57 protein-coding genes (2 of these 57 running past the window's edge) are annotated in these 54,581 nt (G+C 64.4%); 37 read left to right on the forward strand and 20 right to left on the reverse strand.

Going from position 1 to position 54,581, the window contains the following annotated elements; all coding sequences use genetic code 11:
- The 5 genes from hrpA to KUW00_RS13480 all read left to right on the forward strand — a co-directional run.
- Window positions 1-2,038, forward strand: the 3' portion of a protein-coding gene (gene hrpA / locus KUW00_RS13460; RefSeq protein ID WP_409996294.1) for an ATP-dependent RNA helicase HrpA. The gene continues 1,901 nt to the left of window position 1, outside the view; 2,038 of the gene's 3,939 nt are visible here — the last part of the coding sequence; the start codon falls outside the window, past its left edge; it ends in the stop codon at window positions 2,036-2,038.
- A 92-nt stretch (window positions 2,039-2,130) separates the two neighbouring features.
- A complete protein-coding gene (locus KUW00_RS13465; protein WP_045993224.1) occupies window positions 2,131-3,258 on the forward strand; it encodes a beta-ketoacyl-ACP synthase III in 1,128 nt (375 codons plus the stop codon).
- 160 nt (window positions 3,259-3,418) lie between these two features.
- The gene (locus tag KUW00_RS13470) at window positions 3,419-4,189 is read left to right on the forward strand and encodes a VacJ family lipoprotein (protein WP_045993225.1); all 771 of its coding nucleotides are present in this window, start codon (window positions 3,419-3,421) and stop codon (window positions 4,187-4,189) included.
- Window positions 4,190-4,201: 12 nt separating this feature from the next.
- Window positions 4,202-5,395, forward strand: coding sequence for a PP2C family protein-serine/threonine phosphatase (locus tag KUW00_RS13475; protein WP_045993226.1), 1,194 nt, complete (start codon window positions 4,202-4,204; stop codon window positions 5,393-5,395).
- Window positions 5,382-5,891: an STAS domain-containing protein gene (locus KUW00_RS13480; protein ID WP_222569308.1), complete on the forward strand. Its 510-nt coding sequence runs from the start codon at window positions 5,382-5,384 to the stop codon at window positions 5,889-5,891. The genes KUW00_RS13475 and KUW00_RS13480 overlap by 14 nt, the downstream gene beginning before the upstream one ends.
- Before the next feature lie 210 nt (window positions 5,892-6,101).
- On the opposite strand, the gene tal is transcribed toward KUW00_RS13480, so the two are convergent.
- The gene (gene tal / locus KUW00_RS13485) at window positions 6,102-7,040 is read right to left on the reverse strand and encodes a transaldolase (RefSeq protein WP_045993228.1); all 939 of its coding nucleotides are present in this window, start codon (window positions 7,038-7,040) and stop codon (window positions 6,102-6,104) included.
- A gap of 132 nt (window positions 7,041-7,172) precedes the next feature.
- Here tal and KUW00_RS13490 point away from each other — a divergent pair, with 132 nt between their 5' ends.
- The 6 genes from KUW00_RS13490 (at window position 7,173) to pstB (ending at window position 13,892) form a co-directional block, all read left to right on the forward strand.
- A complete protein-coding gene (locus KUW00_RS13490) occupies window positions 7,173-8,372 on the forward strand; it encodes a Bcr/CflA family multidrug efflux MFS transporter (RefSeq protein ID WP_045993229.1) in 1,200 nt (399 codons plus the stop codon).
- Window positions 8,369-9,139 carry a sulfite exporter TauE/SafE family protein gene (locus tag KUW00_RS13495; protein WP_315901145.1) on the forward strand — a complete coding sequence of 257 codons (771 nt, stop codon included), beginning with the start codon at window positions 8,369-8,371 and terminating at the stop codon, window positions 9,137-9,139. The genes KUW00_RS13490 and KUW00_RS13495 overlap by 4 nt, the downstream gene beginning before the upstream one ends.
- Before the next feature lie 318 nt (window positions 9,140-9,457).
- Window positions 9,458-10,471, forward strand: a complete 1,014-nt coding sequence (locus KUW00_RS13500; RefSeq protein ID WP_108132630.1) for a substrate-binding domain-containing protein — start codon at window positions 9,458-9,460, stop codon at window positions 10,469-10,471.
- Window positions 10,472-10,577: 106 nt separating this feature from the next.
- A complete protein-coding gene (gene pstC, locus KUW00_RS13505) occupies window positions 10,578-11,834 on the forward strand; it encodes a phosphate ABC transporter permease subunit PstC (RefSeq protein WP_108132631.1) in 1,257 nt (418 codons plus the stop codon).
- A gap of 18 nt (window positions 11,835-11,852) precedes the next feature.
- Window positions 11,853-13,019 carry a phosphate ABC transporter permease PstA gene (gene pstA / locus KUW00_RS13510; protein ID WP_108132632.1) on the forward strand — a complete coding sequence of 389 codons (1,167 nt, stop codon included), beginning with the start codon at window positions 11,853-11,855 and terminating at the stop codon, window positions 13,017-13,019.
- 63 nt (window positions 13,020-13,082) lie between these two features.
- On the forward strand, window positions 13,083-13,892 hold the full coding sequence (gene pstB / locus KUW00_RS13515) for a phosphate ABC transporter ATP-binding protein PstB (protein WP_045993272.1): 810 nt from the start codon (window positions 13,083-13,085) through the stop codon (window positions 13,890-13,892).
- A 182-nt stretch (window positions 13,893-14,074) separates the two neighbouring features.
- Here the strand turns inward: pstB and KUW00_RS13520 are convergent, their stop codons facing one another.
- Window positions 14,075-15,265 (reverse strand): MFS transporter, encoded by a 1,191-nt coding sequence (locus KUW00_RS13520; RefSeq protein ID WP_108132633.1) that lies wholly within the window; start codon window positions 15,263-15,265, stop codon window positions 14,075-14,077.
- Between the two features lie 195 nt (window positions 15,266-15,460).
- The gene (locus KUW00_RS13525; RefSeq protein ID WP_045993234.1) at window positions 15,461-16,645 is read right to left on the reverse strand and encodes an acetyl-CoA C-acyltransferase; all 1,185 of its coding nucleotides are present in this window, start codon (window positions 16,643-16,645) and stop codon (window positions 15,461-15,463) included.
- Between the two features lie 231 nt (window positions 16,646-16,876).
- On the opposite strand from KUW00_RS13525, the gene KUW00_RS13530 reads away from it, so the two are divergent.
- The 9 genes from KUW00_RS13530 to KUW00_RS13570 all read left to right on the forward strand — a co-directional run bounded on the left by KUW00_RS13530 (window position 16,877) and on the right by KUW00_RS13570 (window position 26,933).
- A complete protein-coding gene (locus KUW00_RS13530) occupies window positions 16,877-17,443 on the forward strand; it encodes a TetR/AcrR family transcriptional regulator (RefSeq protein WP_045993235.1) in 567 nt (188 codons plus the stop codon).
- Window positions 17,444-17,816: 373 nt separating this feature from the next.
- Window positions 17,817-19,469, forward strand: a complete 1,653-nt coding sequence (locus tag KUW00_RS13535) for an AMP-binding protein (RefSeq protein ID WP_222569309.1) — start codon at window positions 17,817-17,819, stop codon at window positions 19,467-19,469.
- A 106-nt stretch (window positions 19,470-19,575) separates the two neighbouring features.
- Window positions 19,576-20,337, forward strand: coding sequence for an SDR family NAD(P)-dependent oxidoreductase (locus KUW00_RS13540; RefSeq protein WP_222569310.1), 762 nt, complete (start codon window positions 19,576-19,578; stop codon window positions 20,335-20,337).
- A gap of 121 nt (window positions 20,338-20,458) precedes the next feature.
- A complete protein-coding gene (locus KUW00_RS13545) occupies window positions 20,459-22,270 on the forward strand; it encodes an acyl-CoA dehydrogenase C-terminal domain-containing protein (protein WP_222569311.1) in 1,812 nt (603 codons plus the stop codon).
- Window positions 22,271-22,530: 260 nt separating this feature from the next.
- Complete coding sequence (siaA, locus tag KUW00_RS13550) at window positions 22,531-24,600, forward strand: biofilm regulation protein phosphatase SiaA (RefSeq protein ID WP_222569312.1); 2,070 nt, start codon at window positions 22,531-22,533, stop codon at window positions 24,598-24,600.
- A complete protein-coding gene (siaB, locus tag KUW00_RS13555) occupies window positions 24,588-25,118 on the forward strand; it encodes a biofilm regulation protein kinase SiaB (protein ID WP_108132639.1) in 531 nt (176 codons plus the stop codon). The genes siaA and siaB overlap by 13 nt, the downstream gene beginning before the upstream one ends.
- A 15-nt stretch (window positions 25,119-25,133) precedes the next feature.
- The gene (siaC, locus tag KUW00_RS13560) at window positions 25,134-25,526 is read left to right on the forward strand and encodes a biofilm regulation phosphoprotein SiaC (protein WP_249742852.1); all 393 of its coding nucleotides are present in this window, start codon (window positions 25,134-25,136) and stop codon (window positions 25,524-25,526) included.
- Window positions 25,523-26,308, forward strand: a complete 786-nt coding sequence (locus KUW00_RS13565; RefSeq protein WP_222569313.1) for a diguanylate cyclase — start codon at window positions 25,523-25,525, stop codon at window positions 26,306-26,308. The genes siaC and KUW00_RS13565 overlap by 4 nt, the downstream gene beginning before the upstream one ends.
- 85 nt (window positions 26,309-26,393) lie before the next feature.
- A complete protein-coding gene (locus KUW00_RS13570; protein ID WP_222569314.1) occupies window positions 26,394-26,933 on the forward strand; it encodes a GNAT family N-acetyltransferase in 540 nt (179 codons plus the stop codon).
- Window positions 26,934-26,944: 11 nt separating this feature from the next.
- On the opposite strand, the gene KUW00_RS13575 is transcribed toward KUW00_RS13570, so the two are convergent.
- Entirely contained in the window at window positions 26,945-27,850 is a 906-nt protein-coding gene (locus KUW00_RS13575) for a cation diffusion facilitator family transporter (protein WP_045993243.1), read from the reverse strand.
- Between the two features lie 110 nt (window positions 27,851-27,960).
- Here KUW00_RS13575 and KUW00_RS13580 point away from each other — a divergent pair, with 110 nt between their 5' ends.
- Window positions 27,961-28,311, forward strand: a complete 351-nt coding sequence (locus tag KUW00_RS13580) for a hypothetical protein (RefSeq protein ID WP_222569315.1) — start codon at window positions 27,961-27,963, stop codon at window positions 28,309-28,311.
- 50 nt (window positions 28,312-28,361) lie between these two features.
- On the opposite strand, the gene KUW00_RS13585 is transcribed toward KUW00_RS13580, so the two are convergent.
- A complete protein-coding gene (locus KUW00_RS13585; RefSeq protein ID WP_213228702.1) occupies window positions 28,362-28,679 on the reverse strand; it encodes a helix-turn-helix domain-containing protein in 318 nt (105 codons plus the stop codon).
- 223 nt (window positions 28,680-28,902) lie between these two features.
- On the opposite strand from KUW00_RS13585, the gene KUW00_RS13590 reads away from it, so the two are divergent.
- The 4 genes from KUW00_RS13590 to KUW00_RS13605 all read left to right on the forward strand — a co-directional run bounded on the left by KUW00_RS13590 (window position 28,903) and on the right by KUW00_RS13605 (window position 32,218).
- A complete protein-coding gene (locus KUW00_RS13590; protein WP_108447658.1) occupies window positions 28,903-29,448 on the forward strand; it encodes an iron transporter in 546 nt (181 codons plus the stop codon).
- A 12-nt stretch (window positions 29,449-29,460) separates the two neighbouring features.
- On the forward strand, window positions 29,461-29,859 hold the full coding sequence (locus tag KUW00_RS13595) for a cupredoxin domain-containing protein (RefSeq protein WP_231498632.1): 399 nt from the start codon (window positions 29,461-29,463) through the stop codon (window positions 29,857-29,859).
- Window positions 29,856-30,695, forward strand: coding sequence for an FTR1 family protein (locus tag KUW00_RS13600; RefSeq protein ID WP_222569316.1), 840 nt, complete (start codon window positions 29,856-29,858; stop codon window positions 30,693-30,695). The genes KUW00_RS13595 and KUW00_RS13600 overlap by 4 nt, the downstream gene beginning before the upstream one ends.
- A gap of 107 nt (window positions 30,696-30,802) precedes the next feature.
- Window positions 30,803-32,218, forward strand: coding sequence for a 4Fe-4S binding protein (locus tag KUW00_RS13605; RefSeq protein WP_315901146.1), 1,416 nt, complete (start codon window positions 30,803-30,805; stop codon window positions 32,216-32,218).
- A gap of 302 nt (window positions 32,219-32,520) precedes the next feature.
- Here KUW00_RS13605 and bioA read toward each other — a convergent pair whose 3' ends face one another.
- From bioA to KUW00_RS13670, 13 genes are all read right to left on the reverse strand, one after another.
- Window positions 32,521-33,795 (reverse strand): adenosylmethionine--8-amino-7-oxononanoate transaminase, encoded by a 1,275-nt coding sequence (gene bioA / locus KUW00_RS13610; protein ID WP_222569317.1) that lies wholly within the window; start codon window positions 33,793-33,795, stop codon window positions 32,521-32,523.
- Between the two features lie 179 nt (window positions 33,796-33,974).
- Entirely contained in the window at window positions 33,975-34,499 is a 525-nt protein-coding gene (locus KUW00_RS13615) for a hypothetical protein (RefSeq protein WP_222569318.1), read from the reverse strand.
- Between the two features lie 51 nt (window positions 34,500-34,550).
- Complete coding sequence (locus KUW00_RS13620; protein WP_045993249.1) at window positions 34,551-34,820, reverse strand: HPr family phosphocarrier protein; 270 nt, start codon at window positions 34,818-34,820, stop codon at window positions 34,551-34,553.
- Between the two features lie 2 nt (window positions 34,821-34,822).
- Window positions 34,823-35,704 carry an RNase adapter RapZ gene (gene rapZ / locus KUW00_RS13625; RefSeq protein ID WP_045993250.1) on the reverse strand — a complete coding sequence of 294 codons (882 nt, stop codon included), beginning with the start codon at window positions 35,702-35,704 and terminating at the stop codon, window positions 34,823-34,825.
- Between the two features lie 53 nt (window positions 35,705-35,757).
- Window positions 35,758-36,243 (reverse strand): PTS IIA-like nitrogen regulatory protein PtsN, encoded by a 486-nt coding sequence (ptsN, locus tag KUW00_RS13630; RefSeq protein WP_045993251.1) that lies wholly within the window; start codon window positions 36,241-36,243, stop codon window positions 35,758-35,760.
- Window positions 36,244-36,248: 5 nt separating this feature from the next.
- Entirely contained in the window at window positions 36,249-36,557 is a 309-nt protein-coding gene (gene hpf, locus KUW00_RS13635) for a ribosome hibernation-promoting factor, HPF/YfiA family (RefSeq protein WP_108447660.1), read from the reverse strand.
- Between the two features lie 159 nt (window positions 36,558-36,716).
- Window positions 36,717-38,129: an RNA polymerase factor sigma-54 gene (locus tag KUW00_RS13640; RefSeq protein WP_213228699.1), complete on the reverse strand. Its 1,413-nt coding sequence runs from the start codon at window positions 38,127-38,129 to the stop codon at window positions 36,717-36,719.
- Between the two features lie 281 nt (window positions 38,130-38,410).
- Window positions 38,411-39,136, reverse strand: a complete 726-nt coding sequence (gene lptB, locus KUW00_RS13645; RefSeq protein WP_045993254.1) for an LPS export ABC transporter ATP-binding protein — start codon at window positions 39,134-39,136, stop codon at window positions 38,411-38,413.
- Complete coding sequence (gene lptA / locus KUW00_RS13650) at window positions 39,136-39,666, reverse strand: lipopolysaccharide transport periplasmic protein LptA (protein WP_083970449.1); 531 nt, start codon at window positions 39,664-39,666, stop codon at window positions 39,136-39,138. Before lptA ends, lptB begins: the two co-directional genes overlap by 1 nt.
- 12 nt (window positions 39,667-39,678) lie before the next feature.
- Entirely contained in the window at window positions 39,679-40,254 is a 576-nt protein-coding gene (lptC, locus tag KUW00_RS13655; RefSeq protein WP_108132651.1) for an LPS export ABC transporter periplasmic protein LptC, read from the reverse strand.
- Window positions 40,251-40,817, reverse strand: a complete 567-nt coding sequence (locus tag KUW00_RS13660) for a KdsC family phosphatase (RefSeq protein ID WP_108132652.1) — start codon at window positions 40,815-40,817, stop codon at window positions 40,251-40,253. The genes lptC and KUW00_RS13660 overlap by 4 nt, the downstream gene beginning before the upstream one ends.
- Window positions 40,818-40,849: 32 nt before the next feature.
- The gene (locus KUW00_RS13665) at window positions 40,850-41,848 is read right to left on the reverse strand and encodes a KpsF/GutQ family sugar-phosphate isomerase (RefSeq protein ID WP_108132801.1); all 999 of its coding nucleotides are present in this window, start codon (window positions 41,846-41,848) and stop codon (window positions 40,850-40,852) included.
- A 30-nt stretch (window positions 41,849-41,878) separates the two neighbouring features.
- Entirely contained in the window at window positions 41,879-42,829 is a 951-nt protein-coding gene (locus KUW00_RS13670; RefSeq protein ID WP_108195019.1) for a calcium/sodium antiporter, read from the reverse strand.
- A gap of 249 nt (window positions 42,830-43,078) precedes the next feature.
- On the opposite strand from KUW00_RS13670, the gene KUW00_RS13675 reads away from it, so the two are divergent.
- The 9 genes from KUW00_RS13675 to hisD all read left to right on the forward strand — a co-directional run bounded on the left by KUW00_RS13675 (window position 43,079) and on the right by hisD (window position 50,102).
- Window positions 43,079-43,891, forward strand: coding sequence for an ATP-binding cassette domain-containing protein (locus KUW00_RS13675; protein WP_222569319.1), 813 nt, complete (start codon window positions 43,079-43,081; stop codon window positions 43,889-43,891).
- Window positions 43,888-44,670, forward strand: a complete 783-nt coding sequence (gene mlaE, locus KUW00_RS13680) for a lipid asymmetry maintenance ABC transporter permease subunit MlaE (protein WP_045993259.1) — start codon at window positions 43,888-43,890, stop codon at window positions 44,668-44,670. The genes KUW00_RS13675 and mlaE overlap by 4 nt, the downstream gene beginning before the upstream one ends.
- Window positions 44,671-44,687: 17 nt before the next feature.
- Window positions 44,688-45,152 (forward strand): outer membrane lipid asymmetry maintenance protein MlaD, encoded by a 465-nt coding sequence (gene mlaD / locus KUW00_RS13685; protein WP_045993260.1) that lies wholly within the window; start codon window positions 44,688-44,690, stop codon window positions 45,150-45,152.
- 34 nt (window positions 45,153-45,186) lie between these two features.
- The gene (locus KUW00_RS13690) at window positions 45,187-45,837 is read left to right on the forward strand and encodes a phospholipid-binding protein MlaC (protein WP_045993261.1); all 651 of its coding nucleotides are present in this window, start codon (window positions 45,187-45,189) and stop codon (window positions 45,835-45,837) included.
- Window positions 45,834-46,169, forward strand: a complete 336-nt coding sequence (locus tag KUW00_RS13695) for a lipid asymmetry maintenance protein MlaB (RefSeq protein ID WP_045993262.1) — start codon at window positions 45,834-45,836, stop codon at window positions 46,167-46,169. Before KUW00_RS13690 ends, KUW00_RS13695 begins: the two co-directional genes overlap by 4 nt.
- Before the next feature lie 283 nt (window positions 46,170-46,452).
- On the forward strand, window positions 46,453-46,707 hold the full coding sequence (locus tag KUW00_RS13700; RefSeq protein ID WP_045993263.1) for a BolA family protein: 255 nt from the start codon (window positions 46,453-46,455) through the stop codon (window positions 46,705-46,707).
- Between the two features lie 13 nt (window positions 46,708-46,720).
- Window positions 46,721-47,983, forward strand: a complete 1,263-nt coding sequence (gene murA, locus KUW00_RS13705) for a UDP-N-acetylglucosamine 1-carboxyvinyltransferase (RefSeq protein ID WP_108132653.1) — start codon at window positions 46,721-46,723, stop codon at window positions 47,981-47,983.
- 88 nt (window positions 47,984-48,071) lie between these two features.
- Window positions 48,072-48,722 carry an ATP phosphoribosyltransferase gene (hisG, locus tag KUW00_RS13710; protein ID WP_045993265.1) on the forward strand — a complete coding sequence of 217 codons (651 nt, stop codon included), beginning with the start codon at window positions 48,072-48,074 and terminating at the stop codon, window positions 48,720-48,722.
- A gap of 66 nt (window positions 48,723-48,788) precedes the next feature.
- Complete coding sequence (gene hisD, locus KUW00_RS13715) at window positions 48,789-50,102, forward strand: histidinol dehydrogenase (protein WP_222569320.1); 1,314 nt, start codon at window positions 48,789-48,791, stop codon at window positions 50,100-50,102.
- A gap of 156 nt (window positions 50,103-50,258) precedes the next feature.
- Here hisD and KUW00_RS13720 read toward each other — a convergent pair whose 3' ends face one another.
- Complete coding sequence (locus KUW00_RS13720; RefSeq protein ID WP_222569321.1) at window positions 50,259-51,512, reverse strand: Do family serine endopeptidase; 1,254 nt, start codon at window positions 51,510-51,512, stop codon at window positions 50,259-50,261.
- 122 nt (window positions 51,513-51,634) lie between these two features.
- On the opposite strand from KUW00_RS13720, the gene KUW00_RS13725 reads away from it, so the two are divergent.
- Entirely contained in the window at window positions 51,635-52,396 is a 762-nt protein-coding gene (locus KUW00_RS13725; protein ID WP_222569322.1) for a Nif3-like dinuclear metal center hexameric protein, read from the forward strand.
- A gap of 81 nt (window positions 52,397-52,477) precedes the next feature.
- Here the strand turns inward: KUW00_RS13725 and KUW00_RS13730 are convergent, their stop codons facing one another.
- The gene (locus KUW00_RS13730) at window positions 52,478-52,921 is read right to left on the reverse strand and encodes a YhcB family protein (protein ID WP_052704392.1); all 444 of its coding nucleotides are present in this window, start codon (window positions 52,919-52,921) and stop codon (window positions 52,478-52,480) included.
- Window positions 52,922-53,136: 215 nt separating this feature from the next.
- Between KUW00_RS13730 and zapE the strand changes: the two genes are divergently transcribed.
- Window positions 53,137-54,303, forward strand: coding sequence for a cell division protein ZapE (zapE, locus tag KUW00_RS13735; protein WP_045993362.1), 1,167 nt, complete (start codon window positions 53,137-53,139; stop codon window positions 54,301-54,303).
- Between the two features lie 221 nt (window positions 54,304-54,524).
- Window positions 54,525-54,581, forward strand: partial view of a 50S ribosomal protein L13 gene (gene rplM / locus KUW00_RS13740; RefSeq protein ID WP_045993422.1) — the 5' end (the start) only. It continues 372 nt past the right edge of the window; 57 of the gene's 429 nt are visible here — the first part of the coding sequence; its start codon is at window positions 54,525-54,527; the stop codon falls past the right edge of the window.

Raw genomic sequence — 54,581 nt, forward strand, 5'->3', positions numbered from 1 at the left:
GGCCATGCACAAGGCGCTGTTGACCGGCCTGTTGAGCCACCTGGGCACCCTGACCGAGAACCGCGAGTACCTAGGGGCACGCAATCGCAAGTTCATGATTCATCCGGCATCGGGGCTTTCGAAGAAGTCGCCGAAGTGGGTCATGGCGATGGAGCTGGTCGAGACCTCGAAGCTGTTCGCGCGCAGCGTGGCCAAGGTAGAGCCACAGTGGATCGAGCCTCTGGCGGGCCATCTGGTCAAGCGCAGCTACAGCGAGCCCCATTGGGAGATGAAGCGGGCCCAGGTGGTGGCCTTCGAGCAGGTCACCCTGTTCGGGCTGCCGATCGTGGCCCGGCGCAAGGTCCACTATGGCCCCATCGCCCCGGTCGAAAGCCGTGAGCTGTTCATCCGCCGGGCGCTGGTGGAAGGCGAGTTTCGCACCAAGGGCGAGTTCTTCGCCCACAACCGGGCGCTGATCGACGAGGTCGAGGACCTCGAGGATCGCGCACGGCGGCGCGACATTCTGGTGGACGAGGAGCAGCTGTTCGACTTCTACGACGCTCGCCTGCCTGAGGATATCGTCAACGGCAAGGGCTTCGAAGCCTGGCGACGCAAGGCCGAGCGCAGTGACCCTGAGCTTCTCAAGTTCGACCGTCAGGCGCTGCTGGCACGGGAGGCGGATGACGTCACCGGTGACGCCTATCCTGACGAGCTGTCGATCGACGGTGTGCGCTATCCGCTGGCCTATCACTTCGCGCCGGGGGCCGAGGATGACGGTGTGACCATGACGGTGCCGGCGGCGATGCTGTCTCAGCTGTCGTCGTCTCGTCTCGAGTGGCTGGTGCCGGGATTGCTCCGGGACAAGTGCATCGCCCTGTTGAAGTCGCTGCCCAAGTCGATACGCCGACAGGTGGTGCCGATCCCCGACTGGGTCGACGCAGCGCTGGAGGCACTGGTGCCCGGGGACGGTAGCCTGACCGAGGCGCTCGGTGAATTTCTGCGGGTCAAGACCGGGTTGCGCCTGTCGCCGGACGACTGGCGCCTCGATCAGCTCGAGCCCCATCTGGTGATGAACCTCAAGGTGGTCGACCACAGCGGCAAGGTGCTGGGCCAGGGCCGTGACCTGCGGGCGCTGGAGCGGCGTTTCGAGGCTGCCGCCAGTCAGGGTGCCCGGGCGCTGGCCAAGAGCGTGGAGAGCCAGTCCGAGCTGTCGGGCTTCCCCGAGCAGGCATTGCCGGAGTCGCGGGTGACCTCCCAGGCCGGGATTCGCGTCGAGGCATTCCCGGCGCTGGTGCCTTCGTCGAGCGGGCTCACTCTCGAGCTGTTTGATCATCCGGCCAAGGCCCATGAAGCGCATCGCCGCGGGGTGGTCAAGGCGGCGATGGAACGCCTGCCAGATCAAGTGAAGGCCATCGAGCGTACCCAGGGACTGTCGACCTGTGCTCTATTGTTCGCCAAGGTAGGCAGCAAGCGTGCACTGACCGAAGATGTGGTGACGGCCGTCTTCCGGCAGGTCGTGGCGGTGGACCCGCTGCCGCGAAGTGCCGAGGCCCTGGAACAACGCATTCAGGCGGTTCGCCAGGATATCGTTCCCCATGCCGACAAGCTGGTGGCGGTGCTCAAGCCGGCACTGGAAGGCCACCTGGCGGTGACAAAGGCGTTGAAGGGTAACCTGAGCCTGTCGCTGGCGCTGGTATACAGTGACCTCAAGGCACAGATGCAGCGGCTGGTGTACCCGGGGTTCGTGACCGACGCCGGTGCCTGGCTCGAGGCTTATCCGCGCTACATGGAGGCCGCCCAGGTGCGCCTGGAGAAGGCCCCGCGCGAGCGCATGCGCGACCAGATGCTGATGCAGACGGTGCAGGACTTCGAGACGCGCCTCGAGACGCGTCGACAGGCCGAGCACCGAGGCGGCGTCGAAGATCCATCGCTGGTGGAGTTTCGCTGGTGGATCGAGGAGTTGCGGGTATCGCTGTTTGCGCAGCAGCTGGGTACCGCCATGCCGGTATCGGAGAAGCGCCTGGAGAAACGCTGGGCGGAATTGACCGGGCGGGGGTAAGGCCCCCGCGCCAAAGATGACGAAAGTGAGTGGCCGCCCCGGGCGGTCGCGATCGACCGGCGGCACCGAGGTGCCGCATGAAGGAGAAGGGCATGACCCCAGCGAAGGTGCTTATTACCGGCAGCGGCCTTTATACCCCGGCCAACGCCATCGACAACGACGCCCTGGTGGCGTCGTACAACGCCTGGGTGGATGCCGAGAATGCCCGCCACCGCGAGGCGATCGAGGCCGGGGAACGTGACGCCCTGGCGCATTCCAGCAGTGAATTCATCGTCAAGGCCTCGGGTATCCACAGCCGCTACGTGCTGGACGCCGAGGGTATCCTTGATCCTGAGCGCATGCGCCCGAAGCTCGACGAGCGCGACAACGACAGCCCCGGCATCCAGTGCGAGATGGCGCTGGCCGCCTCGCACGAGGCGCTGGCCGCAGCCGGGGTCGAGGCCGCCGACATCGACCTGGTGATCGTGGCCTGCTCGAATCTGGAGCGCCCCTATCCGGCGGTGGCGGTGGAGTTGCAGCGTGCGCTGGGCACCGGGGGCTACGCCTTCGACATGAACGTGGCCTGTTCCTCGGCCACCTTCGCCATCGACAACGCCGCCAATGCCATCCGCTCCGGCGGCGTGCGCCGCGCCCTGGTGGTCAACCCCGAGGTGTGTTCGGCACACCTGAACTTCCGCGACCGTGACAGCCACTTCATCTTTGGCGACGCCTGTACCGCCCTGGTGCTGGAAAGCGACCAGGTGGCGACAGCCGAGACACGGTTCGAGGTGCTCGGGACCCGATTGGTGACGCAGTTTTCCAACGCCATTCGCAACAATGCGGGCTTTCTCAACCGCGTCACCGACGCCGACCCCCAGGCAGCCGACAAGCTGTTCGTGCAGGAAGGCCGCAGGGTCTTCAAGGAAGTCTGCCCGATGGTGGCACAGTTGATCCGTGACCACCTGGAGAGCCTGGATATCGCGCCTGGTACGCTGTCGCGGCTATGGCTGCATCAGGCCAATCGACACATGAACGATCTTATCGCACGACGGGTGCTGGGCCAGGAGCCTGCTCCGGATCAAGCGCCGATTATTCTTGACCGTTACGCTAATACAAGTTCTGCCGGTTCGATCATCGCGTTCCATCTGCATCATCAAGACCTGGAACCGGGCGCTACCGGGGTGGTGTGTTCCTTCGGCGCGGGCTACAGTGCGGGCTGCGTGGTGATTCGCAGGGACTGAGGCCGACCCTCCGGGGAACCGACAGCTGACTCGTCGGCGGAACCAGACGACTGCCGTACGCAGAGGCGTCGTCGCTGACGCTACCCGGAGTCCAACCCCGGACAACAGCGCCGATAGATTGACGATCGTGACAAGGACAGGCAAGGGAGGCAGTCGAACGATGAACGCGAACTACAGCGGTGCCCTGGGCAAGGGCATGCAGAGGGGTGTCCTGGTCATGGCCGTCGCCCTGGCGGCAAGTGGCTGCGCCAGCAGCGGCGTATCCAGCGAGCCCAATCCAGCGGACCCCTGGGAGGGCTTCAATCGCAGGGTCTTCGCCTTCAACGATGTGCTGGATCGCTATGCACTCAAGCCTGCCGCCCAGGGGTATCGCTACGTGACCCCGGACCCGCTCGAGCGCGGTGTCAGCAACTTCTTCGACAACCTCGGCGAAGTGCGCACGGTGTTCAACAGCCTGCTGCAGGGCAAGGGTGCCAATGCGGGCAACTCGAGCATGCGCTTTTTGATGAACACCACCTTCGGTCTGGGTGGTCTTCTGGATCCGGCGACCCATGCCGGCTTTATCGCCGACGAGGAAGACTTCGGCCAGACCCTGGCTGCCTGGGGCGTGGGCGAGGGGCCCTTCGTGGTGCTGCCGTTCCTCGGCCCCAGCACAGTGCGTGACACCAGCGCCTTGCCGGTCGACTGGTACACCTACCCGCTGACCTACGTCGAGGACGACACCGTGCGCTACTCGCTGCGTGGTCTCGAGCTGCTCGACGCGCGTGCCAGCCTTCTCGATCAGGAGGATCTGATTCGCGGTGATCGCTACAGCTTCATTCGTGACGCCTGGCTACAGCGTCGTCGTTTCGAGGTCACCGATGGTGAGCTTGGTGACGACAGCTTTATCGACGATGGCTTTGACTACGACGAAGATGCCTTCGCCGAGTAAGGTGGCATCTGCATGCAAGCAGCCAAACCTCTGATCGGGGTAATCGACCACCCGGGCGAGCACCGCGACGCCCTGGTGGACGCGATTGCTCGCGACGGACTTGCGGTCTTTGCCGCCGCCAGCGCCGATGAGCTTCCCGGCTCCACGGCGCTTGTGGTGGCACATTCGCTGGCGGTACCGAGTCGCGAGTGGATGGTGCTGGCCGAGCGCTGGCCCACCCTGGTGGTCAGCGAGGACCGGCGAGACGACGATCTGCTCAAGGCCGTTGACGCGGGCCTTGTCGACTACGTGATCGACCCCTTGCGCCATGCCCATCTGCTCAGGCGGATGATCCGGCGTGTGGTGGACGTCAATCGTCTGGCCCGGGAGCGTGAAGAGGATCGAGCGCGACTGGAAGAGCTCAACGAGAGCCTGGAGACCCACCTGGCGATGCTCCGGCTCGACCAGCAGGCCGGCGGCCAGATCCAGCGTCGCATGCTGCCGCCGAGGCCGCAGCAGCTGGGGGCAATCGGCTGTGACTACTGGCTTGCGCCCTCGTTGTATCTGTCAGGCGACTTTCTCGATATCCAGGCGTACAATGAGCGCTATACATTATTCTATTTCGCTGATGTGTCGGGCCACGGAGCCTCGTCCGCCTTCGTGACGGTGCTGCTCAAGTATCTGTTCAATCGCTGGCAAGGCGAGTGGGACGGTGAGGCACCCGAGGCATTGCCGCCGCGCTGGCTGTCCCAGTTGAATCGGGAGCTGCTGGACACGGGGATCGGCAAGCACGCCACCCTGTTCGTCGGCGTGATCGACCAGCAGAAGCGCTATCTGCACTATTCTCTCGGCGCGCAGCTGCCGATGCCACTGTTGAAGTCCGACGAGGGCGTCACCACGCTGGCGGGAGAGGGCATGCCGGTCGGGTTGTTTCCGGAGGTCAGTTATCCGGCACTGGGATGTGACTTGCCCGATGACTTTTCGCTCTGGCTCTGCTCCGATGGAGTGCTGGAGTGCTTGCCGGGGGACAGTCTCGAGGCGCGCCTTGACGATCTCAGGCAGCGGGTCGAAGACAGCGATTCCCTGGATACGATGCGTCGGGGGCTGGCCCTGGGGGCTCTCTCCAGCGATGAAGAAGCGCTGGAGGACCCCACCTCGGGGCGCGAAGAGCTGCCCGACGACTTGACGATCATGTTGGTGAGCGGGTTTGGCGATGAAAGTGCATGAAGGTCGACTGAAGGCGGCATTCGAGGCCGGTGTGTTCGTCCTGAAGCTATGTGGCGACGTGCGCCTGACCCTGTGTGCCACCCTGGATCTCCAGGCCCAGCAACTGGCCGACACGCCGGGACTCAAGGCGGTGATGATCGACCTGCGCGAGGCCAGCAACGTCGATTCCACGGCGCTTGGCTTCCTGGCCAAGGTGGCCATAGCGCTGCGCGGCAAGCTCGAGCAGGCGCCGACCATCGTGGCCGACAATCCCGACGTCAAGCGGATGCTCGAGGTGATGGGCTTTGGCGCTTTCTTTACCTTGCTGGAGCGTCCCATCGCCGAGGTCGACGACTTCGAGGAGCTCCCCGAAGTGCCCGCCGATGAAGAGGGGCTGCGGGAGCGCATCCTCGAAGCGCATCGTATCCTGATGCGCATGAACGAGCATAACCACGAACAGTTCCAGTCGCTGGTCGAGATGCTCGAGGCCCAGAACGACGCTTCGCACAAGGCCTGATCCTGCCCTTGCCGGGCCTGACGTCGACGCGCCGAAGGCGTGTTCAGCAGAAGGCGCCGAAGGCGTAGAAAATGGCGAACTCCGAAAGCGGAAAGCGGTGTCAGATCGCAGCAAGCTGGCAACCGCATAATGCAAGAGGGCGATCCATGGATCGCCCTCTTGATCATCTGCAGCCAGGCCCAGCAAGGCTTGCCGGTGGTGCGCTCGTTATCATCCCTGGCGCAGTTCGGTCAGCAGGGTTTCCAGCTTGCGCTGATCGGCCATGAACTTGCGGATGCCTTCGGCCAGTTTTTCGGTGGCCATGGCGTCTTCGTTCATGGCCCAGCGGAAGTCGTCTTCGGTCTGGGGCTCCGGTGCGCTGGTCTCGGCGTCGCTGCGCACGAGGCGGCGTTCGAGAGCGCCTTGCTGACCGTGCAATTCCTCGAGCAGTGCCGGCGAGATGGTCAGACGGTCGCAGCCGGCCAGCGCCTTGACCTCGTCGGTGTTGCGGAAGCTCGCGCCCATCACGATGGTCGAGTAGCCGTGGCCCTTGTAGTGGTCGTAGATGCGCTTGACCGATTGCACGCCGGGATCGTTGTCGCCGCTGAAGTCGGCCTCCGGCTGCTGGGCCTTGTGCCAGTCGAGGATGCGGCCGACGAAGGGCGAGATCAGCGTGACCCCGGCATCGGCGCAGGCCTGGGCCTGGGCGAAGCTGAACAGCAGCGTCAGATTGGTGCGGATGCCTTCTCGCTCCAGCGTCTTGGCGGCACGAATGCCTTCCCAGGTGGACGCCACCTTGATCAGGATGCGCTCGGCGCCGACGCCTTTGCGGGCATAGCGCTCGATCAGTGAATGGGCGCGGGCCAGGGTACCTTCGGTATCGAACGATAGCCGTGCGCTGACCTCGGTCGACACATAGCCAGGCACCAGCTCGCTGATCTCGCTGCCGATGTCCACCGCCACGGCATCGAGGGCGTCATCGATGTCGTTGGCCTCCTTGGCAATGGCGGCCAGGCGGGCGCGACGATCGGCGTGGCTGGCGGCCTGCAGGATCAGCGACGGGTTGGTGGTGGCGTCGGTGGGCTGGAAGCGACGAATGGCGTCCAGGTCGCCGGTGTCGGCGACCACCGTGGTCATCGCCTTCAGTTGGGTCAGCAGATCGTCTGCCATGTGGCAATCTCCGTAGTTAGGCGGTGGTGAGCTGGACCTACTGTACCAAGGCGTCGATGTGGACAACAGCCGCAGCGGCGTCACGATCAACCCGATGACAATTTTTCAAACCTTGTTCTTCATGGAGCGCCTGTGTCCCTGAATGCCCGGCGTGTCGCCCTGCTGGTGGCCGCCAATACCGCCCTTGCCCCCTTCGCCATCGACGCCTATCTGCCGGCCATGCCGGCGCTGGCCGAGTCGGTGGGGGCCAGTGTTCATCACACCGAGCTTTCACTCAGCGTGTTCATGGTCGGCTTTGCCGTGGGCCAGCTCACTTGCGGGCCGCTTTCCGACCGCATCGGACGCAAGCCGGTGCTGCTGGCCGGACAGATCCTGTTCTTGATCGCCAGTCTGGTGATCGTCAGCGTCGATTCGTTGACGGAGCTTCTGGTCTGGCGCTTTGTCCAGGCGCTCGGCGGCGGCGCCTGCGTGGTCAATTCCGCAGCCATCGTGCGCGACTGTTTCAGTGGTCGCGAGGCGGCCAAGGTCATGTCGACCATGGCGATGATCCTGATGCTGGCGCCGCTGGTGGCGCCGATGGTCGGCAGCCTGCTGCTGTACCTGGCCGACTGGTGGCTGATCTTCGTCTTCCTGGCGGTCTATGCCGCCTTCCTGATGTGGCTGCTCGGGGCCTTTCTGCCGGAGACCCGGCCTGCAGGGGCACCGGTGGCCTCGCCTCGTCAGGTGCTGCGCAACTACGCAAGTGTGCTGACCGACCGTCAGGCCATGGGCTACATCCTGGCGGTGGCGGCTTCCTTCGCCGGCATCTTTGCCTTCGTCACCTCGTCGCCGTTTCTCTACATGCAGCACTACGGGCTGTCGCCGGCAGCCTATCCCTTCGTCTTTGGTGCCAATGTGGTGGTGATGGCGCTGTCCAACCGGGTCAATATTCGCCTGCTGCGTCGGCGTACACCCCAGCAGAACCTGCGCCTTGGTCTCGCCATTCAGCTGGTCGCCGCCGGCGGCCTGCTGGTGGTAGTGGCCACGGGGACGGACTCGCTGTTCACGGTGGTGCCTCTGGTGATGGCGTTTCTGGGCGTGGTGGGGCTGATCTCGCCCAACGCCATTTCATCGCTGCTGGAGCGGTTCAGTCATATGAGCGCTACCGCCACGGCGCTGCTCGGCAGTATCCAGTTCAGCAGTGCAGCACTGTCCGGTGCCCTGGTCACCGCCTTTGAAATCGACTCTGCCTGGCCCATGGTGATCGCCATGGTCACGGTGGCGTTGATCGGCAACGTCGGCCTGCGCGTGCTCGCCGGACGTCCGCCTCGGGTCGAGGAGGCGGCGTCATGATGGCGTCGTTGCTGGCCGCAGTGCAGGACTACGCAAGGGAGTGGTGGGTGCTCAGCGAGCTGACCCTCGGCTCGTGGCTGTGGGTGGGGGCAGTACTGGCGTTGGGGACCTTCGTCCAGCGTACCACCGGCTTCGGCATGGCGGTGGTGGGGGCGCCACTGATCCTGTTGAAGGCGCCGTCCCTGGTGCCGGTGGTGCTGGTGGTCTACGGCTTTCTGGTGTCCTGTCTGGTGGTACGCCGCTATCGCCGGGAAGTCGCCATGACCGATATCTCCATGGCCCTGGTGGGCAAGGTGCCGGGAACCCTGCTCGGGGTCTGGCTGTTGCTGGTGGCACCCATGGCGACGCTGGAGGTGATGATCGCCAGCATCGTGCTGTTTGCGGTGGTGGTGACGCTGTTCAAGCTGCGCCTGCCGGTCAACCGCTCGTCACTGTTTGGTGCTGGTTTTCTGTCGGGAGTGTTCGGTGCCGTGGCGGCGATCGGCGGACCGCCCATCGTGCTGCTGATGCACGGCATGCCGATGGACCGCCTGCGGGGCAACCTGGCGGCGTTCTTTCTTATCTCGTCGTTGATGACCCTGGCGAGCCTGGCGGCCGTGGGCAGGGTGCCTCTGTGGCTGTTGGGCGTGAGCCTCAGTTTCATGCCCATGGTGGTGGCGGGCCACGCCCTGGGGGCGGTGCTGGCGCCGAAGTTGCCTCGGCGACTGTTGCAGGCGGCGTCCTTGACCCTGTGCGCCGCGGCGGCATTGGGGCTATTGATCAGCTGACCCGGTTGTTTCATGTCGTCGCTATCGCAGCGACACCAGATTGGCCGTCCGGCGCAAAGCCGGGCGGCATTTTTTTGCGGCAGCTTCTTTTGTGTCCGCTAAGGTTGCCGTCGGCTGTAAAAGCGTGGCGATGACCGGGGTCGCGGTGACAGGGCCGTGACGCTGTCATGACATGGCCGGGCAGGAGGAGGGGCAGGGGGGAAACGTAAGAGGTATCGGGAAGGCGTCAACCGGAGTGCACTGTCATGAAGCTGTCATTTTTCTGCGGCATTGTGTGTTTCGCGAAGGTTGACCATCTCATCATCAGGAGCTTTCTCCATGAACCGCATCCTCAAGACCACCGCTATCGCCGCCGCCGTCATGGGCGTGGTGGGTGTCGCTCAAGCCCGCGATCAAGTCCGTATCGTTGGTTCCAGCACCGTCTACCCGTTCTCGAGCTACGTGGCCGAAGAGTTCGGTGCCACCACCGACTTCCCGACGCCGGTCATCGAGTCCACCGGTTCCGGTGGCGGCATGAAGCTGTTCTGCTCCGGTCTGGGTGACGATACCCCGGACATCACCAACGCCTCGCGTCGCATGAAGACTTCCGAGTTCGAGACCTGTGAAGCCAACGGCGTGACCGACATCACCGAAGCCTTCATCGGCTATGACGGCATCGCCTTCGCCCAGTCCGGCGACAACGAGGCGATGGACGTCACCCGCGAGCAGATATTCCTGGCGCTGGCCGCCAAGGTGCCGGTCGATGGTGAGCTGGTCGACAACCCCTACACCAAGTGGAGCGACATCGATTCCTCGCTGCCGGATCGCGAGATCGCCGTCTATGGACCGCCCACCACCTCCGGTACCCGTGATGCCTTCGCTGAGCTCGTGATGGAAGCCGTTTCCGAGGACATGGAGGCCTACGGCGGTGAAGGTTACACCGACGTGCGCGCCGACGGTGCCTTCATCGACGCCGGCGAGAACGACAACCTGATCGTTCAGCGTCTGGCCGAGAACACCGATGCCTTCGGCATCTTCGGCTACTCCTTCCTGGAAGAGAATTCCGACACCCTGATCGGCTCCAGCATCGACGGCGTCGAGCCGACTCCGGACGCCATCGGCAGCGGTGAGTACCCGGTGTCTCGCTCCATGTTCTTCTACGTGAAGAACCAGCACGCCGAAGACGTACCGGCCATGTACGAGTACGCCAACATGTTCATGAGCGAGCAGATGGTCGGTGACCTCGGCTACCTCAAGGGCATCGGCCTGATCCCGGCGCCGGAAGACGAGCGCGCCGAGGCTCGCAGTGCCGTCGAGAACCACGAGACCCTCGAGCTGGCCGACCTGAAGTAAGGGACACGGTCCTGATCACGCCGGCCGGCATCCTGCAACGGGTGTCGGCCGGTACACGTTCCGGCAAGCCCATGCTTGCTTGAGCACAGAACCCCGAGAGACACCCATGCAGACCAATCAACTCCTGGCGATGTTCAGCGGCTCGCTGCTTCTGCTCGGTCTGATCGCCTTCTTCCTGGCCCGCGGCAAGGCCGCCAGAGTCCGAGCCTCCGGCACCTCCATGTACGCCCAGCCCGATCAGTACGGCTGGTTCACCGTCATGTCCACGGCGGGTCCGGCGCTGGTGGTCGGTGCCGTGGGTAGCTTCATCATGCTGCTCGTGGGTGCCGAGATTCCGCCGCTGCTGCTGCTGGCCAGTTGCCTGGTCATCGCCTGCATCGGCCTGGTGCTGGGCGTGGCGATGGTGCGTCCCGACTTCCACGCGCGTCAGGCGATCGAGCGGGTCATCCGCTTCTTTCTCGCCGGCGCGGCTCTGATCTCCATCTTCACCACCCTGGGGATCCTGCTGTCCATCGTCTTCGAGGCGATCCGTTTCTTCCAGATGCAGAGCTTCTGGGACTTTATCACCGGCACCACCTGGAACCCGGGTGCCAGCTTCCTCGAGGCCGCCGGTCGCGCCGAGGAAGGGGCCAGTGCCGCCAAGTTCGGTTCGGTGCCGCTGTTCGCCGGTACCTTCATGATCACCTTCATCGCCATGCTGGTGGCGATTCCGATCGGTCTGCTGGCGGCCATCTACATGGCCGAGTTCGCGCCGCCCAAGGTGCGTACCATCGCCAAGCCGGTGCTCGAGGTGCTGGCCGGCATTCCGACCGTGGTCTACGGCTTCTTCGCCGCCATCACGGTGGCGCCGATCATCGTTGCCGTGGCCGGGTTCTTCGGTCTCGAGGCCTCGTTCAACAACGCCCTGGCCCCGGGCATCGTCATGGGCATCATGATCATTCCGTTCATCTCCTCGCTGTCCGATGACGTCATCAACTCGGTGCCCAACAGCATGCGCGAAGGCTCGCTGGCGCTGGGCCTGACCAAGGGCGAGATGATTCGCGACATCGTGGTGCCGGCAGCCCTGCCGGGCATCATCTCGGCCTCGCTGCTGGCGGTGTCCCGGGCGCTGGGCGAGACCATGATCGTGGTGATGGCGGCAGGCATGCGCCCCAACCTGACCTTCAATCCGCTGGAAGACATGACCACCGTGACCGTGCGCATCGTCGCCGCGCTGACCGGTGACCAGGAATTCGCCAGTGCCGAGACGCTGTCGGCGTTCGCACTTGGACTGATGCTGTTCGTGGTGACCCTGAGCCTGAATCTGGTGTCGGTGATCATGATCCGTCGCTTCCGCGAAAAGTATCGCGTCAACAACCTGTAAGCCGTGGAGCCAAAGCCAATGAGACAATCCTTCGATGACATCAGCGCCCAGCTCCGCGCTCGCCACCGCAGGTCGGCCCGACTGAAGTGGGCGTCCATGGGAGCGCTCGGTCTTGCCGGCCTGTTCCTGGTGCTGTTCTTTGCCGACATGCTGGTCAAGGGGCTGCCGGCCTTCCAGCAGGCCCAGATCCAGGTCGAGGTGGACTACTCCGAGCAGGCCAGCCAGATTCCCCTGGCGGCGGTTCAGGAAGACGTCCGCCCGCTGGTCAGTCGCGGCTATCTGCGCCTGATTCCGGGTCGCATGGAAGACAACCCGGACCTGCTCGGTACCTCCCGCATGGAGTGGGTGCTGGCCGACGGCCAGGTGGACCAGTACCTCAAGGGCCACCACGCCAAGCTCAGCAACAAGGAAATGGCGGTGGTCGATCGGCTGAAAGAGGATGGGCGGGCCGAGCTGCGTTTCAACTCGACCTTCTTCTCCAGCGGTGACTCCAAGATGCCCGAGCTCGCCGGTATCGCTTCGGCGGCCATGGGCACCGTGCTGACCCTGCTGGTGACCCTGGCGGTAGCCTTTCCCATCGGCGTGATGACGGCGGTCTACCTGGAGGAGTTCGCGCCGGACAACCGCTTTACCCAGTTGATCGAGATCAACATCAACAACCTGGCGGCGATTCCCTCGATCCTGTTCGGTCTGCTGGGCCTGGCGATCTTCATCAACTTCTTCGGCGTGCCGCGCTCCTCCCCGGTGGTCGGTGGCCTGACCCTGGCGCTGATGACCCTGCCGGTGATCATCATCGCCACCCGGACCGCGCTTCGCAGCGTGCCCGACTCCATCCGTCATGCCGCCTTCGGCGTCGGCTGCTCACGCTGGCAGATGGTGCGCGACCATGTTTTGCCGGTGGCGCTGCCGGGCATCATGACCGGTTCGATCATCGGCCTGGCTCAGGCCATGGGCGAGACCGCTCCGTTGATCATCGTCGGCATGGTGGCCTTCATCCCCGATGTGACCAACTCCTTTACCGAGGCGGCCACCGTGCTGCCGGCACAGATATTCACCTGGGCGGGCGAGCCTGACCGGGCCTTCATCGAGAAGACGTCGGGCGGCATTCTGGTGCTGCTGTCGATCCTTATCACGCTCAACGCCACCGCGGTGGTGCTGCGCAAGAAATTCGAGCGGCGCTGGTAAACCGGCCCCCAAACAGGATACGTTGCCATGAACATGAAAGTTGCCCAGCGCGGAGATAGCGTGATGAAGCAGGACCAGCCCGGCCAGCCGGTCACTCGCAACGAGGATGCCAACCACGAGTTGAGCATTCGAGTGAACGACCTGAATCTTTGGTACGGAGACTTCCACGCGCTGAAGTCGATCGACATGGATCTGTACCAGAAGAACGTGACCGCCCTGATCGGCCCGTCCGGTTGCGGCAAGTCGACCTTCCTGCGTTGCCTGAATCGCATGAACGATCTGATCCCGAGCGTACGCGTCAAGGGCCTGATCGAGATGGATGGCCGCGACGTCTACGAGCCCAAGATGGACGAGGTCGCGCTGCGGCGTCGGGTCGGCATGGTGTTCCAGAAGCCGAACCCCTTCCCCAAGTCGATCTACGACAACATCGTCTATGCCCCGAAGATGCATGACCTGGTCAGCCGCAAGGCCGACCAGGACGAGTTGGTCGAGCGCGCCCTGCGTGACGCCGGCCTGTGGGAAGAGGTCAAGGACAAGCTGCACCAGCCCGGCACCTCGTTGTCCGGTGGCCAGCAGCAGCGTCTGTGCATCGCCCGTGCCATCGCGGTCCAGCCGGACGTGATCCTGATGGATGAGCCGACCTCGGCGCTGGACCCGATCTCCACCGCCACCATCGAAGACCTGATGGACAAGCTCAAGCAGCAGTACACCATCATCACGGTGACGCACAATATGCAGCAGGCGGCTCGTGTCGCCGACTACACGGCGTTCTTCCACCTAGGCGAGGTCATCGAGTACAACGACACCAAGACCATGTTCTCGACCCCGCATACCAAGAAGGCCGAGGACTACATCACCGGTCGTTACGGCTAGGCCGAGAAGCGCCGGTCAGCGTGGTAGCGTTCACTGCGGTAGCAAAGGGAGGCCTTCGGGCCTCCCTTTTTACTACCTGTGAACCGGGCCCAGGAACGGTGGTGGTCCGCTCTGGTGTCAGGGTTGGTGTCTGCATCTGATGTCAGGGTCTGGTGCAGGGGCCTGGTGTCAGGGGGCTGGCATCAGGAACTGGCGGGCTGGCGGCGGACGTAGGCGGCGACACCACGCATCGACCACAGTCCCAGCACCGGTCCGGGCAACAGTAGCCACAACACGCTCAGTTCGTGTTCCTGCCACAGGCTGGCACCGAGCCAGATGCCGGGCAGGGTAAGGGTGAAGCCGATGGCGTTCATCACTGCCAGGGTCGCGCCGATGTGTGCCCTGGGGGCGGTGGCCGAGGCCAGTGACGAGAACTGGGCCGAGTCGGCGATGACGCTGAAGCCCCAGAGGTACAGCAGGCCCAGCAGCAGCAGGGGGCTGGCCTGACCAAGCCAGGGGTAGATCAGGCACAGGGCGCCGGAGGTGGCGAGCGCCAGGTTGGCGGCGCTGGCGCTGCCGTGGCGTCGACTGAGGGCGCCGGCCAGGATGCAGCCCAGCGCCCCCACGGCGATGACCGAAAAGCTTAGCCAGGGCGCCCAGTCGGCTGGCGCCTGAAGGCGCGTGACCTCACGGCCGACCAGGAAGGGCACCAGCAGCCAGAAGGCGTAGAGTTCCCAGCAGTGGCCGAAGTAGCCGCCGGCGACGCTGAGAAAGTGGCGATCACGAAAGGCGGCAAGGCCATCCTTCAGCCTGGCGCGAGACGCGTTTGCTGGCAGGTGCGGGCCGTCGCCCAATAGCGCCACGGCGATACCGCCGGCCACCGCCAGGGCCGAGGACAGGATCAGGGTCCAGGCCCAGGGGAGATCCAGGGTGGCGCCGCGCAGCAGATGGGGCATGGCCGTGCCGAGTGTCAGCATGCCCACCAGCCAGGCCAGGGCGGCCCCGGTGTGACGCGGGGTCCAGCCGATCACCAGCTTCATGCCCAACGGGTAAATGCCGGCCAGGCAGAGCCCGGTGGCGAAGCGCAGCAGCAGGGCGAGGGCGTGGTGCTCGGCAACCGTGATAAAGGCGAGATTGACCAGAGCGCCTGCCAGGCTTGCGCTTAGAAAGATGCGACTGGCACGGTAGCGATCGGCGAGTCCGCTGGCGGCGATCGTCAGGGTGCCGACGATAAAGCCGAGTTGCACTGCCAGCGTCAGGTGACCGATTTCGGCCTCGCGAATGCCGAGGTCGCTTCCCAGCGAGGCGGCAACGCCGTTGATGCTGAACCACAGCGATGTACCGCACCACTGAGCCAGCACGATCAGCGGCAGGGCCAGACGAGAGCGCTCCATGCGTGAGTCCTGTTGTGGATCCAGACCTGAGGTCAAAAAAAATGGCCGGGAGCGCCTGTGAGCGCCCCCGGCCATGCTGACCGCTTATCGGCGTGGAAGGCAAGCATCGCGCCTGCCTTTCAGACTACGACGTTGGCTAACCAGGTCTCGACGTCAGTCGATCAGCTCTCGGCCTCAGTCGATCAATGGCCGGCCTCAGTCGATCAGTTCCACCGCCACGGCGGTGGCTTCACCGCCGCCGATGCACAGACTGGCGATCCCTCGTTTTCCGCCCTTGGTGCGCAGGGCGTGGATCAGGGTGGCGATGATCCGTGAGCCAGTGGAGCCGACCGGGTGACCCTGGGCGCAGGCGCCGCCGAAGACGTTGACCTTGTCGTGGGGCAGTCCCAGATCGTCCATGGCCATCAGGGTGACCACGGCGAAGGCCTCGTTGATCTCGAACAGATCCACATCATCCACCGACCAGTCGAGCTTCTTCATCAGTGACTCGATGGCGCCCACCGGGGCAATGGTGAACTCGCTGGGGTGGCGCGAGTGGGTGCTGTGGCCGAGCATGCGGGCCAGCGGGGTGGCGCCGAGGCGATCCGCCGCTGCCTGGGTGGACAGGATCAGGGCAGAGGCGCCATCGGAGATGGAGCTGGCATTGGCCGCCGTGATGGTCCCGTCCTTGGCAAAGGCCGGCCTCAGGGTGCGAATCTTGTCCAGACGAGCCTGGAAGGGTTGCTCGTCATGCTCGACCAGGGTGTCGCCCTGACGGCTGGAGACCGTGACGGGGGCCATCTCTGCGGCCAGGTGGCCGGCCTCGGTGGCCTGCATCGCCCGCTCCAGCGAAGCGATGGCGAAGTCGTCCATGCGCTCGCGTTCGTAGCCGCGCTCACTGGCGACCTCCTGGGCGAAGCCACCCATCAGCTTGCCGGTCTCGGCGTCCTCCAGGCCATCGAGGAACATATGGTCCTTGAGTTCGCCATGGCCCAGGCGGTAGCCGCCACGGGCCTTGGTCAACACATGGGGGGCGTTGGACATGGACTCCATGCCGCCGGCCAGCATGACCTCGGCGGTGCCGGCCCTGATCAGGTCGTGGGCCAGCATGGTGGCCTTCATGCCCGAGCCACAGAGCTTGTTGATGGTGGTGGCGCCGCGGTGGTCGGGAATGCCGGCCTGGCGCATGGCCTGACGGGCCGGCCCTTGCTTGACCCCGGCCGGCAGCACGCAGCCGAAGATCCCTTCTTCGATGGCGTCTGCCGGAATCCTGGCGCGCTCGATGGCGGCACGAATGGCGCAGGCGGCCAGTTCGGGGGCGGTCTGACTGGACAGGGAGCCCAGCATGCCGCCCATGGGGGTGCGGGCAGCGGCAAGAAAGACGATATCGGACTGACTCATGGCGTGACTCCTGAAACTCTTGCATGTCGATTCTGCGATCGAGCGGCAAGGTGTTGTGTTTGTGTGGGCCGTGGACACGGCGCTGTGATGTCAGTGTGGTTCAGTCCCCGGGGTTTCGCTCGCGACGCGAATCACGTACGACAAGGTCGGCAAACGACGTTGACCCCGAGGGTGGGCTATGCTTTTCTCAACGAAACCAAGCAAGCGCTAGTGTAACTGTCGATGAATGTAATGAATGACTCGCCCCGTCGCAAGGAGCTGACCCGGCTCGCCGCTCAGCTGTTTGTCCAGGAAGGCTTCGATCGCACCACCGTGCGCATGCTGGCACAGGAAATGGGGATCAAGTCAGGAAGCCTCTTTCACCACTTTCGTGACAAGCAGGAGATTCTTGCTGCGGTCATCGAAGAGGGCACCCAGAACGCCTTGACGCTGGCTCGAGCCGCGCTCAAGGATAGTGCGCCTGACCCCTTGTCCAGGCTGCATGCCATGGCGCGGGCCCATCTGGATACGCTGTTGACCGACCGCAACGCCCACGTGGTAGCGCTGTATGAGTGGCGGCGCCTCGACGATGGCGCTCGGGACCACCTGACCCACCTGCGTGACGCCTACGAGGCGCTGTGGAACGAGGTGCTGGATGACGCCATCGCAGCGGATCTGGTCACCGGCGATCGCGCCCTGGTTTCGCGCTTTGTGCTGGGCGCCCTGAACTGGACGGTGCGCTGGTACGACCCGGACGGGCCGCGTGACCCCGAACAGCTGGCCCACGAACTGGTCGTGATGATCACCCGCCGTCCTTGATCTGCCGAGGACAAGGTACCGACGGCCCGCTGTGATGGACAGCTGGGGCGCGCCGTGTGCCTGGTATTCGGTTCTGCTCGTCTTTTCTCTTTTCTCTTTTTCTGCTGTTCTCCTCTTCCCATTCCCGCGTTGTCGTTGCCTCGATGAGGGTCACCCTTTCGCCGAGGGCGCGGGCACGTCCATCGTGCTCGGTCGGTGCGGCACTTCGAAGTTTTCCTAGACGATGGTCTAGCGCACTCTTGCTTGTGTCATGACGTTGAAGCCTCTAGCTTCAACCCTAGCGCTTGCTAGGTTGACGCTTACGTCAACGGAATATTGCTGCCGGGGTCACCCTGGAGAGCTTCATCAACAATCACAACGCAAGAGGCCCGTCATGAGCCACGTCACGCCCGTCGATGCCGAGAGCTATCGCGAGACCTTCGACATCCAGCAGGTGATCGATCGTCTGGACGACCACCAGGATGGATATCTCAACGCCTATCATGCCTGCTGTGGTCGACATCTAGGGCAGGGCAGAGGCGACGTCCTGGCGCTGGTGCATGAGGACACCGCCGGTCAGGTGAGCCGGTTGACCTATCGTGAGCTCGACCAGCAAAGCGCGCGTCTGGCGGGCTGGATGGCGGCTCGGGGGCTGGGTGTCGGTGACCGTATCGCCTGCATGCTGCCGCGTTCGCCGCAACTGCTGGTCGCCGTGGTGGCGACCTGGCGTCTGGGGGCGGTGTACCAGCCGCTGTTTACCGCGTTCGGGCCGGATGCGGTGGACTACCGCCTGGGACGCGCTGACACCCGCCTGGTCATCACCGACGCGGCCAATCGTCACAAGTTCGACGGCCTGGAAAGCTGTCCCCCGGTGCTGGCGCTGGGTGGGGCCAGCGAGGCGCACCCGCAGGACCTGTCCTGGGATGAGGCCTTGGCCAGCGAAGCGCTTCAGGACTCGCCGCCGCGGCTGTCGCCGGACGCCCCCTTTCTGCAGATGTTTACCTCCGGCACCGTCGGCAAGCCCAAGGGGGTGGCGGTACCGCTGTCGGCCATGCCGGCCTTTGCGCTGTACATGGAGCTGGCCGTGGACCTGCGGCCAGAAGACCGCTTCTGGAACATGGCCGATCCAGGCTGGGCCTATGGCCTCTACTACGCCATCGCCGGGCCGCTGCTGCTGGGCGTCACCACTCACTTTTGCGAGGCGGGGTTCAGCGCCGAGGGAGCGCTTGCCTTCATGCAGCGCCATGACATCACCAATTTTGCCGCGGCGCCCACCGCCTATCGACTGATGAAGGCCTCGGGTCTGTTCGACAATGCCCATGAGACGCTGTCGCTGCGCGCGGCAAGTTCAGCGGGCGAGCCGCTCAATACAGAAGTGGTGAGCTGGGTGGAGTCGGCGCTGGGCTGTCCGGTGATGGATCACTACGGCCAGACCGAGACCGGCATGACCTGCAACAACCACCATCGGCTCGAGCACCCGAAGCACATCGGCGGCATGGGCGTACCCATGCCCGGCTACCGCCTGGTGATCCTCGATGCCGAGTACCAGGAGTTGCCCCCCGGTGAGCCCGGCGTGCTGGCGGTGGATATCGAGCGCTCGCCGGCGCACTTCTTCCCCGGCTATACCTGGCAGGAGAAGCATCCCTTCGCCGAGGGTTACTACCTGACCGGAGACGTGGTGGTGCGCAACGAAGACGGCAGCTTCCAGTTCGCCGGGCGCGACGACGACATCATCACCACCGCCGGCTATCGGGTCGGCCCCACCGACGTCGAAAACTCGGTACTGACCCACCCCGCGGTGGCGGAATCTGCGGCAGTGGGGCAGCCGGACGAGATCCGCGGCGAGATCATCAAGTCCTATGTGGTGTTGCGTGACGGCTTCGAGGCCAGCGATGGCCTGGCCGACGAAATTCGTCAGCAGGTGCGAGAGCGCCTGTCGACCCACGCCTTCCCTCGGGTGATCGAGTTTGTCGATGAGTTGCCGAAGACCCCGAGCGGCAAGATTCAGCGCTTCAAGCTGCGAGCCGATGCCGCCGAAAAGGCCTGAACGAGCCGTCGGTATGGTGTCGGGCCAGGCATCCAGATAGACGTTTTTACCTTACGCCCCGAGCGAGTGCTCGGGGCTTGTTGCATGATTGATCAGGAGAATTCGCATGCGTATCGAGAACGCGACCTTTGTCATCACCGGTGCCGGCTCCGGCCTTGGCTCCGCCTGTGCCGAACGCCTGGTGGCCGCCGGTGGTCGAGTCGTGCTGTGCGACTTGAGCGAGGGCGTGCAGGACCAGGCCAGTCGTCTGGGCGACGCTGCCATCGCCGTGCAGGGCGATGTCACCTCGGCGGATGACATCCAGGCGGTGATCGACGCGGCCCAGGCCCACGGTGACGGCCTTGCCGGAGTGATCCACTGCGCCGGTGTGGTCAGTGTGGCCAAGCTGGTGGATCGCCACGGCAACCCGGCCGACCTCGACGCCTATGCACGCACCGTGCAGATCAACCTGGTCGGGACCTTCAACGTCATGCGCCTGGCGGCGGCGGCCATGAGCCAGAACCCGCCGGGAGACGACGGTGAGCGTGGTGTCATCATCAATACCGCCTCGGTCGCCGCCTTCGATGGCCAGGTGGGGCAGTGCGCCTACAGCGCCTCCAAGGCGGGGGTGGTAGGCATGAGCCTGCCGGCCGCCAGGGAACTGTCGCGTCACGGCATCCGGGTGATGGCGATCGCGCCAGGCGTGTTCGAGACGCCGATGATGGCGGACATCCCCGAGGATGCCGTCGCCGCGCTGTCCCAGGCGGTGCCTTTCCCCAAGCGGCTGGGCAAGCCCGACGAATTTTCCCGCCTGGCGGAGCAGATCATCACCAACAGCATGCTCAATGGCGAAGTCATTCGCCTGGATGGCGGTATTCGCATGCAGTGAATCCTGCCCTGAAACGAACGCTTGACTTAGAGGGCGGTCGTCGCTACTTTCAAACACATGTTTGAAAGTGCGTCCTGGCGAGGTCCATCGCAGGCGCAGCCACCGAATCCAGGAGTGCCCCATGCCCGACTATCAGGCCCCGCTGCGCGACATGCGCTTCGTGATGGACGAACTGTTCGACTACCCGAGCCATTATGCTCGTCTTCCTGCTGGGGATGATGTCTCGCCCGACGTGGTGGCGGCGATCCTCGAGGAGGGCGCGCGCTTCGCCCGCGAGGTGCTGCTGCCTCTCAACCAGAGCGGTGATCGCGAGGGCTGTCGTCTCGAAGGTGGCGAGGTCAAGGCGCCGAGCGGTTTTCGCGAGGCCTATCGCCAGTATGTGGAGGGTGGCTGGCCGAGCCTTGCCGCAGAGCCCGAGCACGGCGGCCAGGGCCTGCCGCCGTCACTGTCGATGCTGCTGTCGGAGATGATCTGTGGCTCGAACCTGGCCTGGGGCATGTATCCGGGTCTGTCCCACGGGGCGGCAGACGCGCTGCGTCACCACGGCACCGAAGAGCAGCAGCGTGTCTACCTGACCAAGCTGGTGGAGGGGAGCTGGACCGGCACCATGTGCCTGACGGAGCCCCACTGCGGTACCGACCTCGGGCTGATCAAGACCCGCGCGCTGCCCCAGGATGACGGCAGCTATAGCATCAGCGGGACCAAGATCTTCATCTCCGCCGGTGAGCATGATCTGGCCGACAACATCCTTCACCTGGTGCTCGCCAAGCTGCCGGATGCACCCGAGGGATCCAAGGGCATCTCGCTGTTTCTGGTGCCGAAATTTATGCCTGACGGCCAGGGCGAAGCGGGGGAGCGCAACGGCGTGGTGTGCGGCTCTCTCGAACACAAGATGGGCATCCACGGTAACGCTACCTGCGTGATGAACTTCGACGGCGCCACCGGCTACCTGATCGGTGCGCCGAACAAGGGTCTGGCGTGCATGTTCACCATGATGAACGCCGCGCGTATCGGGGTCGGTATCCAGGGCCTGGGGCTCGCCGAGGCGAGCTTCCAGAACGCCCTGGCTTACGCCCGGGATCGACTGCAGATGCGCGCGTTGTCGGGCCCCAAGGCACCCGAAAAAGCCGCGGACCCGATCATCGTTCATCCGGACGTGCGGCGCATGCTGCTGACCCAGAAGGCCATCGCCGAAGGCGGCCGGATGCTGGTGCTGTATACCGCCCAGTTGGTGGACGTGGTCGAGCAGTGTTCGGCCGGCGAGGAGCGCGAGCGGGCCGAGACCCTGCTGGGCCTGTTGACCCCGGTCGTCAAGGCGTTCCTGACCGAGCTTGGCTTCGAGGCCACCAATGAAGGGGTACAGGTGTTCGGCGGCCACGGCTTTATCCAGGAATGGGGCATGGAGCAGATGGTGCGTGATGCACGCATCACACGGCTGTACGAAGGCACCACAGGGATCCAGGCGCTGGACCTGCTGGGACGCAAGGTGCTGATGAACCAGGGCGAGAGCCTGAAGGTCTTCACAAAGGAGATCCACAAGTTCTGCCAGGCCAACGCCGACGACGAGGCCATGGCGCCCTTTGTTGGCCCGCTGGCCAAGCTCAACAGTCAATGGGGCGAGCTGACCATGGGCATCGGCATGAAGGCCATGAGCGATCGTGAAGAAGTGGGGGCAGCCTCGGTGGACTACCTGATGTACTCGGGCTACGTGACCCTGGCCTATCTGTTCGCCCGGTCGGTCAAGTGCGCCCGGGAAGCGCTGGCGGACTCGCCCAGCGACGCCAGCTTCTACCAGGCCAAGATCCACACCGCGTGCTTCTACTTCGAACGGCTGTTGCCGCGCACCCGTACCCACGCCGCCCAGATGCAGGCAGGGGCCGAGGGCCTGATGGCGATGGACGCGGAAAGTTTCGGCCTTGGTTTCGAGGTGTAGACGGGACTGCCTGTCGACACGATGTTTTGCTGAGCTCTCTCGATCGGGTGACTGATCGTTGGTGGGCGGCGAGCCTGGCTCGCCGCCCTTTTTTTATCGAGGCGAAGCGAGCCCGGGGGATGCGTCTGTCGGAGCAGAAGACTGAGACACTTCATTAGCCGCCATACGGGTTTCATGGCATGATGCGCCGATACGCATATTCTTATAGTGAAGGTGATGCAAGACTCTCTCCATCTGTCGATTCTCGCCAAGGAGGCATCATGAGCCGCCACCTGGGATTGGGGGTCAAGTCGTTACTTATCCCGTTGTTGTCCTTTCTGGTCGCACTGGTGCCGGTGCTGTGGATCGGCAGCCACGCGCTTCAGGACGTCGAGCGCCACTTCGGACAACGCTTCGCCGAGCAGTACAGCCAACTGCATACCCAGCGCATGCTGACGCCTCTGTCCACCGAACTGGCCCTGGCCAGGCGCTTCGGCGATCTGACGGTCACCCGCGAGTGGCTCTCGGATATCGACAACGAGGAACGCAAGGCCCGTTTCTTCGCCGAGTCCGAGGGATTTCGCCAGCAGTTCGACGGTGACGACTACTTTGTGGTGCATCACGACAGCCGCCAGTTCTACTTCAACGACGGCAAGATGAGTCCAAGCCGTGCCCCCCGTAACCAGCTGTCACGCAGTGACAGTGAAGACAGCTGGTACTTCCGCATGATGGACAGCGGGGCGCCTACCCGGGTTCAGGTCGCCTATAGTCCGGCGCTGGACATCACCCGGGTGTGGATCAATGTTCGCGTCGACGGCGAGAACGGGCCCCTTGGCATGGTCGGTGGCGGCCTCAATTTCAACCGCCTTCTGGCCAGCAGCTTCGACGATCAGCCGTTGGGTGTGGCTTCCTTCCTGCTCGGTCGCGAGGGTCGGGTGCTGGCGATGGCAGAGGACGGAGAGCTCCAGGCGACCGACTTGAGCCAGGTCGATGAAGGCGGCGGCGTGCTCGATGCGGCGGTCGGGGATCCCGAGGCCCTCGCCGAGATGCTGGCATCGGCCCGGGAGAGCGGCGGAGAGGTAGAGACCCGCACCCTCGAGTGGTCCGGTGAGGAGCGAGTGGTGGCGGTCAGCTACATGCCGGAGCTCGACTGGTGGTTGGTGTCGGCGGTCGATCCCTACGCCGCCACCTTGCTGGAAAAGCGTTGGTTGTGGCCGCTGATGTTCGCCCTGGTGGCCAGCCTCGGGGTGGTGCTGCTGGTGGTGGTGATTGCCCTGCGGCGGCTGATCGTCAACCCGATGCGTCGCCTCAGTCAATCCGCCCAGGCGCTGGCCCAGGGCCGTTATGACACCAGGCTCGACAGTGACCGCGGTGACGAGATCGGCGATCTGTCACGGGATTTCCAGCGCATGGCCGATCAGGTTCAGGCCCATACCGAGGAGCTCGAGGAACGCATCCGTCAGCGCACCATGGATCTCACCCTGGCCAACCGGCAGATGAGCGAGGCCAAGCGTCAGATCGATGATTCCCTCGACTGCGCTCGGGTATTGCAGCAGGCGATCCTGCCCAGCCGCGACATGCAACGCTGCGCCGGGCTAAGGCACGGCGTGCTGTGGAGTCCCAAGGATACGGTCGGCGGCGACATCTTCGTGTTTCGGGACTTCGGTCATGACCGCGGCTATCTGCTGGGGGTCATCGACTGCGCGGGACACGGCGTGCCCGGCGCCCTGATGACCATGCTCGCCCGTGCGGCCTTCGACAACTCGGTCAACCAGGTGGGGCCCGAGAATCCGGCGGGTATCCTCGAGGAGATGGACCGGCGCATTCGCCGCACGCTCGAGGCCGACAGCGAGGCTCACGGCGTGACGCCGCACATGGATGCGGGGCTGGTGTGGGTCGGCGCCGACCAGCAGCAATTGACCTTCTCCGGCGCCAAGCTGGATCTCTATGCCACCGATGGCCAGCGCCTGGAGGTACTGGCCGGTGGCCGACGCGCCCTGGCGTTCAAGCGTCGTGGGGAGTTCACCAATCAAACGTTGGCACTGGTACCTGGCTGGTCCTGTACGCTGTGCAGTGACGGCTTCCTGGATCAGGCAGGCGGCGAGCACGGGTTCGGCTTCGGCAGGCGGCGTTTCGAGGCCATGCTGCTGGAGCACGCCGGGCTCGATCCCAGGGCACAGGTCGCGGCCTTCCTGGATGCGCTGGCGCGTTTCCAGGGTGAGGCGCACCAGCGTGACGATATCACCCTGCTGTGCTTCCAGCCGGCGGTCGAGGACGAGCAGGACGGCACCGCGTCCGCGACGTCCAATATTCACCACGGTCACGATGAGGAAGTTCCATGGACCTCTTGACGCTGCGCGACCAATTCGAGAAACAGCGCGTGCTGCTAAGCTTCAATGGCCCGATTTCCCATAGCCTGATCGAAGAGATCGGCAAGGCCATTCGCAACTATCTCAACAGCGAATCTGCGGCACCATCGGCGGCGATGGACGTGTTCTCGACCTACATCGAAATGACCCAGAACATCAGCCATTACGCCACCGCCATGGGCTATGACGAACAGCGCGCCACCGCCACCGTTGCGGTGGCGCGGGGCGAGCAGGGGCACTATCTGGTGTCGGCGGGCAACGTGGTCGAGCATGCCGATGGCCAGCGTCTGATGGCGACCGTCGAGGAACTCGGCGAGATGGATGCGGTCGAGCTCAAGCGATGCTACAAGCAGCAACTCAGAAAGCCGCGTGAAGACGGCTCCCGGGGAGCAGGGCTGGGATTGATCGACATGGCGCGCAAGTCCTGCCAGCCGCTTCAGTCGAACCTGACGCCGCTCTCCGATCAACAGAGCTTTTTCTGCATCACCGCCACTATCTGACGGAAAGTCGAGAAAATGATCAACGACATTGCGATTGACGGGACCCAGTCGACCCCTGACATTCGTTCTGACTGGGACGCCGGAACGCTGACCATGCGTGGCGATTCCTATCCCGAAAACACCTTCGAGCTCTACAGTGGCGTGCTGAACTGGGTAGATCACTACCTGCGAGACGGCGAGAGCCCCCTCGAGGTGTGCCTGGAACTGGTCTACCTCAACACCAGCTCGGTCAAGGCGATGATGGACATCTTCGACCTGATGGAGGAGGCTCACCTGGAAGGCAAGGCCTGCAGCGTGGATTGGCGCTACGATGTCAGAAACGAACGCATCGCCGAGCTGGCCGAGGAGTTCAAGGAAGACTGCAGTTTTCCGTTTGCGATCACCCCCGTCGAGGATACCAGTTCATGACCGAAAGGGATCGTCAGCTGCTGCGGGACATCGAGGCGCTGCTGGCCTCGTCCGAGCATCAGGACAATCCACTGAAGGCACCGCTCGAAGCGCTCTACCGGCGGCATACCGAGCAGCTTGAGCGGCTGGACCGCATGGCTTCCATTTCCGATGGCTTTCAGCGCAGCGTCAAGAGCGACCTGTCCACCGCCGAACGCCGGCTGGAGCGACAGCAGCGTCGCCAGCACAAGCTGTCACGCATCGCCGATGGTTATCAGGAGCTGCTGTTCGAGCGCAAGCAGACGCTGGAAAGCGAGGTCATGCTCGATCCATTGACCAAGATCCCCAATCGTCGTGGCCTGCACACCGAGCTGCGTCGACTGATGGCCGCCTCCAGCCGACAGCAACGCCCTTTTACCCTGGCGATGGTGGACATCGACCACTTCAAGCGCTTCAACGACGAGCATGGGCATGATGTCGGCGATCAGGCGCTGCTGGTAGTGGCCAAGGTCCTCGACGATACCCTGCGTGGTGGCGATATCGTCGGCCGCTGGGGGGGCGAAGAGTTTCTGATCGCCTTGCCCGGCGCTTCGCTGTGGGCGGCTGAACCCCTGTTCGAGCGGCTCCAGGCCAAGCTGCGTACCACCCAGGTGGTGAGCGACGACTCCCTGACGCTGACCGTCAGCATCGGCGCGGCGGAGCACCGTCATGACGAGACCTACGAGCAGACCATGAATCGCGCCGACCAGGCGCTGTATCAGGCCAAGCGCAATGGCCGAGATCGCTGGGAGGCCGCCGAGTGACGGGCGTTCTGACTCAGCATCAGATGGTGTGTCGGCGCTGGAGGTTGCGCGGGTCCGGACCTGGCAGGCAGGAGGTGCCGGCAGCATGCTGAGGGTATCCGAGCGGCTGTGGCTTGCGTCGATCGGCAAGGAACACTGTGACGCTCTGTGGCACGCCATCGACGCCAGCCGGGAGTCGTTGAGGCCCTGGCTGCCGTGGGTCGATGCCACCCGCGAGCCGGGAGATTGCGAGGTCTTCGTCACGGCTGCCATGGCTGAGCGGCGTCTGGGCAGCGCTCGACACTTTGTCTTGCTCAAGGACGACGAGCTGATCGGCGTCGTCGGCTTCAACCGCATCGTCGAGCGTCACCGCTGGGCGTCGCTGGGCTATTGGCTGCGCAGCGACTTCCAGGGTGGGGGCCGGATGACGCAGTCCGTGGCAACCCTGGTGGAATGGGGTTTCGACGAACTCGAGCTTCATCGACTCGAGATTCGTTGTGCCGAAGGCAATAGCCGTAGTCGCGCTATCCCCGAGCGACTCGGCTTTCAGCAGGAAGGCGTGCTGCGCGAGTGCGAATGGGTCGGCGGACGGGCGCTGTCCCATGTGGTCTATTCGCGTCTTGCCGGTGACCCCGCGCCGGGCTGACGGCCTCGCCTTCAGGCCCAGCGTTCCTCGGCGGTAAAAGCGACGGTAAACCAGCGGCGCTCGGGGGGAATGCTCAGTCGTGAGGATATCTCCTCGCGGATCTCGTCCATCTCTACCATGCCGCGCCCGGCGGCGAAGTTCGGCGCGGTGACGATATGAATCTCGATAAAGTGGCCCCGGCCACTCTTGGCCACATGACTGTAGTAGTGGCTGAGACCCTCTCTTTGCATGATCTCCTTCATCGCCGCGTGCACCTCACGATCGATGGCGCTGGGTGCCATCAGCAGGATGTCCTTGGCGGCTCGCCGAATGATGTTGATGGGCACCGGCATGAACACCAGGGTCAGCACCACCAGCAGCGCCGAATCGACGTAGGGTGTCCAGTGGTCGAGCGCGGTACCTTCCAGCATAAGGGCGATCACGAAGGCCACCAGCAGCGCGCCGGTGATCAGCGCCGCCATCAGCCAGTTCTTCTGATCGATTCGCAGAAACTCGGAGTTGGCCCTGCGATTGATCTTCTTGAGGTACACCGCCATGGTGCTGCAGATCACCAGCACCACGGCGGCGTAGAGGGTGGCCGCGCCGAAGGCGAGGGCGTGGCCGCCGCCCAGCAATTCCCGCAGCGCGTTGAGAAAGGCGTAGAAGCACAAGAGCAGCAGAATGCCACCGTTGAGCGCCGCCACCATCGGCTCGAAGTGCCAGAAGCCATGCTGGAAGCGTGAGGTCGCCTCGCGCACGACCAGCCGCGATACCGCCAGCGCAAGCCCCGACATGGCGGCGTCAATGGTGGAAAAGACGCCATCGAAGAGGATCGACTGGGAGCCGGCCAGCAGGCCGAAACTGACCCCGAGCAGGGCGACGCCCAGGGTGGTGATGATCGAGAGCGACAGGGCCCGTTGTTCGAGTCGTGAATCCATGATCCGATGCAGTGTCGAGGAAAGCTCGACTATAGGGGCTGGCGTCGTTTGGCACCAGCCGGGGCGTTCGCGTCGGCTATCACAGGGCGTGGATCAACAGGGAGAACACCATGAGCAACAATCTCTACGCCAGGGCAGAGTGTGGCTGCGGCGCCATTGCGCTGCTGGTCGCCGGTGAACCCGAGGCCGTCGATCCTCGCCTGAGGCTGGCCTGGTGGCCGGAGACAGCGCTGCAGTTGACGCAAGGGGCGGACTGGCTCGAGCTCACGGATGAACGGCGCGGAGAGCATCGCTTGCTGGTGGAGTGTTGCCGCCGCTGTGGTGACCGGCTCATGGTCTCACGGGACGGCTGGGTCGAGACGACGCTTGAATGGGTGGAGAGGCTGGGGCTGGAGGTATCGACGCTCAGTGCCAGTGATGCGCTTCGAGAGAGCTTCGGGCATGCACGCCCCGTTGACTGAGCCGTCGTGATCTCCACCCATGGGCGCTCGCTGCCGGCGCGGTGAAGGGATCAAGGGTGCGCGTTGGCGAGGGAGGGGTAGCCCAGCAACTGCCCCAGGCGCTCGGCGTGAAGCGACAGCCAGTCGGGATCGATCGGCCCCCAGTCCTCGATGCGATAGTGGCCGATATTGTGAGGCTTGCCTGGCTGATGCTCGAAGCGGCAGCGGATGTCCAGTTCCTCGAGGGCGGCGAGGGTGTCCTGAGCGGTACGTCTCGGCATGCCGGTGGCGGCGGTGATGGCCGGCACGCTATCGATGCCGGTGGCCACCAGATGGGCCAGGTAGAGGCGTCGATAGAAGCTGGTGCGGGTCTTGCTGAGGCTGGTCATGGGCTTTCGCTATCTCGTCAGGGGCCTTTGGTACCGATGGTTCAGCGTCACGTAAAAGCGCGGCCAGTGCAACAGAGGTTCGAGACTTTGATGCACGTCACAGGCGTGCCTGCCGGCACAGGCTAGAGTGTGGCGACACCGGGCGGTGCTTCATGAACTTCGTCATGGAAATGATTCTTGAAGCGCGAACGGTTCTCGCCATTTTCTATCCCGAGGTTCTCGCATGTCTGCATCGCCGATCTTTGACCGCTCCGCCCTGGCCGCCCTGGCCACCACCCTCTGTCTTGGTGTCTTTTCCAGCAGTGCCTCGGCGCTGGAGTATCCGATCGGCGAGCCCGAACTGGTCAACGGCATGGAAGTCGCCGCGGTCTACCTGCAGCCGGTGGTCATGGAGCCTGCCGGTGAGCTGGCCGCTGCCGAGGCCGATATTCATCTCGAGGCGGATATTCACGCCCTCGAGGACAACGACAACGGTTTTCCTCCTGGCGCCTGGATTCCTTTTCTGCACATTGACTATCGGTTGCAGAAGGAAGGCAGCGACAGTGTGATCGAAGGTAGCCTGATGCCGATGATCGCCAGCGACGGCACCCACTATGGTGTCAATGTGGCGCTCGAGGGCATGGGGCGCTATCACCTGAGCTTCCACATCGAAGCGCCGCACCTGATGCGTCACATCGACAAGGAAACCGGCGTGGCACCCTGGTATGCGCCCTTCGACGTCGAGTACGACTTTGTCTACGCCGGCGTGGGCAAGAAGGGCGGCTACTGAGAGGAGGCGGTCATGTTGCTGCTACGTCGTTCCCGTCTCTCGGGCGCGCTGATCACGGCGCCGTTGGTCGCGCTGTCGCTGATGACACTGTGCGCCACCTCTGGTCAGGCAGAGGCCGGAGCGCTGCCTACCTACCGGTTGACCCTTGTTGACGGCAGGCTTGATCCCGTCGAACTCGAGGTCGTCGCCGGGCAGCGGTTTAAGATCGAACTGCATAATGCCGGAAGTACGCCGGTGGAATTCGAGAGTCGCCGGCTTCGCCAGGAAAAGGTGATGGGTCCCGGCGTTCACTCCTTCGTCGTGGTCCACCCGCTGAAGCCGGGGCGTTACGACTACTTCGACGAGTTTCACCTGCCCGATGCCCAGGGCGTGATCATCGCTCGGGAAGCCTCCGAGGAGGCTCACCCATGAACGAAGCGGCCTTTATCGTGGTCCTGCGCGAGAGCCTGGAGGCCATCCTGGTGGTCGGCCTTGTCTACGCCTGGCTCGCCCGAGAGGGGCGTCGCGATGCCTTGAATTGGCTGTGGGGTGGTGTCGCGGCGGGTATCGCCCTGGCGGTCGTGCTGGGTGCTGTGCTGATGGGAGTAGGGCGCTGGTTGACCGGTGACGCCCAGACCCTGTTTCAGACCGCCATGTCGGCGCTGGCCGCCGCGTTGATCGTGCAGATGGTGGCGTGGATGCGCCGTCGCGGCGCCTCCTTCAAACGCTCCATGGAGTGTGACGCCATGCTGTGTCTGTCGCGCTCACGGCTGTGGGGCATTGCTACCCTGGTTGCCCTGGCGGTGGCTCGGGAAGGCGCCGAGACCCTGGTGTTTCTGTACGGTCTGGGGCTGGCCCAGTGGCGAGGCGGACAACTGACCTCCTTCGCCCTGGCCGCAGGTCTCGGCTTTGTCACGGCGGCTGCCTGCTTCGTGGTGCTGCAGTGGTCCTCGCGACGACTGGCCTGGCGCGGGTTCTTCCGGGCCAGCGAGATCCTGCTGCTGGTGGCGGCGGGCCTGTGGGTGGCGGCGCTCGAGCGGTTGATGAATCTGGGCTGGTTGCCGGTCGGGATCGATCCGCTGTGGGACACCAGTGTCTGGCTGGATGATGGCCAGGGAGTCGGCGGACTGCTGGCCAGTATCGCCGGTTACCGTGCCTGGCCTTCCTCGACGCTGGTGCTCGGCTACCTGTGCTATTGGGGCCTCGTCTACTGGTGGGTGGGCGGGCAGCGCCCGTCCCACAACGTCGTCGAGGGAGCGGTGTCGTGAACGAGGCGGCGGCAGTGCCGGCAACAGGGACGGCAACAGTGACGCCAGCAGTGATGCCAGAAGCCAGCGATCGCCGCTGCGGGTCTGGCAAGGACACTCGGCCAACCGTGGCTGAGAATCGGCATCCAGGCGCCCGCAAGACCCGACGCTGGGCGCTTCTGGGAGCCTGGCTGAAGCATCATCGGCGCTGGATTCTGACACTGCAGTGGGCCGTGGTGGCGTTCTACGCCGTGCTGCTGCTGGTGCCGCCCTTGTTGCCCCTGCCGAACCATGAGGCACGCATCCTCGATCACCTCACGGTGTTCGCCGAGTTCGTGTTCTGGGGTATCTGGTGGCCCTTTGTCATGGTCAGCATGGTGGTGGCGGGGCGGCTATGGTGCGGGATGATGTGTCCGGAGGGTGCCATCACGGAAGCCGCCAGCCGTGTCGGCATGGGCCGGGCGATACCGCGCTGGATGCGTTGGGGTGGCTGGCCGTTCGTGGGCTTTGCCATGACCACGATCTATGGGCAGCTGGTCAGCGTCTACCAGTATCCCAAGGCCGCGCTGCTGGTGCTGGGGGGCTCGACCCTGGCGGCGGCCGTGATCGGTCTGGTCTACGGCAAGGGCAAGCGCGTCTGGTGTCGCCATCTGTGTCCGGTCAGCGGCGTCTTTGCGCTGTTGGCCAAGCTGGCGCCGTTGCACTACCGCGCCGACCCCGAGGTGTGGACCGAACACGGACGGCGCCAGCGCCGGCGTGAGGTGTCAAGAAGCCGGGCTCCGGACTGCCCGGTGCTGATCCCGCTGAAGCAGCTGGACAGCGCCAGTGACTGCCATCTGTGCTCGCGTTGTTCAGGCTACAAGGATGCTATCCATCTCGAGCTCAGGGCGCCCGGCATCGAGGTGGTGTCGCCACCGCCTCAGCGACCCGCGACCCTGTGGGAGTTCGTGCTGGTGGTATTCGGCCTGCTGGGCATCGCGGTGGGGGCATTCCACTGGTCGGCGAGCCCCTGGTTCGTGGCCGCCAAGCAGCAGGCGGCCGTCTGGCTCTATCAGCACGGTTGGGGATGGCCGCTGGAAACCAGCGCACCCTGGTGGCTGCTGACCCACTATCCCGAACACAACGACGTCTTCACCCTGCTCGATGGAGCCCTGCTGCTGGGCTATATCGGTGTGACTACCCTGGTGCTGGGGGGGCTTGTCTCGCTGTCGCTGTCGCTGACCAACCGTCTGCTTGGCCGCTGGCGCTGGCAGCGCCTGTGGCACCTGTCCTACGCCCTGATACCCCTGGCCGCGGTTGGCGTCTTCCTGGGCCTGTCGATGACCACCCTGACCCTGCTGCGAGGCGATGGCCTGCTGATCCACTGGGCCAATGACGCCAGGGCGCTGTTGCTGGGGCTTGGCGTGCTGGCAAGCGCGGGGCTTGGCTGGGGCATCCTCGGACGCTACGCCGGTGGCCCGCGTCGACTAGCTGCCATGCTACCTATGCTCGCCGCCCAGGCGCCGGTGATCGGCGCCTGGTGGCTGCTGTTCTGGGGCTGGTAGAGCGTGGTAGCGCCTGGTAGAGAGCCAGCCACCGCACTAATTATGCGTTTGCGGAGAAAGGTGCCTGTCTCTGGTGAAGCGGGGCCGCAATGATCTGGCGCATTTCCTCATCCGAGGTGATATAGGCAGGCGGGCTGGTAGAGAGCCAGCCAGCGCCGACCCTGACTATGCAGAAAGAAACGGCGCTTTCATTGCGGTGATGATCTGGCGCATTTCCTCATCCGAGGTGATATAGGCCGGCGGGCTGGTAGAGAGCCAGTCAGCGCCGACCCTGCCCACTCATTATGCGTTTGCTGTGAACGTTATGCGTTTGCTGTGAAAGGAGCCTTCATGGCCGCAATGATCTGGCGCATCTCGTCATCCGAGGTGATATAGGCAGGCATGGTGTAAAGCCATCTGCCGAAGGATCTCAGCCACACGCCCTGTTCACGGGCGATGGCGGCGGCGCCTTTCAGCGCTTTACTGTCGTGCACCTCGATCACGCCGGTGGCGCCGAGCACACGGATGTCGGCCACCGCAGGGTGGGCGCGCAGGTCACTGTCGCCGGCGAGTTCCTGCACAAGGATGGCGTTGAGCCGAGCGATACGGCCCAGATAGTCGTCCTCCTCGAAGACCCTGAGGCTTTCCAGCGCCACGCGACAGGCCAGCGGATTGCCCATGAAGGTCGGGCCGTGCATAAAGGCGTGAAGCTCGCTGTCGCCGATAAAGGTGGCATGGACACGGTCGTTGGCCAGGGTCGCCGCGTGGCCAAGGTAGCCGCCGGTCAGCCCCTTGGACAGCACCATGATGTCCGGACTGACACCGGCATGGTCGGCGGCGAACATGCGCCCGGTGCGTCCAAAGCCGGTGGCCACTTCGTCGAACACTAACAGCACGTCGAACTCGTCGCACAAGGCGCGAGCACCCTTCAGATAGTCCGGTGAGGTCATGTTGAGACCTCCGGCGGCCTGCAGCAGGGGTTCCATCAGCAGCGCGGCGATCTCGTGGTGGTGGGCTTCCAGCACCCCACGCAAGGCGTCGAGGTCGGCGGCGACCTGCTCCGGCGTGGCCGCATAGGGGGCCGTCGGCGCCGGGGCGAAATGGTGCTGAGGAAGAAAGCCGGAAAACAGCGAATGCATGCCCTCTTCGGGGTCACACACTGCCATGCAGCCGGCGGTATCACCGTGGTAGGCCTTCATCAGCGACAGCATGCGGTGCTTGTTGGGGCGGCCGCGCAGATGGTGGTACTGCACCGCCATCTTCATCGCCACCTCCATGCCCACCGAGCCGCTGTCGGAGAAGAACACGTGGTTGAGGCCCTCTGGCGTGACGCGAACCAGTTCCCGCGCGAGCTGGTCGGCGGGATCGTGGGTCAGTCCTCCAAGCATCACGTGACACAGCGTGGCAGCCTGCTCCTGAATCGCCTTGACCAGCCGTGGATGTCCGTAGCCGTGGATCATGCACCACCAGGAGCAGGTCGCGTCGAGCAATGATTCGCCGCTGTCCAGGGTAAAGCGGGTGCCCTGGCCGCCGACTACCCGGGGGGCAGGGGCCTGGGTCTTGAGATGGGCGTAGGGATGCCACACCGGAGAGGTCATGTCGGCTCCTGAAGGACGCTTGGTGGTAAACTGAGTGACGAGTTAAAAGTTTACCACTGCTGCTGCTACCGTCGCCAACGCCAGCGCTCCCACCCGGAAAACCGGGGTAGAGCGGGGCAGGCGAGGGCACAAGGAGGAGCGGTTCTTCCTTAGTGATGCTGGGCTTAGGGATGCTGGGCTCAGGGATGCTGGGCGTCGACACGTTCGAGAAAGCGCTCGAACAGGAATGCCTCGTCGTTTTTCAGCGAGCGACTCAGGCAGTCGATGAACTCTCGGCGCGGATAGGTGAAGACCCGCGGCGCCTTGTAGGCATCCAGATCGATGGCGATCACCTCTCCGTCGACGACCAGGAAGTTCTCGGTGTGCAGGCCACGACAGTGGATACGGTCACGGTACAAGGTTTCGAGAATGTCCAGGTAGCGGTTCTGCAGTTCCGGCGAGTCGAGGACTAGCTGTTTGAGCGCGATGCCGTGCACGTTGGCGGTGACCAGGCGATAGCGCTCTGCCGACAGGATTTTCGGTGTGGCGATACCCAGTCGCTCCAGTCGGCCGGCGACATAGCGAAAATTGTGGCCGGGGTAGCGCCGGATGCCCAGGCGGTAGCGCCAGCGATCGCTGGTCTTGGGCGTGAAGGTCTTGATGAAGGCGTCCTGGTCCGGATCGTAGTGGACCTCGGTGTACTTGCCGGTCTGGATCAGTTGCATGGCGTCCTTGGCAGGCAGGGGGTGGCGGTCAAAACAAGGAGAGGGAAGACGTCAGGCGTCTTCGTCGAAGCGTGCGTCGAACAGTGCCTCCAGAGCGTCCAGCACCGCGTCCGCGTCCTTGCCTTCGGCCTCCAGGGTCAGCTCCGTACCGCAGGGGGCGGCCAGCATCAGCAGCGACATGATGTTGGCGGCGTCACCCGAGCGGCTGCCATGGTGGACGGTGACGGTGGCGTCAAAGGGTTGGCAGCAGGTGACCAGGCGTGTCGCGGCGCGTGCATGCAGGCCGCGACGATTGGTCAGGGTCAGGGTGCGTCGGGCCACGCCTAGAGTCCTCCGCTGTCCAGTCGGCGTTGCTGGCCGAGTTCGCGGTGGCGTAGACGGACGCGGGGATGCTGGTCGGCCAGGGCCGAGGCGATTCCCTCGGCCAGGTAGACCGAACGATGCTGTCCTCCGGTGCAGCCCACCGCCACGGTGAGGTAGCTGCGCTGGCTTTGCTGATAGCGCGGTAGCCAGGTGCGCACCCAGGCGAGAATGTCGCGCTTCATGTCGGCGACGTCCTGATAGCGTTCGAGGAAGTCGATGACGCTGGGATCGCAGCCATTGGCATCACGCAGCGATGGTTCCCAGTAGGGATTGGGCAGACAGCGGGCATCGAACACGATGTCTGCATCCGGCGGCACGCCACGCTTGAAGCCGAAGGACTCCACGGTCAGGCTCAACTGGCCGCTGCGGTGGTCGGCGACCTGTTCGGCGATGCGCGAACGCAGTTCGTGCACCGACAGGCGAGAGCTGTCGATGACCAGATCGGCCAGGTCTCGAATACCCGAAAGGGCCTTCTGTTCGGACTCGATGGCTTCCGCCAGGGTCATGTCGCTATCACGGGTCAGGGGGTGACGGCGCCGCGTGTGGGAATAACGCTCGAGCAGAATTCGCGCATCACTGGTCAGGTAGACCACCTGGCAGTCGATCGGACTCTGCTTGAGGGACGCCAGCTGGGCGGGGAAGCGTTCCAGTGCCTCAGGCAGGTTGCGGGCGTCGACGCTGACGGCGATACGGCGGGAATGACCGTTTTCCAGCTCGTCCACCAGGGCGCCCAGCAAGGTCGCGGGAAGGTTGTCGATGGCGTAGAACCCCAGGTCCTCCAGGGCTTGAAGGGCCACGGACTTTCCCGAGCCGGAGCGACCACTGATGATCACGAGCTGCATGTCCTGTCTCCTTGGGCAGGCGTCCATTGCTGATGGCCTAGGCAAGGCCGCGATCAGGAGGGAGTGTCGTCCCCTGGCGCCTGTTGGCGGATGGCTTCCTGCAGGCGCTCGTGAAGCTCGCGCTGGGAGCTGGCGTGGCGCAGACGGTGACGTGTGTCGGCGTCGTTCATGACGCCGGCGACCTGGCCGAGCAGGGCGAGATGGGCGTCGTCGGCCTCTTCCGGTACCAGCAGCACGAACACCAGATCGACGGGCTCACCATCAATGGCATCGAAGTCGACAGGTTCCGCGAGTTTGAGGAAGCCGGAGATGGGCGCCTTGCAGTGGGGGTTGCGGGCATGGGGAATGGCGACGCCATTGCCTATGCCGGTACTGCCCAGGCGCTCACGTCCGATCAGCCGACTGAAGACCTCCTGGCTGTCCAGGCTCGGGGTGTTCTGCGCAATGAAGGTGCTGAAAAACTCCAGCACCCTCTTCTTGCTGCCTCCCGGGACATCGAACAATGTGCGCTCGGGAGGGAGAATGGCTTCCAATGTCATGAGAGTCAGCGAATTCCGGCGCCTTGGGCGCGGGCTTGGGATTTTTCCTTGTGCTTGACCAGCTGGCGGTCCAGCTTGTCGGCAAGGGCGTCGATAGCAGCATACATGTCGCCGTCCTGCGCTTCGGCATGCAGGTCGGCACCGGCGGCGTGAAGGGTGCAGGCGGCCAGCTGGCGTTCCTTTTCCACCGAGAGGGTCACCTGGACGTTGGTGATGTTGTCGTAGTGGCGCTCCACACGGGTGAGCTTCTCTTGTACGTAGTCACGCAGGGGATCGGTCAATTCGACGTGGTGGCCGGTGATGTTGACTTGCATGACAGGCTCCTTGCTCTTTCGGGTGGTGGCTTGATTGTAACCCTTTTTCCGATCCTGCAAACCCCCTCGACGCTACGCAGAAAGACGCAGATGTCATGCGAAATTTCAAGTGCTTGCGCTTTCCCGATAACTAGGCTAGCGACGCCGCAGCGCAAGGCCTCAGCGCAGTCGCTTGCGCTCGCTGGAAGACGGAATATTCATGGCTTCCCGGTACTTTGCCACGGTGCGTCTGGCGACATTGACGCCGTCTTCCGCCAGCAATTCCACCAGTTTGCTGTCCGACAGAGGTTTGCGGGCAGGTTCCTTTTGAATCAACGATTTGATCATGGCGCGGATGGCGGTACTGGAATGGGCGTCGCCATCCTGGCCGACCTGGCTCGAGAAAAAATACTTCAACTCGAACACGCCGCGAGGCGTGTGCACGAACTTCTGGGTGGTCACGCGGGAGATGGTGGACTCGTGCATCTCCACCTTGTCTGCGATATCGGCCAGCACCAACGGTTTCATGGCCGCTTCTCCCTGCTCGAGGAAGTCGATCTGACGCACCATGATTTCCCGGCCGACCTTCAGCAAGGTGTCGTTGCGGCTGGACAGACTCTTGATCAGCCAGCGCGCCTCCTGCAGGTGGTCCTTGAGGAACTGGTTGTCCTGGCTCTTGTCCGCGCGCCGAATCAGCGCAGCGTAGTCGGGCTGGATGCGCAGTCGGGGCATTGCATCCGGGTTGAGTTCAACTCGCCAGCCCTCTTCGGTGTGGCGCACCACCAGGTCGGGTATGACGTAGTCGTTATCGCTGTCACCGAACTGGCTGCCGGGACGTGGGTCGAGGCTCCGGATCAGCTCGATGACGCTGTCGAGTTGGTCGTCATCGAGTCCTAGTCGGCGCTTCAGCAGACGTCGGTCGCCGCTGGCCAGCGCCTCGAGAAACTGTCTTACCAGTCGTCCGGCCTGGGGCAGCAGGACGGTATCGCGAGGCAGGCTATCCAGTTGCAGCATCAAACACTCGCGCAGGTCGCGGGCGAACACTCCGGTCGGTTCGAACTGTTGCAGCCGAACCAGCACCGCCTCCACCTCGGCGAGGGGAGGGGGGCGACGACCGTCTTGCTCGAGCCCCTGGGCAATGTCATCCAGTGTCTGCTCGAGATAGCCGTCGGCGTTGACCGCGTCGAGCAGGCTCTCGGCGATCAGGCGCTCCTGGTCGCTGACGTCGAGCATCGCCAGTTGCCAGCTCAGGTGGCTGTGCAGTGACTGGGAGCTTGCCTGGCGCTCGAAATCCGGCGCCTCGCCACTGCCGGCGGGGGTGGTGCCCAGGTCCTGGTAGGTGTCGGACCAGTCGCTGTCCACACTGAGTTCCGAGGGAATCTGATCCGCCCAGTCATCTTCCACGGCTTCCCTGGTCTGCTGTTCGCCGAACTCGTCCTCGAGTTCGAGCATGGGGTTGGCCTCCAGCGCCTGCTGGACCTCCTGGCGCAGGTCCAGGGTCGAAAGCTGCAGCAGGCCGATCGCCTGTTGCAGTTGCGGGGTCATGGTCAGCTGGGTACCGATGCGCAGCTGCAGTGACGCCTTGAGGGCCATGGGTCGGGATCCACCAGTGTTGTCGAAAGGCTTTACCCTAACGACGAGTCATCAGACATGCAAGCATCTTGCCAAGTTGGTGTTTTTTGACCTGTGGGAGGGAGTGTAAAGGTCGATGTGGAACAACTTGGTAGGGGGGAGGTGCTTCTTTCGAGGGAGGCCCTGTGTGCAAGGTGAGGCCGACCCTTTCGGGGCCGGCGGTTGGATGCTGATGCTGGCAAATGTTGCGGCCGCTTGATGCGACTGCGACTGCGACTGCGGCTGTCGGGCGGCCCTGCGGTCTAGAGGCGGAAGTTCTCGCCCAGGTAGACCTCCTTGACGCGCTGGTTGGCGAGGATGGACTCGGCGCTGCCCTCGGCGATGATCTGGCCGTCGCCGACGATGTAGGCACGATCGCAGATATCGAGGGTCTCGCGCACGTTGTGATCGGTGATCAGGACGCCGATATCGCGGGCCTTGAGTTGACGAATGATGGACTTGATCTCGCCCACCGAGATCGGGTCGACCCCGGCGAAGGGTTCATCGAGGAGGATAAAGGCCGGCTCGGTGGCCAGGGCGCGAGCGATCTCGACCCGGCGCCGCTCCCCGCCGGACAGGCTCATGCCGGGGTTGTCGCGAATATGGCTGACGTGGAAATCCTCGAGGAGTTGCTCGAGACGTGCTTCTCGGCCCTCGCGGTCGAGGTCCTTGCGGGTCTCGAGGATCGCCATGATGTTGTCGGCCACCGACAGCTTGCGAAAGATCGAAGCCTCCTGAGGCAGGTAGCCGATACCGGCCAGCGCGCGCTGGTGCATGGCCGCGCGGCTCAGGTCCCGATCATCGATGCTGATGCTGCCGGCGTCGGCTCTGACCAGGCCGACGATCATGTAGAAGGAGGTGGTCTTGCCGGCCCCGTTGGGGCCCAGCAGACCGACGATGCTGCCCTGCTCGATCGACAGGCTGATGTCCTGGACGACGCGACGCTTCTTGTAGCTCTTGGCCAGATGGCGAGCGTGGAGAGTCTTCATCAGTTTCCTTGGCTTTCCGGCTCGAGGGTCATGCGAATGCGCTGCTCGCCCTGGACGCCCTGGGCGCTGGAGCGGGCCTGGACCACGCGGCGATCGAGGAAGTACTCCAGATAGGCACCGTCGAAGGTGTCATTGGCCTTGTGCAGCTCAGCCTGGTCGATCAGCTCCATGCGGCGTTCGGCCACGTGGTAGATCACCTTGCGGCCCCAGCCCTTGACCACCGGTTCTTCCGGGGATGGCTTCTGCTCGAGGTAGGCACGTGAGCCGGTCGCGGTCGCCAGTGACAGTTGTCCCTGGTCGTTGCGCTGGATCTCGACGCGTTCGCCGGTGAGGATCATGCTGCCTTGCACAATGCGCACGTCGCCGGTATAGACCGCGGTACCGGCGCGATCATCGAGATCCAGCTGGTCGGCCTCCACCTGAATCGGTGCGCTGCGATCACTTTCCAGCGCCAGGACACTGCTGCCGGTGGCGCCGGCGGCCAGGCCAAGGGCCAGGGCAAGCAGGAGGGCGGGACTTGGACGCATCATGGAAGGGGCTCCTTATTGAGGCTCTGGCGGATGATGACCGGTGACATTGTCGGTCAGGCGAGCGGTATTGTCATGGATCCAGGCGTCGAAGCGCTCCCCTTGCATCTGTTGAGGGGGTTGGCGTAGGACGGCTGGCGTTTCGCTCCAGACATGGCCACTGTCGCTGTCGTAGACCAATACCTCTGTATCAAGCTGCCAACGCTCCGCGGGGGCCTCGAGATGGGCGTCGCCCGACAGGGTCAGGGGGTTGCCGTCCGGACCCAGTTCACCGTTGTCGGCGTCGGCGATCCACTCTCGGCCGCTGTCGTCGATCAGCGCAAGGTCCGGCTGGTCCACCCGGGTGACGTCGTCGAGCGGTGTGTGCACAAGGCGTGGCGTATCGATGCGCTGATGGGGGGTGCCCTGGGCATCGAAGCGGGTCAGGCGGGCATCCACCAGGTAGTAGTCGGGCTCGCCGGCCTTGTCATTGGGTACCAGGTCGGGGACGTTGCTCTCGCGGGGGTCGAGCAACGTCAGGCCGCCACCGAGTACCAGCAGCAGGATGACCAGCCAGAAGCGAAAGCCTGGACGCAGTGCGCTCAGTTTCATGTCAGCGGTCCGTTGCTCAGGTAGCTGTCGATGATATCGTCGAGGCGGCCCTGGGCCATCAGCAGGGTGTCGGTGATCTCGCGCACCGCGCCATGTCCGCCGGCAACCTGGGTGACCCAGTCGGCGTGCTGACGAAGGTAGCAGGGGGCGCCTGGCACGGTGATGCCGACCGCACTGCGATGGATGCAGGGCAGATCCGGCAGGTCATCGCCGCAGTAGGCGACCTGGTCGAGGGTCAGGCCCAGCGAATCGCACAGCGATTCAAGGGCGGGCAGCTTGCGCTCGACCCCTTGCTGTACGTGCTCGATGCCGAGTGCTCTGGCTCTTTGAGTGACCATGGGGGAGCTGCGCCCGGTGATCAGGGCCACCTGGATGCCGGCGCGCTTGGCCAGCTTGAGGCCGTGGCCATCCAAGGTGTTGAACGCCTTCAACTCGGAGCCGTCGGCGTGGAAGTACAGTCGACCATCGGTCAGTACGCCGTCCACGTCCAGCGCCAGCAGCTTGATGTGGCGCAGGCGCTCCACCAGTTCCGGCGCGAGGGAGGCGAGAAGCTCGTGAGACATGACGGCGTTCCTTGTAAAGGGATAAATGAGGCTCAGATGACACCGGCGGCCAGCAGGTCGTGCATATGCAGTGCACCGATTGGGCGCTGCTCGTCATCGACCACCGCCAGGGCGGTGATCCGGCCTTCTTCCATCAGCTTGACCGCCTCCGCCGCCAGGGTGGCGGGGCCGATGCGTCGCCCGGGGGTGGTCATCACGTCATCCACGGTAAGCGAGCTGAAGTCCTGATGGCGATCCAGGGTGCGGCGCAGGTCGCCGTCGGTATAGACCCCGGCCAGGGTGCCGTCGGGGGATACCACGCAGGTAAAGCCGAGTCCCTGACGGGTGATCTCGAGCAGGGCGTCGCGCAGCGGCGAGCCCGACGGTACCGAGGGCAGCCGGTCGCCGGTATGCATCAGGTCGGCCACGGTCAACAGAAGTCGCTTGCCCAGGCTGCCGCCCGGGTGGGACAGGGCGAAATCCTCGGCGGTGAAGCCGCGGGTCTCGAGCAGCGCCACCGCCAGGGCGTCGCCCAGCGCCAGCGCTGCGGTGGTCGAAGAGGTCGGGGCCAGGTCCAGTGGGCAGGCCTCGCGCTCGACCCCTGCGTATAGATGGGCTTCGGCGTGGCGGGCCAGGGTCGACTGTGCTCGGCCGGTCATGCTGATCAGTGGAATGCCCATGCGCTTGAGCAGCGGCAGCAGGGCAGTGACCTCGGCGGTTTCGCCGGAGTTGGACAGTGCCAGGACGACGTCGCCGGGCGTGATCATGCCCAGGTCACCATGACTGGCTTCGCCGGGATGGACAAAGAAGGCCGGCGTGCCGGTGCTTGCCAGGGTGGCGGCGATCTTGCCGCCGACATGTCCCGACTTGCCCATGCCGGTGACGACCACCCGGCCGCGGCAGGCCAGCAGCAGTTGGCAGGCACGGTCGAAGTCGCCGTCGAGACGCCCGATCAGGGCGTCGATGGCGTCACGTTCCAGCTCCAGGGTGCGTCGTGCGATATCGCGGACGCTCAGGGTCGGCGTCTGCGCCGAGGAGGGGTGTTTGCTCATGGCCATGATTGTTGCCGTTTACTGCCGTTGTCACAAGGGGCCTGCCGCGACCGAAAGGCCGAGCCAGGTCAGATAAAGCGCATAGGTGCAGGCCAGCAGCGCGCCGATCCAGCGCCCCAGGCGCCCTCGGCGTTGCCACAGCAGCAGCGCCGCCAGCAGCAGCGTCAGGCCAAGCATTACCGGAAAGTCGCGGCCGGCGGCTGCGGGATCGGTGGCTCCCGGCGCCAGCAGCGCCGGTACCGGCAGTACCGCCAGCATATTGAACAGGTTGGAGCCGATGACGTTGCCGATGGCCAGATCGTGGTGGCGCTTCAGCGCGCTGGCCACGCAGGCGGCGAGTTCCGGCAGGCTGGTGCCGATGGCGACGACGGTCAGACCGATCACCAGCTCGCTTACGCCAAAGGTGCGTGCCAGCTCAGTGGCGCCCCAGACCAGGGCGCGGGAGCTGGCGATCATCACCGCCAGGGTCAGCACCAGCCAGCCGATGGCCTTGCCCAGTGCCATGCCGGGAATGTCGTCGGCCATCTCCTGTTCGGCCTCGTCGGCGCGAAACAGCCACCACAGGCTGAATACCAGCAGCGCGATCAGCAGGGCCGCGTCGAGGCGATCGAGGCTGCCATCGGCCAGGGCGTAGCCGGCGAGGCCGGTGGCGCCCAGCAGCAGTGGCAGCTCGCGGCGCACGATGGTGAAGCGCACCGGGATCGGCACCACCAGCGCAGTCACGCCCAGTACCAGCGCGATGTTGGCGATATTGGAGCCCAGCGCATTGCCGGTGGCCAGGTCGGGGGCGCCATCCAGCGAGGCCATCACCGAGACCACGATTTCCGGGGCAGAGGTGCCGATGGAGACGATGGTCATGCCGACCAGCATGATGCTCATGCCGGCGCGGTAGGCGGTGGCGGCGGCGGCGCCGACAAAGCGATCCGCGCTCCAGAGCAGGCCCACCAGGCCCAGGGCGACGACGACAGACGGTAACAGCATGGAGAACGACTTGGTTGCAGAAAGGGCGCCCATTGAACCCTTAGATAAACCTGCGCGCAAGCGCGCAACCGGGGCACTGGCATGCTGCATTTGAGTTAAGATACGATGTTCGAAAACCGAGCGCGGCTCAAGGCGCTCTATTCTCAAGGTTCGGGCTCAGGTCTGGCCAGGCGTCGAATCCGAGGATTCGGGGCGGGCGTCCGGTCTGAACCGCCGGTTCACGGTGATACTGACTCTATAGGGACTGCGATGACGGCTTCCTCCTTGGTGGAGGTGGAGAATCTGCATTTCACGCGCGGCGACAGGGATATCTTTCGCGGCGTGGATCTCTCCATACCCCGCGGCAAGATCACGGCCATCTTGGGGCCAAGTGGCACCGGGAAGACTACCCTGCTGAAACTGATCGGGGGGCAGCTCAACCCCAGTGGCGGGCGCGTCCTGATCGATGGTCAGGACGTCCATCGCCTGTCGCGCAAGGATCTGTTCCAGATGCGTCGGCGCATGGGCATGCTGTTCCAGAGTGGCGCGCTGTTTTCCGATCTCAGTGTCTACGAGAACGTGGCCTTTCCGCTGCGGGTCCACACCGATCTGCCGGAAAGCATGGTGCGTGACGTGGTGCTGATGAAGCTCGAGGCGGTGGGGCTGCGTGGGGCCAGAGACTTGATGCCAGCAGAGCTGTCCGGCGGCATGACACGGCGTGTGGCGCTGGCGCGGGCGGTGGCGCTGGATCCTGAATTGATTCTCTACGACGAGCCCTTCGTCGGCCAGGATCCGATCTCCATGGGTGTGCTGGTCCAGTTGATTCGGCGGCTGAATCAGGCGCTGGGCTTGACGGCGGTGGTGGTCTCCCACGATATCAAGGAGACCCTGTCCATCGCCGACTACGTCTACGTGGTCGCCGACGGGCGGGTCATGGCCCACGGCACACCGGCGTCGCTGGACGTGGAACAGGACGCCCGAGTCAGTCAGTTCGTGCATGGTGAGCCGGACGGCCCTGTGCCGTTTCACTACCCGGCCAACGATTTTCACGATGACATTCTGGGCCAGGGGAGCCGTCCATGATCGAACGAATCACCCATATGGGACGGCGCGGCTGCGACCTGCTGGAGGCCGTCGGCCGGGCCAGCATCTTTCTCGGCCAGTCCATGCTGGGGCGCCCCTCGGCAGAAGGGTTCAGCCTGTGGGTGGCCCAGGTCTATGCGGTCGGTGTGCTGTCATTGGCCATCGTGCTGGTGTCGGGGCTGTTCATCGGCATGGTGCTGGCGCTTCAGGGTTACACCATCCTGGTCGGGTTCGGTGCCGAGGACGCGCTCGGCCAGATGGTGTCGTTGGCCCTGTTGCGTGAACTGGCGCCGGTGGTGGCGGCGCTGTTGTTCGCCGGGCGCGCGGGCTCGGCATTGACCGCCGAGATTGGCCTGATGAAGGCCACCGAGCAGCTGACCAGCATGGAGATGATCGGCGTCGATCCGCTGCGTCGTATCGTGGCGCCACGCCTGTGGGCGGGATTCGTCTCGCTGCCGCTGTTGACCATCGGCTTCAGCGTGGTCGGCGTGTACGGCGGCTACCTGGTCGGGGTCGAGTGGCTCGGGGTATTCGAAGGCTCGTACTGGGGCAACATGCAGGCCAGCGTCGGCTTCTTTACCGATATCGGCAACGGCGTGGTCAAGAGCATCGTGTTCGCCATAGTGGTCACCTGGATTGCCGTGTTCCAGGGGTATGATCTGGTGCCGACCTCGGAAGGTATTTCGCGGGCCACCACCCGTACCGTGGTGTATTCCTCCCTGGCCGTGCTGGGCTTGGATTTCGTTCTTACCGCCGTGATGTTCGGCGGGCTTTCCTGATTCTGCGGAGACTGTCCATGAAGCGCAGCAAGACGATGGAGTTTGGTGTGGGCCTGTTCATGCTGGCCGGTATCCTGGGGCTGGTATTCCTGGGGCTCAAGGTCAGCGGCCTGGACCTGCAACGTGCCGACGACACCTACGAGCTCCGGGCCAACTTCGCGAATATCGGTGGGCTCAAGCCGCGGGCACGAGTGACGATGGCCGGGGTGACCGTGGGACGGGTAGAGAGCATCGAGCTGGATACCGAGTTCTACGATGCCGTGGTGGTGATGTCGCTGGACAGCTCCCTGGCCGGCAAGCTGCCGGATGACAGCACCGCGGCGATCCTTACCTCGGGCCTGCTTGGTGAGCAGTACATCGGGCTGTCGGTCGGGGGATCACCGGAGATGATCGCCGAGGGTGAGGCGATTCGTGATACCCAGTCCGCGCTGGTGCTCGAGGAACTGATCCAGCAGTTCGTGTCCAATCTGACGAAAGACTGATCCGGCAGTTTCCGGAGATACAAGGAGGCAACCCATGACCCGTTCTTTGCCCGCTATGGTTCACCTGCGCCGCTGGTTGATGGCGCTGATGATGGTGCTGGCCAGTCTGCCGGCCATGGCCCAGCAATCCCCCGAACAGCTGATTCGCGACAGCGTCAATGATCTGATGGGGATGATCGGCGGCCGAGAGGCCTACTTCATGGACCGTCCCGACGAGCTCAAGCAGATGGTCGACGAGAGTCTGCGTGGCGTCGCCGACTTTCGCTACATCGGCGCCAGTGTGATGGGCCGCTACTTCAACAATGCCACGCCGGAGCAGCGTTCGCGCTTCGTCGAGGTGTTCAAGCAGACCCTGCTCGACACCTATGCCAAGGGCCTGGTGACCTTCGAGTACAAGGAAGTTCGCGTGCTCGATAACCAGTCCGCCTCACGCTATGACGATCAGGACAGCGTCGAGATGGAAGTGGTGGCCACCGATGGCACCATCTACCCGGTCAACTACACCCTGCGCAAGTCCAACGGCCAGTGGCGGGTGGTCAATGTCATCGTCAACGGCATCAATCTCGGTCTGACCTTCCGCAACCAGTTCGATCAGGCCATGCGTGACCACAACCGTGACTACGACGCCGTGATCAACAACTGGTCGCCGGATGTCGGCGTCGACGAACTGGAGCGCGGTGCGTGAGCGTGTTGATGGAAGTGGCGTCGGCCCGCCTGCTCGAGGACGGAAGTACACTCCGGGTGTGTGGCAAGGTCGACTTCGACGGGGCCGCGGACATGGCCGAGGCAGGTCGTGAGTGGCTCCAGAGTCGGGCATCGGGCACCTCGGTGTGCCTCGACCTGAGCGAGGTGGAGCACGTCTCCAGCGCGGCGCTGACCATGATGCTCGAGTGGGCGCGTACCATTCGCCGGATCGGGCTGTCGCTCAACAGCATCAAGCTGTCGGCGCAGCTCAGGCAGTTGACCGAGCTGGCCGGTCTGGATGATCTGTTGCCTTCCAGCACCGTTACCGCCTAGCGGCGGTTGTCTGGCGGCTGGTGTCCGTGATGCGCCTGGTTCGACGTCTGAATCCAGCGCCTTGATCCGGGCTGCTCGCCCTCGCCGCTAGCCCTTCCGGCACCCCCGACCACCGCAAGGTGGCCGGGGGTGTCTTTTTTGTGACGGATGTATAGGTGGAAACCTCGCTGCGTCATCGCCAAGCGCGCCGCTTTTCTTTACCATATGCCCTTTGAGTTTTTTCGGGACGTCACGGCGAGGCCGTGGGCGTCTCCCGTCATTGGTCTGGTCAAGGAGCAGGTGCATGCAACCCAGCGACGTCAAAGCGCTGCTCGAGAGCCGTGTCGACGGCTGTGAATTTCATATCCAGGGTGAAGGCTGCAACTTTCAGGTGATTGCGGTGGGCGAACGCTTCGCCGAGCTGTCACCGGTCAAGCGTCAGCAGGTCATCTATGGTGCGCTGTCCGAGGAAATCGCCTCCGGCGCCCTTCATGCGGTCAGCATCAAGACCTATACCCCCGCACAGTGGCAGGCTGCCGCCGAAAACACCGGAGCCTGATGGTACCGCCTTCATGGACAAATTGATCATTACCGGCAACGGACCCGCCGAGGGCGACGTCTGGGCCAGTGGCGCCAAGAATGCAGCGCTGCCCATCCTGTGCGCCACCCTGCTGTCCGAAGAGCCGGTCACCATCGGCAATCTTCCCCACCTGCAGGACATCACCACCACCCTGGAACTGCTCGGCCACATGGGCGTGCAGGCGGTGATGGGCGAAAAGATGTGCATTCAGCTCAACGGAGCCCAGGTCAGCGATTGCCACGCGCCCTATGAGCTGGTCAAGAAGATGCGCGCCTCGATCCTGGTGCTGGGACCGCTGCTCGCCCACTTCGGCAAGGCCGACGTATCGCTGCCGGGCGGGTGCGCCATCGGCTCGCGTCCGGTGGACCTGCATATTCGTGGCCTCGAGGCCATGGGTGCCGATATCCGGGTCGAGGGTGGCTACATCCGTGCTACCACGCCGGGCCGCCTCAAGGGTGCCACCATCTTCTTCGATACCGTGACCGTGACCGGTACCGAGAACCTGCTGATGGCCGCGACCCTGGCCGACGGCACCACGGTGCTCGAGAACGCCGCCAAGGAACCCGAAATCGTGGATCTGGCCGAGTGCCTGATCAAGATGGGTGCCGATATCCGTGGTCACGGTACTGACACCATCACCATCGAAGGGGTGGAGCGGCTCCACGGGGCTCGCCACGACGTCATGCCGGACCGTATCGAGACCGGCACCTTCCTGGTCGCAGCGGCGCTCAGCCGTGGCCGCGTTCGGGTGCGTCGTACCCGTGCCGACATTCTCGAGGCGGTGCTGGCCAAGCTCGAGGAGGCGGGGGCCAGGATTACCACCGGTGAGGACTGGATCGAGCTGGACATGGAAGGGCGCAGGCCCAAGGCGGTCAATATCAGGACCGCTCCCTATCCGGCCTTTCCCACCGACATGCAGGCCCAGTTCGTGGCCATGAATGCGGTGGCCGAGGGCTCCTCGCGAGTGGTCGAGACGATCTTCGAGAATCGTTTCATGCACGTGCAGGAGTTGAACCGCATGGGCGCCAACATCGCCCTGGAAGGCAACACTGCCGTCATCGAAGGCGTCGAGCATCTGTCCGGTGCACCGGTGATGGCCACCGATCTGCGCGCTTCGGCCTCACTGGTGATCGCGGCGATGATGGCCAAGGGCGAGACCCTGGTCGATCGTATCTACCACATCGATCGCGGCTACGAATGCATCGAGGAAAAGCTCCACCTGCTGGGTGCTCGGATCAAGCGCGTCCCGGGCTGAGCTTTCTTCGCCCAGCCGGCTCGGACTGCCCGAGCCGGCGCGGGGAAACACGCCACATTGACTTCCAACCCGACAACCGGGCGAGACCATGAGCAAGCAATTGATAGTGGCGCTCTCCAAGGGGCGCATTCTCGACGAGACGCTGCCACTGCTGGCGGATGCCGGCATCCGGCCCGCCGAGGACCTGGGCAAGAGTCGCAAGCTGTTGTTCGACACCAATCTGCCAGACGTCAAGCTGGTGGTGATTCGTGCCACCGATGTGCCGACCTATGTGCAGCTGGGGGCGGCGGACCTGGGGGTCGCCGGCAAGGATGTGCTGCTGGAGCACGGTGCCGAGGGACTCTATGAGCCGCTGGACCTCAATATCGCGCGTTGCAAGCTGATGACCGCTGGTATTCAGGGTGCCGAGCCCGCCCGTGCCCGGCGTCGGGTGGCGACCAAGTTCGTCAATGTGGCGCGGCGCTATTACGCCGAGCAGGGCATCCAGGCAGAGGTCATCAAGCTGTACGGGGCGATGGAGCTGGCGCCGCTGATGAACCTGGCCGACGAGATCGTCGATATCGTCGATACCGGCAATACGCTGCGTGCCAATGGTATGGAGCCACGGGAACTGATGGCCCATATCAGCACCCGGTTGGTGGTCAATCAGGCCTCGATGACCATCAAGCATGATCAGATCAAGCCGCTGCTGCGCCGCTTGAGCGACGCCGTCGAGGCGCGGCGGCAGGCGGCAAGCTGAGCGCACCAGCCAACGGAACCCGAGGGTTCTCAACGTATGGCCAAGACAGAAGCGGAGATTTCCGACATGAGCCAAGACACGCCCCTGGTGGCCCGACTCTCGACCCGGGACGCGGATTTCGAGTCCCGTCTCACCGACCTGCTGGCGTGGGAAGGCGTGTCGGACCATGGTGTCCAGCAGGCGGTCTCCGAGATCATCAGCCAGGTGCGTCGGGAGGGCGACGCCGCCCTGGTGGCGCTGACCTGTCGCCTCGATCGCCTCGAGGCCTCAAGCATGGCGGATCTGACCCTGGGGGCCGATCGTCTCGAGGCCGCCTACGCCGCTCTGCCCGACGACCAGCGTCAGGCGCTGGCCGCCGCCGCCGAGCGTATCCGCGTCTACCACGAACGCCAGAAGCCCACTTCCTGGCAGTACACCGAAGATGACGGCACCGTGCTGGGGCAGAAGGTGACGCCGCTGGATCGCGCCGGTATCTATGTGCCCGGCGGCAAGGCCGCCTATCCCTCATCGGTGCTGATGAACGCTGTGCCGGCCCACGTGGCGGGAGTGCGGGAGATCATCATGGTGGTGCCCACGCCCGACGGCGTGGTCAACGATCTGGTGCTGGCGGCGGCGCATCTGGCCGGGGTCGACAAGGTGTTTACCCTGGGCGGTGCCCAGGCCGTGGCGGCGCTGGCCTATGGCACCGAAAGCGTGCCCAGGGTCGACAAGATCGTCGGGCCGGGCAACATTTATGTGGCCACCGCCAAGCGCGCGGTCTTTGGTCAGGTGGGGATCGACATGATCGCCGGGCCCTCCGAGATCCTGGTGGTGTCCGACGGCCAGACCGATCCTGACTGGCTGGCCATGGACCTGTTCTCCCAGGCAGAGCACGACGAAGACGCCCAGGCGATCCTGGTCAGCTGGGATGTGGAGCATCTGGCGGCGGTGGAAGCGTCCATGGAACGGCTGCTGCCGACGCTCGAGCGCGAAGCCATCGCCGGGGCCTCGCTGCGTACGCGCGGTGCGCTCATCGCCTGTCGTGACGAGGGCGAGGCGCTGGAGTTGATCAATCGCATCGCGCCGGAGCACCTGGAGTTGTCGGTGGAGCACCCGGAGCGACTGGCGGAGCAGGTGCGCCACGCCGGAGCCATCTTCATGGGGCGGCATACCGCAGAGGCGCTGGGCGACTACTGCGCTGGTCCCAACCACGTGCTGCCGACCTCGGGTACGGCGCGCTTCTCGTCACCGCTTGGCGTCTACGACTTCCAGAAGCGCTCTTCGATCATTCACTGCTCGCCACAGGGGGCGTCTACCCTGGGCAAGACCGCCTCGGTGCTGGCTCGTGGTGAATCGCTGACCGCCCACGCGCGTTCGGCGGAGTACCGCATCAAGGATTGAAGCGACGCAGGGCCGGTGGTCGTTGTGACCGAGCGCCCCCGGCCCCAGACAGGCATCCAGACATGAAAAGGCCCGGAGCAATTCCGGGCCTTTTCATGTCTGGACGGTGGGGCACGCCTGGACACTGCCTCTGCGTTACCCACCTCGGGGTGCGTCTCAGGGGGCTGACTGGCTGCTGCCGGTCTGCTGCGACTGGGATTGGGGCGTGGGGCGCTCGCCGACTTCCAGTTCCACCTCGATCGACTTGCCGTCGCGGGCGACGCTGACGGTCAGGGTGGTGCCGGGAGCCACCGCAGCGATGTCGCTCATGGTCCGACGCGGATCGATCACCGCGCGACCGTCGACCTCGAGCAGCACGTCTCCGGGTTTCAGTCCCGCCCGGTCGGCCGGTCCCTGGGACACCACCCCGGCGATGATCACCCCGGCCGGTGCCTGCAGCCCGAAGGAGGCGGCCAGTTCCTGGTTCAGCTCCTGGGCCTCGATGCCGAGCCAGCCGCGGATGACCCGGCCGTGGGTGACCAGCTCGTCGAGGATGCTGCGGGCCAGGTTGGCCGGGATCGCGAAACCGATGCCCTGGGAGCCCCCCGAGCGGGAGAAGATGGCGGTGTTGATGCCGACCAGGGCGCCGTCGGGGTTGATCAGGGCGCCACCGGAGTTGCCCGGGTTGATCGCCGCATCGGTCTGGATGAAGTCCTCATAGGCGTTGAGTCCCAGGTGGCTGCGACCGGTGGCGCTGATGATGCCCATGGTCACCGTCTGGCCGACCCCGAAGGGGTTGCCGATGGCCAGCGAAACGTCGCCCACCGCGACCTTGCGCGAGTCGGTCAGCTCGATCACCGGCAGGTCGCCGAGATCGATCTTGAGTACCGCCAGGTCGCTTTCGGGATCGGTGCCGATGACCCGGGCCAGGGTCTCGCGGCCGTCGCGCAGCGCCACCTGGACCTGGTCGGCGCCGCTGATGACGTGGTGGTTGGTCAGCACGTAGCCGTCCTCGCTGACGATGACGCCGGAGCCAAGGCTCGAAAGCATGCGTTGGCGCGACGGCACGTCATTGTTGCCGAAGAACTGGCGGAAGAAGGGGTCTGACATCAGCGGGTGGGTTTCCCGTTCCACGACCCGCGAGGAGTAGACGTTGACCACCGCGGGCGCGGCCTTCTCCACCGCCTCGGCGTAGCTCACGGGGCCGCCACGGCGGTCCAGCGGCGCAGCCTCCTTGACCTCCGGGGCAGGGCGTTGCGGTGCCTGCTGCTCGGTGGGTGTCGCTGGTGGCGTGGCGGGAACTACCGTCAGGCTGTCACCGCTCGGTGACGGTAGTCTGCCGAGCCGTTCGGGGAAGGCATTGATCAGCACGATGGCGAGCAGAATGCCGATGAGGACCGGCCAGATATAGGTCGAGAGGGTGCGTCGCATGCGGCGATGATCCTTGGCGCTTGGCAGTGAGGCGGTCGCGGGCCGGCGGGGCGGTGCGTACAATGTGCGCCATTGTAGCATCGCCAACCTGATGCTTGTTTGGAGCTATTTCAGGAGATCTCATGATAGACCGCGACGAACTGGTATCGGCCTGCGAGCAGCTGCTGGAGGCCCGGCGCTTCAAGGACTACACCGAGAACGGGCTGCAGGTGGAGGGCGCACGCACGGTCACCCGTGTGCTCTCCGGCGTCACCGCCTGTCAGGCGCTGCTTGACGAGGCGGTGCGCTGGCAGGCCGATCTGGTGCTGGTGCACCACGGCTACTTCTGGAAGAACGAGCCGGTGGCGGTCACCGGCATGAAGCGCCGGCGGCTGGCGACCTTGCTGGCCAACGACATCAACCTGCTGGCCTACCACCTGCCATTGGACGCCCATCCCGAGCTTGGCAACAATGCGACCCTGGCGCAGCGCCTGGGGTGGACGGTGGAGGGAACGCTGGACGCGCCCATGGGCGAAGGGCTTCTGTGGCACGGTCGGCTGGAAAGGCCAATGGGCGTTGCCGAGCTGGCTGCCCAGGTAGGAGCGTCGCTGGCACGCGAGCCGTTGGTGATCGAGGCGCCTGGTACCGAGGCGGTGAGTCGAATCGCCTGGTGTACCGGCGGCGCCCAGGACATGATCATCCCGGCCGCCGAGGCCGGTGCCGAGGTGTTCGTTTCGGGCGAGATATCCGAGCGCACCACCCACCTGGCGCGGGAGATAGGGATCCACTATCTGGCAGCGGGTCATCACGCCACCGAGCGCTACGGCGTCCAGGCGTTGGGGGAATGGCTGGCGCAGCGCTTTGGTGTCGAGCACCGCTTCGTCGACATCGACAACCCTGCCTGAGCAGCAAGCGCTATCGACCGCTTGTGTCGCTGCCAACGCCAGAGCCCGCACCAGTGTGCGGGCTCTGTCATGGCGGGGTGGTCAGTAACGTGGCGGGCGCGGTTCTGCGTTCTGGTCGTCATTGGCCTGGCGCAGACCGAAGTCCTCTGACAGGGTGCCGCGGTTGCCGTCGGCGTAGTCCCGCGGAATGGCGATATCATCGCTGGTCTCGCCGGGTTCGCTGGGCGGTGTCACCTCGCCACCGATGGCCTTGCTGCCAAGCTGGCGCGCCGACTCGTGAAGTTGGCGCTGCAGGGTGAGGGCGTCATCGCAGACCTGCCGGGCCAGGTCGTCCATCTGTTGCAGGTGGTCGTCGACACCGTCTTTCCACTCGGTCAGCTGGCGTTCCCGTTCGGTCAGCTTGAGGCGCAGCCTTTGGGCACTGCGTGCGCCGCCGTTGAGCAGGTGGTAGCCCAGTGCGCCGAGTCCAATTCCGGCCACCAGGCAAGCCGCCGCCAGGATCATGTTGAAGTTGCTTGGTTCCACGTAGTTCTCCCTGAGCTCTTTCGGACGACCCGCGGCCGCCGCCGGCCTGGCCGACGGCCCATTATAGAGGCGTTGGCTCATAAAGGGTCAATGGCCTGGGGCCTCCCTTGTCGTGCTGGCGCGATGCGCTGTTGCCGGTCGCGGCCTGGGACCTGCCATTCCTGTGTGGTCTGCGTATAATGCGGCTCCGAACTTGTTGACAGTCAGGACGCTACATGAGCTCTTCCCCGTCGAGCAGTGGTCGGCCAGAAACTCCGCTGGAACGCTACCGGCGCGACCTCCAACGTGATGATTTCACGGAGGATGCCGCCCAGGCCAATGCCGTGGCGCATCTGCAGCGACTGTATGACGAGCTGGTGGCAGCGCCCAAGGCCAAGGCGCCGGCGGCGGCCCGCGACGGCTGGGCGTCGAAGGTGAAGGGCCTGTTCGGGCGCAAGGAGGAAGAGCAGGAGCCGGCGCTGCCAGCCATCTCCGGGCTCTATTTCTGGGGCGGAGTCGGTCGTGGCAAGACCTACCTGGTCGACACCTTCTACGAAGCGCTGCCGTTTCCCCAGAAGATGCGCACCCATTTCCATCGCTTCATGCAGCGTGTCCACAACGAGCTGGATCACTGCAAGGGCGAGAAGAACCCGCTCCGGCTGATCGCCGGCAAGTTTGCCGAGGAGGCGAGGGTGATCTGTTTTGACGAATTCTTCGTCAAGGACATCACCGATGCCATGATTCTGGCCAATCTGCTCGAGGCGTTGTTCGAGCGCGGTGTGGTGCTGGTCGCCACCTCCAACATCGTGCCGGACGATCTGTACAAGGATGGCCTGCAGCGTTCTCGCTTTCTGCCGGCCATCGATCTGCTCAAGCGCCACTGTGAGGTGGTCAACGTCGATTCCGGCGTCGACTATCGACTGCGGGCGCTGGAGCGCGCCGAGATCTTCCATTCGCCGCTGGACGAGGCGGCGGATCAGGAGCTCGAGCGCAGCTTTCGCGAGATCGCCGGTCAGGCGGGGGAAGAGCAGGTGCCGGTGGAGATCAACCATCGCATCCTCAAGGCGCGTCGACTGCACGAGGACGTGGTCTGGTTCGACTTTCTCGAGCTGTGCGACGGGCCGCGCAGTCAGAACGACTACATCGAGCTGGCTCGCGAGTTCCACACGGTCCTGGTGTCCTGTGTGCGGCGCATGGACGCCGCCACCGACGATCAGGCCAGGCGCTTCATCAACATGGTCGACGAGTTCTACGACCGTGGCGTCAAGCTGTTGATGTCCGCCGAAGCGCCGGCAGAGGCGCTCTATGAGGGTGGCAAGCTGGAGTTCGAGTTCGAGCGCACTCTGTCCAGGCTTCAGGAGATGCAGTCCCGGGAGTACCTGGCGCTGCCCCACAAGCCTTGAGCCGACGGTGATTGCGTGTGTCCGAGGGGGTGACGGCACGCTTTCGCTCATGTAGAATGCGCGCTCGCTCGACCGTTGTGGCGGCATCGTCCGGATTTCCGGGTGCCGCGCAACCAAGAAAAATAGGGATGATCTCTTCGCGGCGTGGTCTCGCTGAACACCTGTCGGGTGTCCAGAACACGACGAAAGGGATCCAACACATCGAATTGGTGATTTCATCCATGAAGACGTTCAGTGCTAAGCCGCAGTCCGTCCAGCGCGACTGGTATGTCGTCGAT

The organism is Halomonas sp. DP5N14-9, from assembly GCF_019802175.1.
GTDB lineage: Bacteria > Pseudomonadota > Gammaproteobacteria > Pseudomonadales > Halomonadaceae > Halomonas > Halomonas litopenaei.

Bases quoted from the DNA above. Each gene is read 5' to 3' on its own strand.
- KUW00_RS13465 (WP_045993224.1), top strand. From the start codon at position 2,131: ATGACCCCAGCGAAGGTGCTTATTACCGGCAGCGGCCTTTATACCCCG.
- KUW00_RS13470 (WP_045993225.1), top strand. From the start codon at position 3,419: ATGAACGCGAACTACAGCGGTGCCCTGGGCAAGGGCATGCAGAGGGGT.
- KUW00_RS13475 (WP_045993226.1), top strand. From the start codon at position 4,202: ATGCAAGCAGCCAAACCTCTGATCGGGGTAATCGACCACCCGGGCGAG.
- KUW00_RS13480 (WP_222569308.1), top strand. From the start codon at position 5,382: ATGAAAGTGCATGAAGGTCGACTGAAGGCGGCATTCGAGGCCGGTGTG.
- tal (WP_045993228.1), bottom strand. From the start codon at position 7,040: ATGGCAGACGATCTGCTGACCCAACTGAAGGCGATGACCACGGTGGTC.
- KUW00_RS13495 (WP_315901145.1), top strand. From the start codon at position 8,369: ATGATGGCGTCGTTGCTGGCCGCAGTGCAGGACTACGCAAGGGAGTGG.
- KUW00_RS13500 (WP_108132630.1), top strand. From the start codon at position 9,458: ATGAACCGCATCCTCAAGACCACCGCTATCGCCGCCGCCGTCATGGGC.
- pstC (WP_108132631.1), top strand. From the start codon at position 10,578: ATGCAGACCAATCAACTCCTGGCGATGTTCAGCGGCTCGCTGCTTCTG.
- pstA (WP_108132632.1), top strand. From the start codon at position 11,853: ATGAGACAATCCTTCGATGACATCAGCGCCCAGCTCCGCGCTCGCCAC.
- pstB (WP_045993272.1), top strand. From the start codon at position 13,083: ATGAAGCAGGACCAGCCCGGCCAGCCGGTCACTCGCAACGAGGATGCC.
- KUW00_RS13520 (WP_108132633.1), bottom strand. From the start codon at position 15,265: ATGGAGCGCTCTCGTCTGGCCCTGCCGCTGATCGTGCTGGCTCAGTGG.
- KUW00_RS13525 (WP_045993234.1), bottom strand. From the start codon at position 16,645: ATGAGTCAGTCCGATATCGTCTTTCTTGCCGCTGCCCGCACCCCCATG.
- KUW00_RS13530 (WP_045993235.1), top strand. From the start codon at position 16,877: ATGAATGACTCGCCCCGTCGCAAGGAGCTGACCCGGCTCGCCGCTCAG.
- KUW00_RS13535 (WP_222569309.1), top strand. From the start codon at position 17,817: ATGAGCCACGTCACGCCCGTCGATGCCGAGAGCTATCGCGAGACCTTC.
- KUW00_RS13540 (WP_222569310.1), top strand. From the start codon at position 19,576: ATGCGTATCGAGAACGCGACCTTTGTCATCACCGGTGCCGGCTCCGGC.
- KUW00_RS13545 (WP_222569311.1), top strand. From the start codon at position 20,459: ATGCCCGACTATCAGGCCCCGCTGCGCGACATGCGCTTCGTGATGGAC.
- siaA (WP_222569312.1), top strand. From the start codon at position 22,531: ATGAGCCGCCACCTGGGATTGGGGGTCAAGTCGTTACTTATCCCGTTG.
- siaB (WP_108132639.1), top strand. From the start codon at position 24,588: ATGGACCTCTTGACGCTGCGCGACCAATTCGAGAAACAGCGCGTGCTG.
- siaC (WP_249742852.1), top strand. From the start codon at position 25,134: ATGATCAACGACATTGCGATTGACGGGACCCAGTCGACCCCTGACATT.
- KUW00_RS13565 (WP_222569313.1), top strand. From the start codon at position 25,523: ATGACCGAAAGGGATCGTCAGCTGCTGCGGGACATCGAGGCGCTGCTG.
- KUW00_RS13570 (WP_222569314.1), top strand. From the start codon at position 26,394: ATGCTGAGGGTATCCGAGCGGCTGTGGCTTGCGTCGATCGGCAAGGAA.
- KUW00_RS13575 (WP_045993243.1), bottom strand. From the start codon at position 27,850: ATGGATTCACGACTCGAACAACGGGCCCTGTCGCTCTCGATCATCACC.
- KUW00_RS13580 (WP_222569315.1), top strand. From the start codon at position 27,961: ATGAGCAACAATCTCTACGCCAGGGCAGAGTGTGGCTGCGGCGCCATT.
- KUW00_RS13585 (WP_213228702.1), bottom strand. From the start codon at position 28,679: ATGACCAGCCTCAGCAAGACCCGCACCAGCTTCTATCGACGCCTCTAC.
- KUW00_RS13590 (WP_108447658.1), top strand. From the start codon at position 28,903: ATGTCTGCATCGCCGATCTTTGACCGCTCCGCCCTGGCCGCCCTGGCC.
- KUW00_RS13595 (WP_231498632.1), top strand. From the start codon at position 29,461: ATGTTGCTGCTACGTCGTTCCCGTCTCTCGGGCGCGCTGATCACGGCG.
- KUW00_RS13600 (WP_222569316.1), top strand. From the start codon at position 29,856: ATGAACGAAGCGGCCTTTATCGTGGTCCTGCGCGAGAGCCTGGAGGCC.
- bioA (WP_222569317.1), bottom strand. From the start codon at position 33,795: ATGACCTCTCCGGTGTGGCATCCCTACGCCCATCTCAAGACCCAGGCC.
- KUW00_RS13615 (WP_222569318.1), bottom strand. From the start codon at position 34,499: ATGCAACTGATCCAGACCGGCAAGTACACCGAGGTCCACTACGATCCG.
- rapZ (WP_045993250.1), bottom strand. From the start codon at position 35,704: ATGCAGCTCGTGATCATCAGTGGTCGCTCCGGCTCGGGAAAGTCCGTG.
- ptsN (WP_045993251.1), bottom strand. From the start codon at position 36,243: ATGACATTGGAAGCCATTCTCCCTCCCGAGCGCACATTGTTCGATGTC.
- hpf (WP_108447660.1), bottom strand. From the start codon at position 36,557: ATGCAAGTCAACATCACCGGCCACCACGTCGAATTGACCGATCCCCTG.
- KUW00_RS13640 (WP_213228699.1), bottom strand. From the start codon at position 38,129: ATGGCCCTCAAGGCGTCACTGCAGCTGCGCATCGGTACCCAGCTGACC.
- lptB (WP_045993254.1), bottom strand. From the start codon at position 39,136: ATGAAGACTCTCCACGCTCGCCATCTGGCCAAGAGCTACAAGAAGCGT.
- lptA (WP_083970449.1), bottom strand. From the start codon at position 39,666: ATGATGCGTCCAAGTCCCGCCCTCCTGCTTGCCCTGGCCCTTGGCCTG.
- lptC (WP_108132651.1), bottom strand. From the start codon at position 40,254: ATGAAACTGAGCGCACTGCGTCCAGGCTTTCGCTTCTGGCTGGTCATC.
- KUW00_RS13660 (WP_108132652.1), bottom strand. From the start codon at position 40,817: ATGTCTCACGAGCTTCTCGCCTCCCTCGCGCCGGAACTGGTGGAGCGC.
- KUW00_RS13665 (WP_108132801.1), bottom strand. From the start codon at position 41,848: ATGAGCAAACACCCCTCCTCGGCGCAGACGCCGACCCTGAGCGTCCGC.
- KUW00_RS13670 (WP_108195019.1), bottom strand. From the start codon at position 42,829: ATGCTGTTACCGTCTGTCGTCGTCGCCCTGGGCCTGGTGGGCCTGCTC.
- KUW00_RS13675 (WP_222569319.1), top strand. From the start codon at position 43,079: ATGACGGCTTCCTCCTTGGTGGAGGTGGAGAATCTGCATTTCACGCGC.
- mlaE (WP_045993259.1), top strand. From the start codon at position 43,888: ATGATCGAACGAATCACCCATATGGGACGGCGCGGCTGCGACCTGCTG.
- mlaD (WP_045993260.1), top strand. From the start codon at position 44,688: ATGAAGCGCAGCAAGACGATGGAGTTTGGTGTGGGCCTGTTCATGCTG.
- KUW00_RS13690 (WP_045993261.1), top strand. From the start codon at position 45,187: ATGACCCGTTCTTTGCCCGCTATGGTTCACCTGCGCCGCTGGTTGATG.
- KUW00_RS13700 (WP_045993263.1), top strand. From the start codon at position 46,453: ATGCAACCCAGCGACGTCAAAGCGCTGCTCGAGAGCCGTGTCGACGGC.
- murA (WP_108132653.1), top strand. From the start codon at position 46,721: ATGGACAAATTGATCATTACCGGCAACGGACCCGCCGAGGGCGACGTC.
- hisG (WP_045993265.1), top strand. From the start codon at position 48,072: ATGAGCAAGCAATTGATAGTGGCGCTCTCCAAGGGGCGCATTCTCGAC.
- hisD (WP_222569320.1), top strand. From the start codon at position 48,789: ATGAGCCAAGACACGCCCCTGGTGGCCCGACTCTCGACCCGGGACGCG.
- KUW00_RS13720 (WP_222569321.1), bottom strand. From the start codon at position 51,512: ATGCGACGCACCCTCTCGACCTATATCTGGCCGGTCCTCATCGGCATT.
- KUW00_RS13725 (WP_222569322.1), top strand. From the start codon at position 51,635: ATGATAGACCGCGACGAACTGGTATCGGCCTGCGAGCAGCTGCTGGAG.
- zapE (WP_045993362.1), top strand. From the start codon at position 53,137: ATGAGCTCTTCCCCGTCGAGCAGTGGTCGGCCAGAAACTCCGCTGGAA.